The organism is Niastella sp. (assembly GCF_045805085.1).
Taxonomy (GTDB): Bacteria; Bacteroidota; Bacteroidia; order Chitinophagales; family Chitinophagaceae; genus Niastella.
The window spans coordinates 1-43,848 of record NZ_JBJMLX010000521.1 but is presented as its reverse complement, the minus strand read 5'-3'; the positions used below and the strand labels follow the sequence as shown (position 1 = coordinate 43,848).

At 45.2% G+C, this 43,848-nt stretch carries 34 protein-coding genes and 2 tRNA genes; 22 read left to right on the top strand and 14 right to left on the bottom strand.

Annotated elements, in window-relative coordinates:
- Positions 1 to 158: 158 nt before the first annotated feature.
- Both ACJ751_RS27260 and dnaB read right to left on the bottom strand, forming a co-directional pair.
- Positions 159 to 395: a hypothetical protein gene (locus ACJ751_RS27260; protein ID WP_407748700.1), complete on the bottom strand. Its 237-nt coding sequence runs from the start codon at positions 393 to 395 to the stop codon at positions 159 to 161.
- Between the two features lie 109 nt (positions 396 to 504).
- The gene (gene dnaB / locus ACJ751_RS27255) at positions 505 to 2,094 is read right to left on the bottom strand and encodes a replicative DNA helicase (protein ID WP_407748699.1); all 1,590 of its coding nucleotides are present in this window, start codon (positions 2,092 to 2,094) and stop codon (positions 505 to 507) included.
- A gap of 722 nt (positions 2,095 to 2,816) precedes the next feature.
- On the opposite strand from dnaB, the gene ACJ751_RS27250 reads away from it, so the two are divergent.
- The 3 genes from ACJ751_RS27250 to ACJ751_RS27240 all read left to right on the top strand — a co-directional run bounded on the left by ACJ751_RS27250 (position 2,817) and on the right by ACJ751_RS27240 (position 6,388).
- Complete coding sequence (locus tag ACJ751_RS27250) at positions 2,817 to 3,065, top strand: hypothetical protein (RefSeq protein WP_407748698.1); 249 nt, start codon at positions 2,817 to 2,819, stop codon at positions 3,063 to 3,065.
- A 562-nt stretch (positions 3,066 to 3,627) separates the two neighbouring features.
- Positions 3,628 to 6,060: a phenylalanine--tRNA ligase subunit beta gene (pheT, locus tag ACJ751_RS27245; RefSeq protein ID WP_407748697.1), complete on the top strand. Its 2,433-nt coding sequence runs from the start codon at positions 3,628 to 3,630 to the stop codon at positions 6,058 to 6,060.
- Between the two features lie 40 nt (positions 6,061 to 6,100).
- Positions 6,101 to 6,388, top strand: a complete 288-nt coding sequence (locus ACJ751_RS27240; protein ID WP_407748696.1) for a hypothetical protein — start codon at positions 6,101 to 6,103, stop codon at positions 6,386 to 6,388.
- A gap of 6 nt (positions 6,389 to 6,394) precedes the next feature.
- On the opposite strand, the gene ACJ751_RS27235 is transcribed toward ACJ751_RS27240, so the two are convergent.
- Positions 6,395 to 6,649 (bottom strand): hypothetical protein, encoded by a 255-nt coding sequence (locus tag ACJ751_RS27235; protein ID WP_407748695.1) that lies wholly within the window; start codon positions 6,647 to 6,649, stop codon positions 6,395 to 6,397.
- A 142-nt stretch (positions 6,650 to 6,791) separates the two neighbouring features.
- On the opposite strand from ACJ751_RS27235, the gene ACJ751_RS27230 reads away from it, so the two are divergent.
- The 6 genes from ACJ751_RS27230 to ACJ751_RS27205 all read left to right on the top strand — a co-directional run bounded on the left by ACJ751_RS27230 (position 6,792) and on the right by ACJ751_RS27205 (position 12,590).
- A complete protein-coding gene (locus ACJ751_RS27230; protein ID WP_407748694.1) occupies positions 6,792 to 7,082 on the top strand; it encodes a cell division protein ZapA in 291 nt (96 codons plus the stop codon).
- Between the two features lie 286 nt (positions 7,083 to 7,368).
- Positions 7,369 to 8,937 carry a ribonuclease Y gene (rny, locus tag ACJ751_RS27225; RefSeq protein ID WP_407748693.1) on the top strand — a complete coding sequence of 523 codons (1,569 nt, stop codon included), beginning with the start codon at positions 7,369 to 7,371 and terminating at the stop codon, positions 8,935 to 8,937.
- A 90-nt stretch (positions 8,938 to 9,027) separates the two neighbouring features.
- Positions 9,028 to 9,399, top strand: coding sequence for a 50S ribosomal protein L19 (gene rplS / locus ACJ751_RS27220; protein ID WP_407748692.1), 372 nt, complete (start codon positions 9,028 to 9,030; stop codon positions 9,397 to 9,399).
- A gap of 203 nt (positions 9,400 to 9,602) precedes the next feature.
- The gene (locus ACJ751_RS27215; RefSeq protein WP_407748691.1) at positions 9,603 to 9,842 is read left to right on the top strand and encodes a twin-arginine translocase TatA/TatE family subunit; all 240 of its coding nucleotides are present in this window, start codon (positions 9,603 to 9,605) and stop codon (positions 9,840 to 9,842) included.
- A 59-nt stretch (positions 9,843 to 9,901) separates the two neighbouring features.
- The gene (gatA, locus tag ACJ751_RS27210; protein WP_407748690.1) at positions 9,902 to 11,347 is read left to right on the top strand and encodes an Asp-tRNA(Asn)/Glu-tRNA(Gln) amidotransferase subunit GatA; all 1,446 of its coding nucleotides are present in this window, start codon (positions 9,902 to 9,904) and stop codon (positions 11,345 to 11,347) included.
- Between the two features lie 151 nt (positions 11,348 to 11,498).
- Positions 11,499 to 12,590 carry a lytic transglycosylase domain-containing protein gene (locus ACJ751_RS27205; RefSeq protein ID WP_407748689.1) on the top strand — a complete coding sequence of 364 codons (1,092 nt, stop codon included), beginning with the start codon at positions 11,499 to 11,501 and terminating at the stop codon, positions 12,588 to 12,590.
- Between the two features lie 121 nt (positions 12,591 to 12,711).
- Here the strand turns inward: ACJ751_RS27205 and ACJ751_RS27200 are convergent, their stop codons facing one another.
- From ACJ751_RS27200 to ACJ751_RS27185, 4 genes are all read right to left on the bottom strand, one after another.
- Positions 12,712 to 13,944, bottom strand: a complete 1,233-nt coding sequence (locus ACJ751_RS27200; RefSeq protein ID WP_407748688.1) for an anthranilate synthase component I family protein — start codon at positions 13,942 to 13,944, stop codon at positions 12,712 to 12,714.
- A 92-nt stretch (positions 13,945 to 14,036) separates the two neighbouring features.
- Positions 14,037 to 14,510 (bottom strand): hypothetical protein, encoded by a 474-nt coding sequence (locus tag ACJ751_RS27195; protein WP_407748687.1) that lies wholly within the window; start codon positions 14,508 to 14,510, stop codon positions 14,037 to 14,039.
- Positions 14,511 to 14,604: 94 nt separating this feature from the next.
- Positions 14,605 to 15,870 (bottom strand): adenylosuccinate synthase, encoded by a 1,266-nt coding sequence (locus tag ACJ751_RS27190; RefSeq protein ID WP_407748686.1) that lies wholly within the window; start codon positions 15,868 to 15,870, stop codon positions 14,605 to 14,607.
- Between the two features lie 156 nt (positions 15,871 to 16,026).
- Positions 16,027 to 18,255, bottom strand: coding sequence for a RelA/SpoT family protein (locus ACJ751_RS27185; protein ID WP_407748685.1), 2,229 nt, complete (start codon positions 18,253 to 18,255; stop codon positions 16,027 to 16,029).
- Positions 18,256 to 18,417: 162 nt separating this feature from the next.
- On the opposite strand from ACJ751_RS27185, the gene ACJ751_RS27180 reads away from it, so the two are divergent.
- The 3 genes from ACJ751_RS27180 (at position 18,418) to tig (ending at position 20,920) form a co-directional block, all read left to right on the top strand.
- Positions 18,418 to 18,499 (top strand) — tRNA-Leu (locus ACJ751_RS27180).
- Between the two features lie 143 nt (positions 18,500 to 18,642).
- Positions 18,643 to 19,464, top strand: coding sequence for a universal stress protein (locus tag ACJ751_RS27175; protein WP_407748684.1), 822 nt, complete (start codon positions 18,643 to 18,645; stop codon positions 19,462 to 19,464).
- Positions 19,465 to 19,540: 76 nt separating this feature from the next.
- Positions 19,541 to 20,920 carry a trigger factor gene (gene tig, locus ACJ751_RS27170; RefSeq protein ID WP_407748683.1) on the top strand — a complete coding sequence of 460 codons (1,380 nt, stop codon included), beginning with the start codon at positions 19,541 to 19,543 and terminating at the stop codon, positions 20,918 to 20,920.
- A gap of 174 nt (positions 20,921 to 21,094) precedes the next feature.
- Here tig and ACJ751_RS27165 read toward each other — a convergent pair whose 3' ends face one another.
- The gene (locus tag ACJ751_RS27165; RefSeq protein WP_407748682.1) at positions 21,095 to 21,400 is read right to left on the bottom strand and encodes an ArsR/SmtB family transcription factor; all 306 of its coding nucleotides are present in this window, start codon (positions 21,398 to 21,400) and stop codon (positions 21,095 to 21,097) included.
- A gap of 259 nt (positions 21,401 to 21,659) precedes the next feature.
- Here ACJ751_RS27165 and ACJ751_RS27160 point away from each other — a divergent pair, with 259 nt between their 5' ends.
- From ACJ751_RS27160 to ACJ751_RS27140, 5 genes are all read left to right on the top strand, one after another.
- A complete protein-coding gene (locus tag ACJ751_RS27160; protein ID WP_407748681.1) occupies positions 21,660 to 26,972 on the top strand; it encodes a S8 family serine peptidase in 5,313 nt (1,770 codons plus the stop codon).
- A 177-nt stretch (positions 26,973 to 27,149) separates the two neighbouring features.
- Positions 27,150 to 28,058 carry a DMT family transporter gene (locus ACJ751_RS27155; protein WP_407748680.1) on the top strand — a complete coding sequence of 303 codons (909 nt, stop codon included), beginning with the start codon at positions 27,150 to 27,152 and terminating at the stop codon, positions 28,056 to 28,058.
- 128 nt (positions 28,059 to 28,186) lie between these two features.
- Entirely contained in the window at positions 28,187 to 30,688 is a 2,502-nt protein-coding gene (locus ACJ751_RS27150; protein ID WP_407748679.1) for a TonB-dependent siderophore receptor, read from the top strand.
- Positions 30,689 to 30,990: 302 nt separating this feature from the next.
- Positions 30,991 to 32,142: a PepSY-associated TM helix domain-containing protein gene (locus tag ACJ751_RS27145; protein WP_407748678.1), complete on the top strand. Its 1,152-nt coding sequence runs from the start codon at positions 30,991 to 30,993 to the stop codon at positions 32,140 to 32,142.
- Positions 32,143 to 32,212: 70 nt separating this feature from the next.
- Complete coding sequence (locus ACJ751_RS27140; protein ID WP_407748677.1) at positions 32,213 to 32,731, top strand: hypothetical protein; 519 nt, start codon at positions 32,213 to 32,215, stop codon at positions 32,729 to 32,731.
- Here ACJ751_RS27140 and ACJ751_RS27135 read toward each other — a convergent pair.
- The 3 genes from ACJ751_RS27135 to ACJ751_RS27125 all read right to left on the bottom strand — a co-directional run bounded on the left by ACJ751_RS27135 (position 32,712) and on the right by ACJ751_RS27125 (position 35,005).
- Positions 32,712 to 33,803, bottom strand: a complete 1,092-nt coding sequence (locus ACJ751_RS27135) for a fatty acid desaturase family protein (RefSeq protein ID WP_407748676.1) — start codon at positions 33,801 to 33,803, stop codon at positions 32,712 to 32,714. The two genes, ACJ751_RS27140 and ACJ751_RS27135, sit on opposite strands and share 20 nt — an antisense overlap.
- Positions 33,804 to 34,108: 305 nt before the next feature.
- A tRNA-Ser gene (locus ACJ751_RS27130) sits at positions 34,109 to 34,195 on the bottom strand.
- A 36-nt stretch (positions 34,196 to 34,231) separates the two neighbouring features.
- Entirely contained in the window at positions 34,232 to 35,005 is a 774-nt protein-coding gene (locus ACJ751_RS27125) for a TatD family hydrolase (RefSeq protein WP_407748675.1), read from the bottom strand.
- An 85-nt stretch (positions 35,006 to 35,090) separates the two neighbouring features.
- Between ACJ751_RS27125 and ACJ751_RS27120 the strand changes: the two genes are divergently transcribed.
- Entirely contained in the window at positions 35,091 to 35,969 is an 879-nt protein-coding gene (locus tag ACJ751_RS27120) for a hypothetical protein (RefSeq protein WP_407748674.1), read from the top strand.
- Positions 35,970 to 36,109: 140 nt separating this feature from the next.
- Here the strand turns inward: ACJ751_RS27120 and ACJ751_RS27115 are convergent, their stop codons facing one another.
- Both ACJ751_RS27115 and ACJ751_RS27110 read right to left on the bottom strand, forming a co-directional pair.
- Positions 36,110 to 36,751 (bottom strand): polysaccharide deacetylase family protein, encoded by a 642-nt coding sequence (locus tag ACJ751_RS27115; RefSeq protein WP_407748673.1) that lies wholly within the window; start codon positions 36,749 to 36,751, stop codon positions 36,110 to 36,112.
- Positions 36,752 to 36,786: 35 nt separating this feature from the next.
- Positions 36,787 to 37,722, bottom strand: a complete 936-nt coding sequence (locus ACJ751_RS27110) for an ARPP-1 family domain-containing protein (RefSeq protein WP_407748672.1) — start codon at positions 37,720 to 37,722, stop codon at positions 36,787 to 36,789.
- A gap of 259 nt (positions 37,723 to 37,981) precedes the next feature.
- Here ACJ751_RS27110 and gltX point away from each other — a divergent pair, with 259 nt between their 5' ends.
- Positions 37,982 to 39,520 (top strand): glutamate--tRNA ligase, encoded by a 1,539-nt coding sequence (gltX, locus tag ACJ751_RS27105; protein WP_407748671.1) that lies wholly within the window; start codon positions 37,982 to 37,984, stop codon positions 39,518 to 39,520.
- A 52-nt stretch (positions 39,521 to 39,572) separates the two neighbouring features.
- Here the strand turns inward: gltX and ACJ751_RS27100 are convergent, their stop codons facing one another.
- Entirely contained in the window at positions 39,573 to 39,992 is a 420-nt protein-coding gene (locus ACJ751_RS27100) for a cobalamin B12-binding domain-containing protein (RefSeq protein WP_407748670.1), read from the bottom strand.
- 139 nt (positions 39,993 to 40,131) lie between these two features.
- Between ACJ751_RS27100 and ACJ751_RS27095 the strand changes: the two genes are divergently transcribed.
- The 3 genes from ACJ751_RS27095 (at position 40,132) to fumC (ending at position 43,572) form a co-directional block, all read left to right on the top strand.
- On the top strand, positions 40,132 to 40,908 hold the full coding sequence (locus tag ACJ751_RS27095) for an enoyl-CoA hydratase/isomerase family protein (RefSeq protein WP_407748669.1): 777 nt from the start codon (positions 40,132 to 40,134) through the stop codon (positions 40,906 to 40,908).
- 122 nt (positions 40,909 to 41,030) lie between these two features.
- Entirely contained in the window at positions 41,031 to 42,044 is a 1,014-nt protein-coding gene (locus ACJ751_RS27090) for a LacI family DNA-binding transcriptional regulator (RefSeq protein WP_407748668.1), read from the top strand.
- Positions 42,045 to 42,174: 130 nt separating this feature from the next.
- Positions 42,175 to 43,572, top strand: coding sequence for a class II fumarate hydratase (gene fumC, locus ACJ751_RS27085; protein ID WP_407748667.1), 1,398 nt, complete (start codon positions 42,175 to 42,177; stop codon positions 43,570 to 43,572).
- Positions 43,573 to 43,848 lie beyond the last annotated feature (276 nt).

Genomic DNA, 43,848 nt, shown 5'->3' with positions numbered 1-43,848 from the left:
TATCCGGAATATAAAAAAACGGCAGGTTCATTATCGGTTCTTTGGTGCAAAGTAATGCATATTATGTACCACGCTACATCTTAAAATTTTTTGTTGGGTCTTCGTATATGCCTCAAAGATATCTTCGTCGGCCTCCCCGCTGATCTCCAGTTTGTAGGTCATTTCTTTTTCCTGATTCTGTCCTTTACCTCCTCCCAGGTGTACGTTCCCCCTTCCCCTTTTATATATTTTTCCCTTCTTTCTTCAAGTATCTGCAATTGCTCATCTGATAATTCATATGTCACACCTTGCTCCTTTCTTGAAGAAATAATAGTATACACTGCCTGTAAAAAAGCCTCATCATCAATTTCTTCAATGGCTTTGTACAGGTGCTTTTTTATTTCTGCTACAGACATATTCAATGACTTTACTCAAATTTAATCATTCTCCCGAAATCAGCCTCTAAACAAAAAGCCTTCCAGAAGGAAGGCTTTACATCTCGAATATCGAATGTTCAATATTGTATTAGAACGGAGCATCATCGTCTTCACCGTAAGGCATATCGTTCATTTTGCTTCCGGCCTGTATGTACAGTTTGGCGCCATCATCGCCACCACCGGCTGCACCACTACCACCGCCATCAGGCACTGGCTTCCAGCTGCCGCCGCCCATGCCTAAACCACTAAAGTCATCGCCTTCAAACTCCACAAACTTCTGAATATGCAGTTGCGCTCTCAGCTTAATCGTTTCCAGCGAACCGTTACGGTGCTTGGCTATCCGCACGTGGGTTTCCCCTTTATTGCTTTCTCCCATTTCATTGGAAGTAATATCGTAGTATTCGGGACGGTAAATGAACATTACCATGTCGGCATCCTGCTCAATGGCGCCCGATTCACGAAGGTCACTCAACTGCGGCATCTTGTTACCATCTTTACGGGTTTCAACCGCACGGCTTAACTGCGACAGGGCAATAATGGGAACATGTAATTCCTTCGCCAGCATTTTTAAGTTACGTGAAATGGTACTGATCTCCTGCTCACGGTTGGTGTTCTTACCGTTACCGGCGCCGCTCATCAGCTGTAAGTAGTCGATGATGATAAGGCCGATGTTGTGTTTGGTCTTTAAGCGGCGGCATTTCGCACGCAACTCAAATACGTTCAGGGCAGCTGTATCATCGATAAAGATGGGCGCCTGCGCCAGTTTTTGAATACCCTTGGCGTACAGCTGCTTCATTTCATAATCTTCCATCTTACCGCGCGAGATCTTTTCGAGCCACACTTCACTTTCGGCGCTCAGGATACGGGTAACCAGCTGCGCCGAGCTCATTTCAAGACTGAAGAACACGATCGGGGTTGGACGGGTACTACTCAATGCGGCATTACGGGCCAGGTTAAGGGCGAATGCCGTTTTACCCACGGCAGGACGGGCAGCCAGGATAATCAGATCCGAACCCTGCCATCCATAGGTCACTTTATCCAGTGAAGGGAAACCACTTGGCACCCCGGTAATATCTTCGGTTTTGTGACGCATGTCTTCAATCCGTTGTACGGTTTGCACCAGTATGGTATCGATGCTGTCGTAGTTCTTCTTCATGTGGCTGTTGGTGATCTCGAACAGCTTTGCCTCGGCGTCATCGAGCAGGTCGAATACATCGGCGCTGTCTTCATACGCGTCACCAATAATTTCACCACTGATGCGGATCAGCTCACGTTGAATGAATTTCTGTAAAATGATCTTTGAGTGCGCCTCTATATTGGCAGAAGAAACAACTGAATTCGTTAAACGGGTTACGTAATAGGGGCCGCCTACCATCTCCAACTCTTCTTTGCTGCGCAGTTCTTCCACCACCGTTAAAATATCTATCGGCTGGCTTTTTTGCTGCAGGCTTTGCATAGCCTTGTAAATCCGCTGATGCGCATCTACATAAAAACACTCGGGTTTCAAAATTTCCACGGCTACGTCAAAAGCGTTCTTTTCGAGCATGATGGCGCCAAGCACAGCTTCCTCCAGGTCTTTTGCCTGGGGGGGAACTTTGCCATACACCATGGTACTCAGATCAATAGAGCTGCGGCGGCGCTGTTTTCGGTCTTTGTTGTTAAGGTTCGTTAAATCCATCGGTAACGGTCTACAAAAATTTAACCATTGGTTTGAAAAAAATTACAAACAGGATTTCTCAAGGTGCTGAAGTGAGTCTTGGTGCGTGATACCACTTCTCATTATTACTGCCAGCCAATGACGCTCTGGGTTAGTGTTGATGGATAAGGTTTGTTATGCGAATATTACTGCATTGTTAACGCAATGTTACCCCACAAGGTCAGGACGGCGAATATATACCCCTCTCATACCCGGAAAAAAGAATTGCTGTTCTATATTTAATAACAACAATCCACAGGTGAACCCACAAAAATAGGGCACTTATCCACAGTATCAAGGATATATATACACAATTTACAAAAGTTTGCCACCTTTGTTCAAACGATATTCACACACCCTGTGCGTAAGAATTATAGCCTGAATATTTGGTGGTAAGAACGGGTAAGTAAGATGCAGGCGGGATGGGATTTTCCGCAATATTTCTGGTGAAAACGCTTATCCATACAGGGTTTTCATGATTGCCGATAGCTGGAAACGCCTATTTGCAGCTGTTTCAGCCATCAATCAACCCCTCAAAGGGCCACCCGTCCACTTTCCAGCAATTTTTTGAACCAATGGCATAGAATTGGCGTATATATACGACAAGGAATAGAATTCGGGTAACGTCAAATAAAAAGATGTGATTCAAATTTTAAATTTACCCGGAGAACCGTAAATTAGATTCTTTAATTTCAACACCGACCATGCGCGTATACCAGTTGCGGCATTATGAAGTAATGATGCCTGAAGAGAATAGCAAAGAAGCACAGCACCTGCTGTACTATGAACGGCTATGTTATGACCTGCTCACAGCCCATGCTATTAGCTTTTCAAACGCTGTGGAGGTAATGAAGCTGCAAAATGGCCGTATTGAACAACGCCCAGGTCGCATTCATCGCATTTTAAGCGCCGCCGAAATTCCCCCGTTCTGTTTTATTGTTTGTAAGAATTAAGCTCGCTTTTACTACAATTTACATGTCTGCTTTTCCATTGGCCCTTTTCCGGGTCCTGACTTCCTGAGTTCACTGCTTACTTACTATTTCTCACTGTTTTTTATTTCTACACTCTGATTTTCAATCAATTGGTTGGAATCTGGCAACTAATATCCTGGTCTTAACCACCTTCATGAAACCTCTCATCCCAGGGTCATCTTAAGGTCATCTTAAGGTCATCCTAAGGTTATCCTAGGGTTATCCTAGGGTTTAAACCCTGGGATGAACCTAGGATAACCTTAAGAATAGCTTAGAATGACCTAAAGACGAAAGGTTGCAGAGAGGTGCCAAAAATCGGCAACGGCGACACGCGGGCGGCGAGCAACGCGCCCGGAGTTTTCGAACTAAAGAACTCATGAATTTAATAACTAATGAACCTGGAACCCGAAACCCTGAACGTTAACTATAAACTGAGACCAGGTAAATTGCAAATGGCAACCGGTAACCGGCAAACCTGTAACATGTAACCTGCAACCTGTATCTTTGCTGCCATCGTTGAACAATTAAAATCATAGACTGATTCATGACTATTTCCTATAACTGGTTGCACGATTATTTACCAGTAACCATTGATCCCGAGCGGCTTAGTAAATTATTGACCTCTGTAGGACTGGAAGTAGAGAGCCTGGAACGGTATGAAAGCCTGAAAGGTGGGTTACAGGGACTGGTGATCGGTGAAGTGCTGGCCACCGAAAAACATCCCAATGCCGATAAATTAACAGTTACCAAAGTAAATATAGGATCGGGCGATCCCCTGCAGATTGTTTGCGGCGCTCCCAATGTGGCAACCGGTCAAAAAGTAGTGGTGGCAACCGTGGGTACAACCATCTACCCAAAAAAAGGCGATCCCCTGACAATGAAAATTGCCAAGATCCGCGGGGTGGAAAGCTATGGAATGATCTGTGCCGAAGATGAAATTGGATTGAGCGAGGACCATGCCGGTATTATGGTTTTACCAGCTGACGTAAAAGTGGGTATCCCCGCCGCTGATTACTTCAAGATCTATACAGATTGGATCTATGAAATTGGCCTTACCCCCAATCGCATGGATGCCATGAGCCACCGGGGTGTTGCCCGTGATGTGTGCGCTTATTTAAGTTATCACGATAATAAAGATCTGAAAGTAAAAGCACTGGCCACTGACAATTTCAAGGTGGAAAATACGTCCCTCCCCATTGCAGTGACCATTGAAAACACCAGGGGCTGCAAGCGTTACAGCGGTGTAAGCATTTCCGGTGTTACGGTAAAAGAAAGTCCGCAGTGGTTGCAGGATAAACTGCGCGCCATTGGTCAGCGGCCTATCAATAATATAGTAGACATCACCAATTTTGTGCTGCACGAAACCGGTCAGCCCCTGCACGCGTTTGATGCCGATAAGATCACCGGCAAAAAAGTGCTGGTAAAGAACCTGGCCGAAGGATCACCCTTTGTTACCCTCGATGAAAAGGAAAGAAAGCTCAGCGCCGAAGACCTCATGATCTGCAATGGCAACAGTGAAGGCATGTGTATAGCCGGCGTGTTCGGCGGCGCACAGAGCGGTGTAACCGCTTCTACCAAAAATATATTTTTAGAAAGCGCCTGGTTCAACCCGGTTGACATTCGTAAAACATCTTTCCGCCATGGCCTGCGTACCGATGCAGCAACCCGGTTCGAAAAGAATGTTGACATCAGCAATACCGTAAACGTATTGAAGCGCGCTGCCCTGCTAATAAAAGAACTGGGCGGTGGTGAAATTGCTTCAGACATTATAGATGTATATCCCAACCCCGTACAGCAACCGCAGGTTCAACTGAAATATTCTTTCCTGCGCAAGCTAAGCGGCAAAAGCTATCCTGCAGATGCCGTTAAAAAGATCCTGGTAAGCCTGGGTTTTGATATTGTAAAAGACAGTGCAGAGGATGTAGTGGCAGCAGCGCCCCTCAGCAAACCCGATATTCACCTGCCGGCCGATATTGTGGAAGAGATCATGCGTATCGATGGCCTCGATAATGTGGAGATCCCAAAAGCCATTACCATTTCTCCTTCGGTTGAACCCAATCGCAGCAAACATATTTATCGCGAAAAAACCTCCGACTACCTGGTTGGTTTGGGCTTTAATGAAATATTCACCAACTCCATTACCAATGCGGCTTACTTTGATGAAACAGAACTGAGCACCGCGGTAAAATTGTTGAACAACCTGAGCGCCGATCATAACATTATGCGCCCCTCCATGCTGCAAACCGGACTGGAAGCAATTGCGCATAACCTGAACCGAAAAAACAATGATCTTCGCTTCTTTGAATTCGGTAAAACCTACAGCACACAAGGCCCCGGCAAGTATAGCGAACGTGAACATGTATGTTTATACATCACCGGCCAGGTACAGGATGATGCCTGGAAGGGTAAAGGAACAGCCTCAGATATCTTTTATTTAAAAGGCGTTGTGGCTCGAATATTGCAATTGACTGGGATCTCTAAAGCAACCTTTGCCCCCGTACCTGCTGAAAACAACCTGGCAAACACCCAGCAGGTGACCATAAATAAAGATGTTATTGCAACACTTGGCCAGGTTACAGCCCAGGAATTAAAGCGGTTCGATATTAAGCAACCGGTGTTCTATGCCGACCTGGATTTCGAACTGATGTTGAAGTATATTTCCGCCAACTCTATAAAAGCAAAAGAATTACCACGCCAGCTGCCCGTGCGCCGCGACCTGGCAATGGTAGTGCCCAAATCCCTTCCCTTTGCAGACGTTGAAAACACTGTAAAAAAGGTGAAACTCGACAAATTACAGTCGATACAACTGTTCGATATTTTTGAAAGTGAAAAACTCGGGGCCGATAAAAAATCCCTTGCAGTAAGCTTTACTTTCCTCGATGAGGAAAAAACCCCCACCGATAAAGATATTGACGGTATGATGAATAAAATTATGAATGCCCTGGAAACGAACCTGCAGGCAGAGATCAGAAAATGATCGGGACCTGCGAAGTTATAACCAGGCAAAAATTTGTTCAATGGAGGGATTACAGGAACAACTGAAACGGATCACTGATAAATTGCAGCAGGTGGTACATAGTTATCAACTGCTGCAAAAAGAACATGATCAATTGAGCAGAGAGGTGGTTACGTTGCGCGATAAAGAAAAAGCCCGGTTAATACGTATTGACGAACTGGAAATGAAAATGACGGCACTACAAACCGTTACCGGTCAGTTGAATGACGGCGAGAAGAAAGAGGTAGAAAAAAGGATCAACCGCTACATCCGGGAAATTGACCGGTGTATTGCATTACTAAGCGAGTAAGCGCGTTCAAATCCGTTTTACCAGTCGCATTTTCATTTCATCATCCCCCTGGGAAAGCTCAAGGGTATAAACGCCATACGGCAGATCGTTCAACCCTTTCCAGGTAACTGTTTTATCGCCTTGAGGTATGTTGGTTTCGAGACGGCTACATTCGTAACCACGTTCATCGCGTAATATGGCTTTAAGGCTGGATTGTATAGGTGCCATCAACTCCAGCGTAAGCGCGTCGATGAAGGTGTTCGACCTGATTTTAGCGAACATGTTAATCGGTTGGTTTTGGTGAGAAATCATAGAATACGAAAATTTGCATTAAACCATCCAAAACGATCCAATTGTAGCCCGAGGTAGTCCTGTGAATTGTGTGTGGATAAATGTAAAACAAGCTTTTCAAAATTGCAAGCTCATGGAAGAATTAATTCCCATAAATGTTTTAATCGGCGATCGTACTTACCGCATTAAGATTGAACCTAACGATGAAGAAGTGGTTCGCAAAACCCTTAAGCTCATCAACGATAAAATTATTGAGTTCAAAACCAATTTTGCCGGCAAGGATATGCAGGACTACGTTGCCATGGTAGTGTTATGGTACGCGACCCAGCAAAAAGCCGGCGATAGCCAGCCATTGGTTGATAATCAGACAGCCGAGCAACTTGGTGCTATTGAGAAGCTGCTGGATAGAATGTTGGCTGATTGATAAGTTCGTAAGTGTTTGTAAGTTATTGATTTAAAGGACCTAATAACTTAATAACCTATTAACCGCAACTCAAAATCCCCAAACTCCCACTCAATAACCCAATAACCATTATTCGTACATCAAACACAATTCAAATAACCCCCATTTACAAATAACTGACTTCAAAATGCTTGCAGCGCCGCTGCCTCTTTTTTTGTATTTTCGCACATTCACGTCTCACTATGGTATACTTGCCAAATGTAGAGAGGGAGAGATAATGCCGAATTCTTTAAACATGTAAAACACAATGGATCAAGGTATGTTAACCACTATAATAGTAGGTATTTTGGCACTGGGCGCAGGAATTGGCCTGGGGAAAGCCCTTTTTGCCAAAAACACCAGACTAAAAATCGAAGAGGCCGAAAGTCAGGCCCGCAAAATTGTTGCCGACGCACAAACGAATGCAGAAACCATTAAACAACAAAAACAGCTCGAAGCCAAGGAGAAATTCCTGGCACTGCGGAGCGAATACGATAAAGAAGTAACAGAGCGCAACCGCAAACTGGGAGAAAGTGAGAACCGGGCCCGTCAGAAAGAACAGGGCATCAATGCAAAAAACGACCAGCTCGATAAACAGATCAAGGAAAACGAAGCAATAAAAGAAAACCTGAACCGCCAGATAGAAGTAGTAAGCCTGAAGCGTACCGAGCTGGAAAAACACCAGGAAGAACACATTCGCCGCCTTGAAAAGATTGCCGGTTTAACGGCAGAAGAAGCTAAGAAACAATTAGTTGAGAGTTTAAAACAGGAAGCCCACACCCAGGCCCTGGCCCTGCAGCAAGAAATTGTTGACGATGCCCGTCAAAAGGCCAACAAAGAAGCCCGCAAGATCATCATTCAAACCATTCAGCGTACCGCCGCTGAGCAGGCTATCGAAAACTCCATCACGGTATTCAACCTCGAAAGCGATGAAATAAAAGGCCAGATCATTGGTCGCGAAGGCCGTAACATCAGGGCTATTGAAGCCGCTACCGGTGTTGACCTGATCGTTGACGATACGCCGGAAGCCATCATCCTTTCTTCCTTCGATCCCCTACGCCGCGAAATCGCCCGCCTGAGCTTGCAAAGACTGGTAGCCGACGGTCGCATTCACCCGGCCCGCATTGAGGAAGTGGTGGAAAAAACCCGCCGCCAGATTGAGGAGCAGGTGATTGAAATTGGCGAACGTACGGTAATTGAATTAGGTATCCACGGTTTACATAAAGAGCTGGTTCGTATCGTAGGTAAAATGCGTTTCCGTTCTTCATACGGTCAAAACCTGTTGATGCACAGCCGCGAAGTAGCCAACCTGTGTGGTATTATGGCTGCTGAACTTGGTTTGAACCCTAAACTGGCCAAACGCGCCGGTCTGTTACACGATATTGGTAAAGTGCCCGATGAGGAGTCTGAACTGAGCCATGCCCTGCTGGGAGCCAAATTGGCCGAAAAATATGGTGAGAACCCGGCCGTGGTGAATGCCATCGGCGCCCACCACGATGAAATGGAAATGCAATATGTGATCTCCCCTATTGTACAGGCCTGTGATGCCATCAGCGGCGCCCGCCCTGGTGCACGCAGAGAGATCATGCAGCAATACCTGCAACGTATCAAAGACCTGGAAAATCTGGCACTGAGCTACCAGGGGGTTGAAAAGGCCTACGCTATTCAGGCCGGTCGCGAATTACGGGTAATTGTAGAAGCAGAGAAAGTGACCGATAACGATTCAGACAAACTGAGTTTCGACATCGCCCAGAAGATCCAGACCGAAATGACCTTTCCGGGACAGATTAAAGTTACCGTGATCAGGGAGAAAAGAGCCGTAAACGTAGCCAAGTAAGAAATATTCCAGGAAAATCGGGGGTTTTAGGAAATTAAAAATGATAAATTCGATTTTTTAATTACCTTTGCCTCCCCAAATTTTAACGTCATGAATGCAGCAGTTCAATTTGTACATGAGCAGTTGACAGGTAAAAAAGAGTTCCCGAAGTTTAAAGCGGGTGACAATATAACTGTGAACTATAAAATTATCGAAGGTGGTAAAGAGCGTATCCAGAGCTTTCGTGGCGATGTTATCAAACGCCAGGGACAAGGTGGTACTGCTACATTTACTGTACGTAAAATCTCCGATAGTATAGGTGTTGAAAGAACATTCCCTATTTTTTCACCCAATATTGATTCTATTGAGTTGAATAAAACAGGTCGTGTTCGCCGTGCTAAGCTTTTCTATCTGCGCGAACGCAGTGGTAAGAGCGCTCGTATTAAAGAGAAACGCATGAACACAGCTGTAGTGGCTAAATAACCACTTGTACATAAAATAGTTAAAAGCGTTCTCCCGGTTCAGCTGGGAGAACGCTTTTTCTTTTTATTAATAGCTATCATACTTTGTTAACCGGTAGCAAAAAGGTGGTTTTCCCCTTAGTATCATGTAATTTGCACGACTTTTATGCGTTTTACTTTCCAAAAGGGCGTAATTTTGTTTCCTAACTAATTAAAAAGTTTATCATGTTACTGAGTAATGTAAACCTGTTGTTCATCTCAATGCCTGGTGGTAGCGAGTGGTTGTTGATTGTACTGGCAGTGTTGGTGCTGTTTGGTGGACGTAAAATTCCTGAGTTCATGCGCGGTATTGGCCGTGGTATCCGGGAGTTTAACGATGCTAAGAACAATGTGAAGAAAGAAATTGAAGACGGCATTAACGAGAAGGACACAAAACAAGCCTCCTCTACAACTTCAGCTCACTAGTCCAGACTCACATAATTTATTCTGTAACCGATTTGTTTTATCGAACCCGGTAACAACCTTTGTTTAAGTATCACTCAATAACGCAATATCACCAGGACCTGCTTTCTGGCACGGCAACGTGTGTAGAGGCGGTTCAACACTACCTGCAGCAAATTGAAGCCCGCAGGCACCTGAATGCGTATGTGTATATTTATGCAGAGGAAGCACTGAAACGGGCGGCTGAACTGGATGCCAGCCGCAAAGCCGGTAAGCCCACAGGTAAATTACACGGTGTGGTAATAGCACTGAAAGATGTAATTGCCTATAAAGATCACCCGCTTACCGCCGCGTCAAAGATCCTTGAAGGGTTCAAGCCCGTTTTTAATGCCACTGCTGTTGAAAGATTACTGGCCGAAGAAGCCATTATAATAGGGTCCACCAACTGCGATGAGTTTGCCATGGGTTCAACCAATGAAAACTCATCGTACGGTAAGGTGCTCAACGCCCTGGACGAAACCAGGGTGCCCGGTGGTTCTTCAGGCGGTTCTGCCGTAGCTGTTCAGGCCAGCCAGTGTATGGTAAGCCTGGGAAGCGATACTGGTGGCTCCGTTCGCCAACCAGCAGATTTCTGTGGCGTGGTAGGACTTAAACCTACCTACGGCCGCATTTCCCGTCACGGGCTTATAGCCTACGCCTCTTCTTTCGATCAGATAGGCATTTTCGCCAACAATGTTCCGGATGTAGCACAAGTGCTGGAAGTAATTGCAGGCCCCGATGATTTCGATAGCACGGGCGCGCAGCAACCGGTGGATGCGTACAGCGATCTTACCCCCTTGCCTTCCAAACCGCTCAGGATCGCTTATTTCAAGGAAGCTCTGGAAAGCCCGGCCCTTGATAAAGAGATCCGTGATTCCATTCTGGAGTTCACTAAAAAGCTGCAGGCCGACGGCCATACCGTAGAGCCTGTTGACTTCGAATACCTCGATTTCATTGTTCCCGCCTATTATATTTTAACCACTGCGGAAGCCTCCTCCAACCTCTCCAGGTACGATGGAGTGAAGTATGGACACCGCAATGTTGAAAAAAATATCTCTTTAACAGAATTTTATTGTGCCACCCGGTCAGAAGGTTTTGGCTGGGAGGTAAAACGACGTATCATGCTGGGAACCTTCGTGTTAAGCGCGGGTTATTACGATGCGTATTTTACGAAAGCACAGCAGGTACGCAAACTGTTGGTTAAAAAGATCAACCTGATCTTCAGCCGGTTCGATGCGATCCTTCTGCCTACCGCCCCGTCTACCGCCTTTACCATTGGCGAAAAGACGGAAGACCCCATTTCCATGTACCTGGCTGACATTTTTACAGTATTTTCGAACCTCACCGGTATTCCCACCATCTCTATCCCGCTCTTTTGGCACAGTAATGGCATGCCTTATGGGTTGCAGATTATGACGAACCAATTTTCCGAGTTATATTTGCTCCAGCTATCCCAACAGTGGATGCAACAGTTCAGACATGCCGGCTAAATGAAAAGCCTAAACCCCTTCGACCCCCGGCGCTAAATCTGTTCTGTTACTCCAAAGAATCCTAAGAAAACTCTCATCCGTTCATCCTGTGTAGAACATATCTCAATCCATACCGCCGGGTCGATCATTTTTTAGTTTTTAACTAACGAAAATGAAACGAAAACTTTTTATTTCGGGTTGTTTAGGCCTGGGATGGTTGTGCATGGCATACAGTAATGATAACGGGATAGCAATTACACCTTTTAATGGTAATGAAAAGCTGAACAAAGTTGTGCTTTCGCAACAGTTCGAATTCCCCGGAAAAATTGCCAATGACTCTACTGATCCCAAGGAAGATGAGTTAACGCACGCTTTCGAGCTGGGTTACAATTCCGCCAATGGCATTCGTTTAAACCCCCGCGCTATTCAATTTGTGCAGGATTACATGGAAAAAAATGGCGATGACCTTCGTAAAATGAAGAGTTGGGCCAAACCTTATTTTAATGTGATAGATGGCATATTGCAGAAATATGGCCTTCCTTCAGAATTAAAATACCTCTGTGTAATTGAATCAGAATTAAAGTCAACCGCCACCTCCTGGGCAGGCGCTGTGGGCCCCTGGCAGCTAATGCCTGAAACCGCACGCTTACTGGGCCTGAAGGTTGGCCGTGGTATTGACGAGCGTAAAAGCTATACTAAAAGCACGCATGCGGCCGCTTTATACCTGCGCGACCTATACAGAGAATTTGGCGACTGGTTACTGGTTATTGCCGCTTACAACGGCGGACCGGCCAACGTATACGCGGCTATTAAAAAGAGCCAGGGCAGCCGTAATTTCTGGAAACTGCAATACTATTTACCGGCCGAAACCCGGATGCACGTAAAGAAATTCATTGGCACCCATTATATATTTGAAGGCCAGGGCAGCGTAACCACGCTTACCAAAGCAGAAGTTACCGAACAAATAGGGGTTACCGCAACGCACCTGCTCAGCCGCAAACTTTCCACCAGCGAGCTGTCAAATGCCAAAAGCATGGAGGTGTCTGGTAAATACTACTCCCCCGCCATTTTAAAGAATATTATGATGGACCAGAGCGACTTTAACCGGTACAACCCCGATTTTGACGTCATTATGGGCAGCAATGACAATGCCTATGAGCTGAAATTGCCAGCCGATAAAATGGACCTGTTCATCGCTAATAAATATATTATTCTGAATGAGAGTGTGCAGATGATGTTGAGCGGAGCTACAGTAGGTAAATAACTTTTTCAGGGTGGGCCACCCTCCAAGGGTGACTCACCCTCTGGTAACTTTATAGAAAGCCATCCAACCGGGTGGCTTTTTCTTTAAGGTGAGCCATCCGCCAGCTGGCGGATGACCCACCTTAAGAGCCTAACACTTTCTTTATAGCAGCCGCCTTTAATAAACATTCTTCATATTCTTTTTCAGGATCGCTGTAAAAGGTAATGGCAGAACCTGCCTGAAAGGAAAGATATTTATCAGCCGCATTATACATAATACTCCTGATGACCACATTGAAATCAAAATCACCTTCGGGGGTAATATATCCTACGGCGCCGGAGAAGATGCCGCGCCGGATTTGTTCGTATTGCTCAATCAGTTCCATTACCCGCTTTTTAGGCGCGCCCGTCATGGAACCCATGGGGAAGGTAGCCTTTATCGCATCTATAAAATGAATGTCGCTACGCAACAGTCCGCTAACGGTAGAGATCATTTGATGTACCTGTGGGAAACTGTAGATGCCAAACAACTCATCCACCTGCACGGTGGCTTCCTCACAGATCTTCGACAGATCGTTACGCACCAGGTCAACGATCATCACATTCTCTGAACGGTCTTTGGGGCTGTTGTACAACTGTTCTTTATTTCTTACATCATCACCCGCATCGTTGAGGTTGCGTTTTGACGTGCCTTTTATGGGTTGGGAATAAATGCGATCCCCTTCTTTTTTCAGGTAACGTTCGGGGCTGGCGCATAATAAATATTGCTGCCCGGTTTTATAATACGCCGCAAAGGGATTGGGCGAGGTATTGCTCAGGGAATTATATACCTGCAACGGATCGATGGTCACTTTTTCGGCAAAAAACTCCTGGCAGAAATTGATCTCATAACAATCGCCCCGCAGAATATGCTGCTGCAATTGCTGAATAGTGGTAATGTAATCCGCTTTGGATATACGGCTATTGATGGGCGTGGCAAGCGGCTGAGCGGGTTCACGGGCTGGCTCAACCGCACATATTTCATGAAAAACAGTTTCGTGCCGGTTGCCAAACGTGCCTATCAGCAATTCACGTTCGCTTAATTGCAGTATTACTTCAGGAATAAAAAAACACAGGTCGGGGAAACCGATGTGGTCGGCATTGTTACTCGCCAGGCCTTCCGTTTCATTTTTCAGGTCATAACTAAAATGACCAAACAACCAGTCCCCGTGTTGTTCATACAATTGCTTCAATTGTTCAAATGCAGTACCAGCCGCGGTTGCAAGGGTTTGTACCGCCCCTGCCGCAGCCATACATTCAAAACTATGATGCGGTAAATGGTAATGCTGGTTGTCGAGAAAACAAGAAATGTTGAACTGGTTAACCCAGCTCAACATTTGTAATTTGGTTCGCTGAAAATCAGCGACGGGAAATGATATAAATTGTCTGCGCACTGTAGAAACAGGGTGAGCAGTAAAAGAAGTAACCACTAAAAGTCCTCCTCGTCGTCGTCGAAGCCGCGGTCGTTGAAGAGGTCAAGATCTTTGAACTCGTCATCAACGCCCAGGTCATCGTCGTCACCCCCTTTGCCTTTTTTACCTGCGCTGCTGCCGCCGCTTCCAGTGCCACTGCTGGCTTTCTTTCCTTTTGATTTGGGTAAATCAAATTCTTCGAAGTCGGGATCCCAGTCTTCGTCTTCTTCGGGTTTGTCCCAATCATCCACTTCCTCATCAAGATCCACATCATCGTCCTCTTCGTCACCCTCTTCATCAGATTTCTTAGAAGAAGCTTTACCGCCTTTCTTAGCGGCCTTCGGCGTGTCTAACTCTTCATCTTCCAAGTCTTCATCATCCTCATCTTCTTCTTTCTTAGGTTTTGATGAGGCTTTTTTCGGAGTTTCTTTAGAAGACTTTGGTGCAGAGTCTCCGCCGGTCTTTTTTTCCTTGTCAGATTTTGCTGCCATTGTCTGGTAAGATTGTGGTGTAAAATTTCAGCGAATTTTTTAATTCGCCAATTTTTTTAGAATATTTTTTGTCTCAAAAAATCCGAAGTGAAAACTACTGAATTTCTATCAATTGTTCACGTCCCGGACCATTGGAAATATAATTAATATTCACCCCTAAATATGAATTAATAAATGATACATATTCTTTCATGGTGCCTGGCAGTTCACCTGACGTTCTAAATTTGTCAGTTGCTGTCTTCCAGCCCTTAAAGCTTTTCAGTTCAGGGGTAATTGATACGCGTGTCATTTGGAAAGGGATCTCCTTAGAACTCTTACCATTAACCATGTAAGAGGTACATACTTTTAACTCATCAAAAGCATCCAGCACGTCTGCTTTTGTCATAACCAGTTTTGTTACCCCGTTTATCATGCAGGCAAAATTCAGTGCTACCAGGTCAATCCAGCCACAACGTCTGGGGCGACCCGTAGTTGCGCCAAATTCGTTACCAATACGGCGCAGTTCTTCTCCGGTTTCATCATGCAATTCGGTTGGGAAAGGCCCGCTGCCCACGCGTGTACAATAAGCTTTCGTTACGCCTATTACATCCTTTATTTTTTGGGGCGCTACACCTAAACCGGTACATACGCCGGCTGAAATAGTGTTTGATGAAGTTACAAAAGGAAATGTTCCAAAATCAACATCGAGCATACTTCCTTGTGCACCTTCGGCTAAAACTTTTTTGCCCTGGCTGATCTTCTCATTGATGAAGTATTCGCCATTAACGATCTTGAATTCTTTCATAAATTCAAGCGCTTCGAAGAACTCCTCTTCCCAGGCCGTAATATCCTCATGGAAATTGAGGCTGTCGAGCATCTTCTGGTGCTTCAGGCGAAGACGAATATATTGAGTGGTGAAACTTTTATCTAACAGATCGCCTACGCGCAAACCGTTACGTCCGGTTTTGTCCATGTAAGCAGGTCCGATCCCTTTCAGGGTAGAACCGATCTTATCATTTCCTTTTGATAATTCAGACGCTTTATCCAATGCACGGTGCGTTGGCAATATCAAATGCGTTCTTTCTGAAATAAATAAATTTTTCCGGTAGTCAATGCCAAACGCTTTCACAGTTTCGCACTCCCTTTTTAAAGTAACCGGGTCTAATACAACCCCGTTACCAATCAGGTTAACTGTATTCTCATGAAAAATACCGGAAGGAATTTGATGGAGAACAACTTTTTTTTCGTTTACATATAACGTATGGCCTGCATTGGGACCTCCCTGAAAGCGGGCAATAACATCATAATTGGGCGCAAAATAGTCCACGATCTTGCCTTTGCCTTCATCGCCCCATTGAAGACCTAATAAAACATCAACCATTATTAAATATTTGAATAATTTGTAGCAAACGGGGGCAAAAATAGGTTAAAACACCAAGACATTTTGAGTTTTCGCGATTTTGAGATTTTTTAAAAATTAATGGTTCCGGGATTGAAAAATCACAAAATCTCTACATCTTCCAATCAGATATGTCTTTTATTGTTGTTCCGTATCGTATCTGTCAACTGTTTCAATACCAGGCAGTTTCTTCAGGCTGTTTACCAAATCATCCAGTTCTTCTTTATCATGCACATACACCCTGATATTCCCGTGGAACAAACCTTCCCGGGCCTCAATGGTCATGGCGTTGATATTGATCTTCATTTCGCCCGAAATCAGATTGGTGATCTTATGAATGACACCCACATCATCCAGCCCTACTATCTTTAAACCCGTAAGGAATGAGATCTCTTTATTTTTAGCCCATTTTGTTTTTACAACCCGGTGCCCGTAATTGGCCAGCAAACGGGCCGCATTGGGGCAATTGGTGCGGTGTATGGTTAACCCCTTGCCGGTACTCACAAATCCAAACACATCATCTCCGGGGATAGGTTTACAACAATTAGCCAGGGTATACATGATCTTGTCGCTGCTTTCGCCAAAGATGATGAGCTCAGCATCTTTTTTGGGCATCGTATGTATAGGATCGGGCTTTATTTCGGGCCGAATAGGTTTAGGCGGTTCCAGTTTATCGCCCAGCACATGAAATTCGCTAAGCTCCTTCAGGTCAATGGATTTTACAGAGATCTGGTAATACAGATCGAGCGGTGAAGGCAACTTGTAAAAAGAAGCCAGTACATCTACATTATGCTGATTGAAGGCTGCGCCCATATTCTCCAGCTTGCGCTGCAATACATACTTGCCTTCATCGGCCACCTTTCTTTTTTCATCTTTTAACGCGTCTTTGATCTTGCTCTTCGCCTTGGCGGTAACCACAATACCCAGCCAGTCTTCGTTAGGCTTTTGTTTGCTGGAGGTAATGATCTCCACCTGGTCGCCACTGCGCAGCTTATGGCTGAGCGGCACCAGCTTATGGTTTATTTTGGCGCCAATACATTGCGAGCCTACCGCGCTGTGGATGGCAAAGGCAAAGTCAAGGGCCGTACTATCAACCGGTAGCATTTTTACATCGCCCTTGGGCGTGTAAACATATATTTCCTCAGCCAGGAAGCTGGTCTTGAAGTCGTGCAGAAAATCGATGGAATCGCTGTCCTGATTATTGAGCACTTCGCGTATTTGCTGGAACCACTTATCGAAGCGGCTTTCATCAGCCGTACCTTCCTTATACTTCCAGTGGGCGGCCAACCCTTTCTCGGCAATCTCATTCATCCGCCGGGTACGCACCTGGATCTCCACCCATTTCCCCTGCGGCCCCATCACCGTAGTATGCAGGGCTTCGTACCCGTTCGATTTGGGATTGCTGAGCCAGTCGCGCAAGCGTTCGGGGCTGGGCGTGTATTCGTCGGTAATTACAGAATATATTTTCCAGCAGCCTTCTTTTTCCTGTTCCAGGGCAATATCCAAAATAACCCGGATGGCAAACAGGTCGTACACTTCCTCAAAAGCCACTCCTTTCTTTTTCATCTTGTTCCAGATGGAGTGAATGCTTTTGGGCCGGCCGTATATTTCAAACTGATAGCCGGTTTTATCTAGTTTTTCCTTGATTGGCTTTATGAACTCATTAATATAGCGCGAACGTTCCCGTTTGGTTTCGGCCAGTTTACGGGCTATTTCTTTATAGGCTTCCGGTTCCAGGTATTTCATCGCCAGGTCTTCCAGCTCTGTCTTAATATTATACAAACCCATGCGGTGCGAAAGCGGCGCATATACATACACTGTTTCGGAAGCTATCTTTAACTGCTTTTCCCGCTTCATACTGTCGAGCGTACGCATGTTGTGCAGCCGGTCGGCCAGTTTAATAAGAATAACGCGGGGATCATCAGTAAGCGTAAGTAAGATCTTTTTGAAATTCTCCGCCTGCGCCGAGGCATTGACGTCAATAATATTAGAGATCTTCGTCAATCCATCAACGATACGGGCTATTTCGGTGCCGAATTCCCGTTCAATATCTTCCAGGGTAACATCGGTATCTTCAACGGTATCGTGTAAAAGCGAACAAATAGTAGAACGTACACCCAGGCCAATCTCCTCAATGCCTATGCGGGCAACGGCCAGCGGGTGAAGAATATAGGGTTCACCGCTCTTTCGACGCATGGTTTTATGCGCTTCAGCGGCCATTTCGAATGCGCGGCGCAGTAATTCTTTATCACCCGGTTTTAATTTGGGTTTCAAAACGCGTAACAGGGCCCGGTATTCACGGAGTATTAGCTTTTTTTCCTGCTCTTCATTCAAATTATATTTCGGTATCACGGCAACAGAATCCATAGTTAACGAATTTACGTAAAAATGCCCTATGTTTGCAACCCCAAAACAGTTCGGGGGTTTTAAGTTCTAAGTTTTAAGTTATTGTCCTCAACTCCTGATTTCCGACTATTTCAGGCAGGGTCAAACTTAAAACTTTAAACATCGAACTTATTACTAAAAAAAGCGCATGTGGTGAAATTGGTAGACACGTCAGACTTAGGATCTGATGCCGCGAGGTATGGGGGTTCGAGTCCCTCCATGCGCACCGCCCTTAAAGTGGGTCATCTGTAAAGGTGGCCCTTTTTTATTCCCCATTTTCTTCATAATTAACATCATTTACCTCCCTGATGTTTATTAGTTATTACATATCCAAACTTGTTAACTTTATAGGGCCATAATCATTTAGTTATGAATACCATCCTTTTGGCGGTAGATTTTTCACCCGCATCCCGCAATGCAGCTGTTTTTGCTGCCGAACTGGCCAAATTATTACATACCAGATTACTCCTTTTCCATGCCTATATGCTCCCCACGCCTATTAGCGAGGTGCCATATGCCATGGTTACGGTTGATACCCTGCAAAAAGAAAACGAGGACCAAATAAAAAAGGAGGCAGACTGGATACATGACAATTACGGACTGGAGGTAGAATGGCTGGTACGCATCGGCATTGCCTCCGACGAAATAAAAGCCCTCACCAAAGAAAAAGAGTTTGGCCTTATTATAATGGGGATGAAGGGCGCCGGTGGACTTGATAAGATCATTGGCAGCACCACTACCAACGTTTCCCGAAAAGTAAAAACACCCGTATTGGTGGTACCGCACAATGCCAGCTATACCCCGATAAAACATATTACATATGCCAGCGATTTTACCTACAAAACCAGCATCCACCTGTTTAATCCGCTGTTAGAGCTGGCCCGCGCCTTTGGGGCCAAAACACATATTTTATTTATTCGACAAAATCATGGCGGCAATGCCGAGCACGAGCGAGCCGGCAAAAAAAGCACCGAAATTATTTTTGAGGGATATGACCATGAATACGTGACCCTTGAAGAACCAGCTGTTAATCAGGCAATTAGTAAATATTTACAACAATATTCCAGCGAATTGCTGGTGATGGTAGCCCATAAACATACCTTCCTGGAAAGGGTTTTTTCGAAAAATCATACCACCGCAATGGCCTACGAAACCCATGTTCCCCTGCTAATTTTGCAGGATAAAGGTTAACTGGCAATATACATCCCTATTCGTTTTGACCGATTTCATCGTTTGCCTTACCTTTGCAACCCAATTTAAAAAACGTATGGCAACAGTTACCAGAGAGAATATCGGACTGCTGAATGATAAAATTACCATTAAAGTAGCCGGTGCAGATTATCTGCCTTCATTTGAAAAAGCACTTAAAAACTATAGTAAACAAGCCAATATACCAGGTTTCCGCAAAGGCATGGTACCTACTGGCATGATTAAAAAAATGCATGGCCAGTCAGTATTTGCTGATGAGGTTATCAGAACTGTTGAGAAAGAACTCGGCAACTACATGCAAAACGAGAAGCTGGAGATCTTCGCCCAGCCTTTACCGCTTGCTACAGAGGAAGCGCCGAAATTAGACATGAATAACCCCACCGAGTATGTGTTTGATTTTGAAGTAGGGTTAAAACCTGCATTCCAGTTAGCTGACCTGTCTAAAGAAAAAATGACCCGTAACAAAGTAACGGTAACCGAAGACATGATCAATGAAGAGGTGAACCGCTTACAGGTGCGTCATGGTAAACTGGTTGACCGCGATGCAGTTTCTGAAGACGAAAACGTACTGAATGTAACCTTCACCGAAACCGATGCTAACGGTAATGTTATTGAAGGTGGTGTTGTTAAAGACAATTCTTTCCTGGTAAAATACTTTGCTGAGCCTGTACGCAGCACCCTTACCGGTAAGAAAAAAGACGATGTGTTCAACATTCAGTTAAATAAAGCCTTCGACGAAAAAGAAAGAGAATGGGTACTGAGCGACCTCGGCCTCGACAAACACGACGAAGCAGCTGCTGCTAAATTCTTCAACGTAACCATCACCAAAGTTGGCCTGGTTGAAAAAGCAGCATTGAATGAAGAAACTTTCAAAGCTGTTTATCCCAAAAAAGAGATCAAAACTGAAGCAGAATTCCGCAATGAAATAAAAGAGGAAATTCAAGGCTACTGGGATAAACAAACGAAAAATCATTTACAGCACGAGATCTACCACGTGCTGCTAGACCATACCAAGATCGAGTTCCCCGAATCGTTCCTGAAACGCTGGATGCAAACCGGTGGCGAACAACCCAAAACACAGGAAGAAGTAGAACACGAATTCCCTACGTTTGTTAATCAGCTTAAATGGACGTTGATCACCGATCAACTGGTGCAGGAAAACAACATCGAGGTTAAGAACGAAGACATCGAAGCTTTTGCCAAACAACAGTTATTCGGTTACATGGGTATGGGCATGCAGGATGAAGAGCAACCCTGGATCGCAGAATACATCACCCGCATGATGAAAGACCGTAAGTTTGTTGAAGATGCTTACCATCGTATTCAAACTGAAAAGGTGTTTGACCTGATTGAAACAAAAGTAAACGCTACTGAAAAGCCCGTAACGGCAGAAGAGTTTTCTAAAGAAGCGGAAAAACATCAGCATCATCATCACTAGTAGATTACAATCTCTGTAAAATATAAAAGCCCTGACAGTACTGTTGGGGCTTTTTGTTTATTCAGAACCAGGCAAAGGGCAAAAGGCAGAGGGCAAAGGGCCTCGACGCGGCAATCTGTCGTGAAACAGTCAACTGGTTAACTCGTCAACTGGTTAACTGGTCAACTGAAGAAATCACTCCCCTTCCAAAAAACTCCCCAACGCATCCAGCTTCTCATTCCAGAACCGGTGATACTGCGTTACCCACTCCGCTACCTCTTTCAACCGGTTAAAATCAACCGCACAAAAGCGTTCCCGTCCCTGTTGTTTAATCACAACCAGGCCACACTCCGTCAATATTTTTATGTGTTTTGAAATAGCGGGTCTGCTTATTTCAAAGTTCTCAGCCACCCCGTTTAAGGTAAGGGTTTTATTGGCCAGCAGGCCAATGATCTCCCGCCGGGTGGGGTCGGCAATAGCCTGAAAAACATCACGACGCATATAATTGGTTTATGTAACTACCTGGTTGCAAAATTATGTGTAACTAACCGGTTAACAAGCAAACCAGGTACGGGGAATTATATATCGCAACCGGCGGAAATCTTTAGCGGAGAATCAAACATAACAATTTGATTAAAAGAACTTTATATAAATACCGATCCAATAATAAACACTTGATATTTCCGTTTATAATAGCTATCTTTTTGAGCCTGTTAATCCAATACGCTGAGAACCACTATCCTATTTAAATACCCTTTGAATGAAATACCCTTTACTCGCAGCTTTTTCGCTGTTCGTATCCCTGAAGATTTCGGCCCAGGAGATCATGCGACCTGTTCACTTAAAAAGCGGTACCCTCACCAGGAGCAAAAATCTTCGCAACGATGTACACCTTACCGATTCCCTGAGCAAACATCACTTCAGGAACAGGTACTATGCGCTGATCCAGTTTAATAAACTACCCACTGCAGAAGAAAGGAAGAACCTGGCACAGGAAGGCGTTTTATTATACGATTACATTCCCGATAATACTTATTTAGCGGAAATAACCGACCGGTTGGCACCTGGCCAGCTTAAAAAGAATACCATCGCCAGTGTTTTCACCCTGGAAGCAAGAACCAAAATTGCCCCGGCCCTGCAAAAGCAATTGGGTGAATCCATGCATGACCCTGATAAACTGATAGCAGTAAGCTTTTACGGAAACATCGATAAAGCCACCGTCATGGCTGAGTTAACACAGGCCGGCGCCCGGATCAGAGAAACCAAAATACAGCCCGCCCATGTTGTTTTTATAGATGCAACGGCCGATGTAGTTCAAAAAATAGCCTCCCTTCCCTTTGTGGCTTATATCAGCAGCCAGCAAATGAAACCCGTAAGCCTCAATTACAAAAACCGAACGGCTTCGGGTCTTGATATCTTAGCCAATGCAACAGGCCGCAACCTGCAGGGGACTGGTGTAACGCTTGGGATCGGCGATGAAGGCGATGCCAGCACCCACATTGATAATTCAGTGCATTTGATAAACAGGAACCAGAATGCCGCCACTTCGCATGGTACCCATACCGTAGGCACCATGGCTGGCGCAGGTATTGTGAACCCAAGATATAAAGGCATGGCCCCTAAAGCAACGGTTATTGGCCAATACTTCAGCGACATTCTGGTAAACTCACCTTACTATATAGCCGATTACGATATGGTAATCACCAACAACTCCTATTATTCCTCCGCCAGCGGTTGTCCCGGCGAAGGTGAGTATGATGTGATGAGTAGTTATGTTGATAACCTGATGAATACCAACCGTACCGTTTTGCACGTGTTTGCATCTGGTAACGATGGCGCCCTAGCCTGTTCGCCCTATCCTATAAACTACGCTACAGTAAAATCAGGTTTTCAAACCGGTAAGAACGTAATGACGGTAGGCGCTATTGACAACACCAACGCCGCCAACACTTTCATCAGGGCAAACTTTTCGAGTAGTGGCCCCGTTGATGATGGCCGGTTAAAACCGGAAATAGTTGCAGGGGGATATGGTATCGGTTCAACCGTACTGAACAATACATACGGCATAGACTACGGCACCAGTATGGCTTCCCCCACTGTGGCCGGCGCTATGGGTTTGTTATACGAACGTTACCGCCAGCTTCACAGCGGCGCCAACCCTACCGCTGCCTTGATAAAAGCAGTAACCTGTAATGGCGCTGACGATCTAGGTAACCCCGGACCCGACTTCATCTATGGCTTTGGCCACCTGAATGCAGTTAACGCGGTAGAAGCGCTTGAAAACAATACTTACTTCACCGGTGTAACAAACAATGGTGGTTCGCAAACCTTTACTATAACCGGTGTACCAACCGGTACGGCACAGTTAAAAGTGTTATTACACTGGAACGATCCCGCAGCGGCTCCTTATGCAGCCATTGCCCTGGTAAATAACCTTGACCTTGCGGTTATCGCACCCGATGCTACCATTCACCACCCGCTGATATTAGACCCTTCATCAGCCAATGTGGCCAATATAGCTGTAGAAGGCATAGATAATCTGAATAATATTGAACAGGTTGTTATCAATAACCCACCGGCAGGCGATTTTACGGTTACTGTTAATGGTACCAATGTTCCACAGGGGCCGCAGGATTTTGTAGTAGCCTACCAGGTTATCGCTCCTGAAGTAAAACTTATGTCTCCTTCTACTTCAGACAGCTGGCTCACCGCCGGTGCTGAGTTCATTCGCTGGAGCGCCAGTGACCCCAATACCAACAACTTTACCCTTGAAATTTCTTATGATAATGGAAGTAGCTGGTCAACCATCAGCAACACTATTCCTGCAACAGACCGGTCCTTTTATTTTAGCGTTCCCAACGTAGGTACAGATATGGCTTTAGTTCGGGTAAGCCGTAACGGAACTTCTTATTCTGCTGTAAGCGGAGTATTTACCATATTATCACAGCCTGCCTTAACGCTTGCCAACGCCTGTACAGGCTATGTTGACATGAGCTGGCCAGCAGCGGCTTTTGCTACCAGTTATGATATTATGCAATTAAAAGGCAGTGATATGGTTGTGGTAGCCAATACTACAGCTACTAATTATACATTGGGTGGGTTGAACAAAGACAGTACTTACTGGCTGTCGGTACGTGCAGTACTGAATTCATCACCCGGCCGGCGTGCCCTTGCCAAAAGTATAATTCCTGCCGGCGGCGCCTGCGCCTCCCCTACTTTTGACAATGACCTTACGCCTGATCTACTGGTAGCACCGGTTACCGGCCGCAAGTTCACCAGCTCACAATTAGGCATCAGCGCTCCGCAGGTTCGAATTAAAAACGTAGGTTCAGCCTCCTCATCAGGAACGTTCAACATTACTTACCAGGTAAACGGCGGAACACCTGTAACTGAAGCCACCACACAAACTATGGCCGCCAACGCTACTTATACCTATACATTTGCTTCCACCTATGATTTCTCAGCAGAAGGAACCTATACCATAAAGGCCTGGGTTGATTTCAGCAGTGATCCTTCGCACCTGAACGATACCCTGGTAACAGTAGTAAAGAATTTGAGAAATGATCCCATCTTATTAAGTCCTTCTTATACTGAGGGATTTGAAACTTCCGCTCCGCAAAGCTATACCACCGGTACACTGGGCTTTGCCGGGCTTGACCGTTGCGACTTCTTTGCAGGAACCAGTAATGGCCGGGCCCGCCCCTTTGTAAACACCGGTATGGCAAGAACCGGGAACCGCGCCATAACACTCGATCAAATAGCTTATACCGGCATTATCCAGGGCGATAGTCTCATCACTACCTTTAACCTGAGCAACTACACCGCCGGCCAGCAGTTATGGCTCTCTTTCTTTGTGCAAAACCAGGGCATCGATTTCTCGGCCCCTAATAACAAAGTATGGATCCGTGGCAGCGAGAACGATGCCTGGATACCATTGTATACCCTTCCCATCAACAATACGGATTTCGGCATCTATCGTGCTGCTACACCGGTTAATATAACCGAAACGCTGGCTAATGCTACACCAACTCAGTCGGTAAGCAGCAGCTTCCAGATCAAGTTTGGCGAACAGGGTTACCGCTCAACCAACTCGGTTATTATTGATGGCAACCTCGATGATGGCTATACTTTTGACGATGTTACCATTACCATGACTACAGATGATGTAACCATAAAGCAACTGGTTAATCCATCAACAGGCAATGCATGCGCCCTTACTACTACAGAACCTATAATAGTGCAGGTTAAAAATTACAGCACCGGTACACTTACCAATGTGCCCGTTTCGTACCAGGTTGATAATGGTCCCGTAATCACGGAAACCATTCCATCCTTAGCAGCAGGCCAGGTGTTGAATTATACGTTTTCACAAACCGCCAACCTGGGAACCTATAAGTCATACACGTTAAAAACGTATGTTGCCTATCCTACTGACAGCTACCGGGCGAACGATACAGCATCCTCCACCTTTATAACCAAGCCCCTTATCACCAGCTTTCCTTACCTCGAAGGTTTTGAAAGCAATAATGGCAACTGGTATACCGGTGGCATTAACAGCAGCTGGCAATGGGGCACACCCGCCGCTTCTGTCATTAACAAGGCAGCCAACGGTACAAAAGCCTGGGTTACCAACTTAACCGGAAACTATAACAACTATGAATTATCGTACCTGTACTCCCCTTGCTTTGATCTGAGTGGATTGACCCAACCAGTACTTTCTTTCAGTCACATCTTCCAAACAGAAGACAATTGTACTTGTGATTTCCATTGGGTTGAATACAGTACCGACGGACAAAACTGGGTCAAGCTGGGCAATACCAGCAGCGGTACCAACTGGTACGAAAATGTAACCTACCAGGCCTGGAAAATTTCCAACCCTGTGTGGCATGTATCGAGCTTCAATATACCTTCGAATAGCCCCACCGTTCGTTTCAGGATCCTTATGTATGCTGATCCGGGTGTTACTTACGAAGGCATAGGCATCGATGATGTGCATGTATTTGATAAAGCTGCCATTTACAGCGGCCCCGATATCACCAGCGGCTTAACACAAACAGTGAGCGGCACCGGCTGGACCCACTTTAATGCGGGCGGTAACCGGGTAGTATCTATTAATCCGAACGGACAAAACCTGGGCAGTACAGATGTGCGGGTATACATCAACACCGGCGGGGTGCGCAACAACGGAAAACAATATTATCTAGATAGAAATATTGTGGTGCAACCTGCCAATGCACCAACAGCCCCTGTAAGTGTACGTTATTATTTCCTTGATACAGAAGCGCGCAACCTTATAAAGGCTACCGGTTGCGGCGCCTGCGCCACTATCCAAGATGCTTATGCAGCAGGCGTTACCCAATACAGCAATGCACCGCTGGAAGAAAATGGCACCCTGGCTGATAATGTAAGTGGCACCTATGCATTCATCTCTCCATCGAACGTAGACATAATACCCTACGACAATGGTTATTATGCCGAATACCAGGTAAGTCACTTCTCCGAATTCTGGATCAACAGCGGCGGTCCTGCACAAAACCAGGCATTGCCAATGGAACTGGGTATGTTCACCGTTACAAAAAATAACGCTGCCGCTTTATTACAATGGACAACATTACAGGAAACCAATACCAGTGAATTTGTTATTGAAAGAAGTACCGATGGCAGCCATTATGAGGTAATTGGCGCTGTACCTGCAAACGGCACCACCACTACCGTAACCAAATACCAGTTTACTGATAAACAAATGGCAACGGGTATAAATTACTATCGCATTAAAACGGTAGATAATGATGCGAAAAATATTTATTCACCTGTACGTACCCTCAGTTACGCCAACAATGATTTCACCATCAGCCTGCTTCCCAACCCGGCAACAAAAGGCACGGTATACGTTAACACCTCGGTGAACTGTAACCGTATAGAAGTGCGTGATGCTATAGGCCGTCTTATTAAAACAGTGAATGTAACAGGCACCTATAATCCCGTAGATGTTCATCAGTTAAACAAAGGCATGTACTTTATTACCGTAGTAACAGATAACGGTTCCAAAATAGAGAAGCTGTTTGTTGAGTAAACCAAAGTAGGAAGTATGAAACAGGAAGTACGATGAACCCGATTTTCGTACTTCCTGTTTTTTTTCCTATAGCTACCAATTACGTCTTACCTCTTTCTTCTTACCTCCTGCTTCACCCGCCTTCCTTTTCACCGATTCCCAAACTAGAACTACCTTTGCCATTCAAAAAATGAAGCATTGAAGCAGAAAGGGGATCCCGTAAACAACAGGAAATCGGCAGGCTGGTTATGGTTTTTAACAGGAATAGGGTTTTCGATTCTATGGCCTTCTGCTGCGGTAGCTACGAAATATGGTTTGCAGGTTGCACAACCTTTTGTGCTTTGTATTACCCGCTTTTTTATTGCCGGTTTGTTAATGCTGTTTATTGCACATGGCATTTTACGCAAACGTCTTCCGCAAAAACACGAATGGAAACAATTAGCCATTTATGGTTTACTGAATATTTCGCTGTACCTCGGCATATATGTCCTGGCCATGCAACATATATCTGCCGGTTTAGGCTCACTGGCCATAGCCACCAACCCGGTGCTCATCAGTCTTATGGCTACTGTTATATTTGGTCATCGCTTACGGCTGGTTACCATCACCAGCCTTATTCTGTGTATGTGCGGAGTATTACTGGCAGCCTGGCCTTTGTTCAAACACAGCTTTGCCACACCTGGTGGCATTAGTCTGTTAATGCTTAGCATGATCATTTATTCAGCCGGTGTTATTTACTTTTCCAAACAAAACTGGGGAAACCTGCACATCCTCACCATCAATGGCTGGCAAACCCTGTTGGGCGGATTGTTTTTATTACCATTCGCTATTGCCACATATGACAAAACAAAAAATGTCTGGGGATCTAACCTGCTGTGGCCTGTGCTTTGGCTGGCCATTCCGGTATCCATCATTGGGGTTCAACTTTGGTTGTACCTGTTGAGGGACAATGCCGTAAAAGCTTCTTTCTGGTTATTTCTTTGCCCGGTGTTCGGATTCATTATTGCCAGTGTTATGATGCAGGAACCCATTGGTGTTTTTACTGTTGCCGGTATGCTAATGACTTTAGCCGGTTTGTACCTTGTTCAGAAGTATAAATCCGAATAACAATGGCTGTTTTTCCCAATGTCTTCTGCAGAAATTCTTTCCTTATTGCGTAAACGGTGTTTCCTATTTCGTAAGGCGTGAACACCTTTTTCGGGAGAAATTTGCGCAAATTTATTTGCGCAAAAATCATGAAAGGAATTAAATCTGAGATGAAAGGAATTTACACTGTAGCACTGTTATTATTTGCAACACTACATGGAATAGCTCAGCAAGCCACGGTAAAAGGCATTGTGAAAAACGAAAAAGGCGACACCCTTACTTCCGCATCTGTTTTTATCAAAGGAAAAAAAATAGGCACCGTTACTACTTCAACCGGTCAATACGAATTAATAAATCTGAATCCCGGTTCATACACTGTACAGGTTTCTTTAATTGGGTATGAACCTGCCACCCAAAAGATCAGTATGGCAGCAGGTGAAACGCAAACCATCGACTTTATTCTGAAAGAAACGAAATACGAGCTGCAACAGGTAGAGATCACCGGTCGCCGCGAAACTGGCTATAAGAACACTACTTCCTTCATTGGGTCAAAAACCGCTACGCCGTTGAAAGACCTGCCTCAATCGGTAAGTTATGTTACCAAGGAAGTAATGCAGGACCAGGCCGCCGCCCGCGTGGGTGATGTGGTAAAAAACTTTAGCGGCGTTAACCAGTTTACCGCCAATAACGACATTGCCATCAGAGGTTTCAGGATATATGCCGGTAACGGCACTATGTTAGTGAACGGTTTAAGAGCAAACGCTTCTTTTTGGAAGCAACCACCGGCGAATTACCTGGAAAGAGTGGAAGTGATCAAAGGTCCCGTTTCTGCCTTGTTCGGAAATGCCTCACCGGGCGGCACCATTAACCGGGTTACCAAAAAACCACTCGATCAACCGAGAAAATCCATCTCCTTTATCACCGGCAGTTACAATACATTCAGAGCGCTGACCGATTTTACCGGCCCCCTGAATGAAAGCAAAACGCTGTTGTACCGAATGAACATTGCTTATGAAAATTCGCTGTCATTCCGTGACCTGCAGTTTGAAAAGAATATTGTTGTAGCGCCCTCTCTCAGCTTCTTACCAAATGATAAAACCAGGCTGAACTTTGACCTGGTGTATAACAAATCAAATAGCCGGGTCGACCGGGGTCAATCAGCCTTTGCAAACGATCTGTATTCAACCCCAATATCGCTTTCGCTGAATGCAGTGAATGATCGCCTGAATGAAGAACAGTATAATATCACTACTTCCTTAACACACCATTTCACCAGCAATACCTCTTTCAATATTGCTTACATCCGTACCAGTTATACCGAAGACCTGTTTGAACACAGAAGCAACAACACCTACCTGAAAGATGCACTGGGCAGAGAGGTGACCTTCCTGGTAGAACGCCAGGTATTCGACAGAAAATCAAGAGAGTTCAACGATAATATCTCTGCTTATTTTACCCATAATCTGTATACGGGTTCGCTGGAACATAAGATAGTAGTAGGCTACGATTATGCACAGGACAAACTGCCCGTTGGCGCCGCCCAGCAAACGGCTTCCGGCTATCTGAAAAAAGATGGTACAACAGGCAGCTACAAAGCAGCTGATTCAGCAAAGTTTGTAATGCAGAAATACACTGCCAAATACAATGGTGTTGACACTACAATATATGGCCCCAGGCCCAACGTATCAACCTACGACCTTACCCTGAATCAGCATAACATGGAAGATGTTTCGAAATATGTGTATGCGCCCGCCTACAATGATGCAACCATACCGAAATTAAACTATCTGAATGGTGCCTATATACAGGACCAGATCACCTTGGGTAAATTACAGGCATTATTGGGTTTACGCTTTGAATGGTTTACCGACAGGACTAATTATACCACAGCCAAAGAAAAGAAAGTTACCCAAACCGCTGTCCTGCCCCGCCTTGGCCTGGTGTATGCCATCAACCAAAACATAAACGCTTATGCTTTGTATACGCAAGGATACAATCCTCAGGCAGCCGCCTCACAATCACCCACTGCCGGCGGACCATTTGACCCGGTAGAAAGTAAAATGGTTGAAGCTGGTTTTAAATCAGAATGGTTCAACAAACGTTTATCCATAACTACTTCTGTATACCAGATAAGCCAGGTAAACGCCTTGTATCCCGCTCCTGCTCCGGCTCCTGCTGATAGCATGGTTCAGGTAGGCAATGAAGTATCGAAAGGGTTCGAATTCGAAGTGGTAGGGCAGCTTGCCGACAACTGGAATGTGGTGTTGAATTATGCTTATAATGATGCCAAACTAAAAGAAGCCGGCGGCCCTGATAAAGATTTCATAGGCCAGCAAAAGCCCAATGCCCCCAGGCACATGGGTAACTTCTGGACAAAATATTCTTTCAAAGGCCGTGCTTTAAAAGGAGTAGGTATTGGTATGGGCGGAAATTTCGTAACAAGACGTAATCTGTCGCTGAACCAGGCCCAATCAATTCCCGGCTACGAATTATTGAATGCAGCCGTGTATTATAAAATTGATAAATTCCAGATCCAGTTCAATATGAACAACATACTTGATAAAACCTATTGGGTGGGCGGCTACGATTATTTACGATTGTTCCCTGGCTCTCCCCGCAACTGGCTGGCAACCGTAGCCTATACGTTTTAAGACTTAATTGTCGTTAAGGCAGGGGTTTAACATATATTAAAGACCTTTATTCTATAGACCGCCAAGTTCTTTGTATCAGTGTACACAGTTAGTTCTAACTAAGGGTTTTATTTATCCCGGGCAAACAGTACTCAAATTTTTTTGCTGTTTACCAATTTTAATGGAACTTCTGTGTAAGTAAATAATAAGCCTTTGTCTGGTTGTATATTTAGCAACATCAAATACAACCAGATTAAGGCTCTGATTAGTGGAAGTCTCGTCACAACGGGACTTCTTTTTTTATTTATATATAATAGCAAGCAATGACGTTGAAACAGATTATCGGCAAACTGCATTTATGGTTGGGACTGGCATCAGGGCTGGTGGTATTGATCGTTGCCGGCACAGGCACGCTGCTGGTGTTTGAAGATGAGCTGGACGAATGGGCCAACAAAGACTTCTTCGTTGTTGCCGTACCGCAACATGCGCAACGGGTATCGGTTGATAGCATGTACCATGCTGCCAAAGCATATGACACCTCCATCAGGATCACCCGGATCTACCTGGAAAGCAAAGCGCCTGAAAGAACGGTAATCTTCTATGCCAAAAAGAAAAAGGCAAATACCTGGCACATAGCCGTTAATCCGTACACCGGTAAAGTGATAAGGGCAAGGAACCTGGACAAACGTTTTTTTGGGGTAGTATTGAACCTGCATCGCCATTTGTGTATGAACGAAGTGGGAAAAACCATTACACACGCCTCCTGCCTCATCTTTGTACTCATGGTCATTACCGGTTTGGTATTGTGGTGGCCAAAGCGCTGGCATATACTAAAACAACGCACTCGTATTGCCTGGTCTTCCAAATGGAAACGGTTGAACTGGGACCTGCATGCAGTAGGTGGTTTTTATGTACACATCGTATTATTGGCAATAGGCTTAACGGGTCTTGTTTTTGCCTATCCCTGGTTTAGTAACCTCGTTTACCAGTTGGCCGATGGCAAACCTGCACCCAAAAAAGAAGTGCCGGCTAACACCGTTAAAGAACCTATTAAAGCCGGCTTTTATGAATCGTTATATGATCAGGCGAATGCACGACTGCCTTACAAAGGACGTGTTACCATTCTCTTCCCTGAAAAAGACAGCCTGGCTATTACGGTTAACAAAGTGAATCGCGAAGCAGCTGTAGATAACATTGTCGATGTGCTTTATTTTGAAAAAGGCACAGGTCGCTTGTTGAAAGAAAGCCTGTTCAAAAACTCATCAACCGGCAGTAAGATCCGCCGCATGAACTTACCCATTCATACCGGTAAACTGTTTGGCTGGCCAACGCAAATATTAGCGCTGATGGCCGCCTTAGTGGCGTTCTCGCTACCGATAACAGGTTTTTTAATTTGGGTGGGAAGAAAAAAGAGAATGGCAAAAAGGGTTAATCCTGTACATATTACCTCGAAGCAGGAAAGCGCCGCAGTATAACAGAGAAACATTCTGCAAGCCACCCGCCGAAATAATTGTACATTCACCGTTTGCACCTTTAATACCACACATGAAGGAAAACGATTCCTCTGAAATGGCTTTATTTGAACAATGTGTTGATTTTTTAAATAACATCGTTGGAATTGAAACTTCATTCAGAAAAATCGGCAATAAGAGTTTCTTACCAGGTCTTTTGATCAGTAAAGGAACGATCATCATTGACAAAGAGGCATTGGAGCATCCGGGTGATATTTTACACGAAGCCGGCCATATTGCCATTGTACCAGCTTTTGAGCGGCTTGGTTTATCAGAAAAAGAGATCATTAAAAGAAAGAATCGGGAAGGTGAGGAGATCATGGCCATAGCCTGGTCCTATGCTGCCTGCATCTATTTATCAATCGATCCGTTTTTTGTTTTTCATGAAGAGGGATATCGCGGAGGCCGTGATTTTATAACAGACAGCTGCCGCGATAAAAATTATATTGGTCTTGCTATGCTGGAAAATATAGGAATGACTGTCAATGAGAAAAAAGCCAAACGTTCAAATCTACTCACTTACCCGCACATGATTAAATGGCTGCGTGCATAACCGGTTTCTTTCCCAATGATTTAATAAACCGGAAATGAGATTGTATGGCCCCATTGAACGAGGGGATACAATTGTACGGAACATTGAATTCTTCACACTTTCCTTTTACGATCTTACTCAGTGCAGGATAATGTATATGACTGATACGGGGGAACAGGTGATGTTCTACCTGGTAATTCAGCCCACCGGCAAACCAGGTGATCAATTTACTATTGGGCGAAAAGTTGGAAGTGGTCTTTAACTGGTGTATGGCCCATTCATTTTCGATAAGCGTCGTTTCGTTTACAGGCGCAAAAGTGAATTCAGTTTCTTCTACTACATGGGCTAATTGAAACACAATAGCTAGTGTAAAACCCTGGCCAATATGCAGGCTGATAAAAAACACCAGCCATTGTTCCCAGCCGGTAAGGTATATCGGCAATGCAATGTAAAAGAACAGATATAAAATTTTACTGATCCAGAAAACAACATGGTCCGATGTTTTCATTTTCTGCAATTCAGTGTTGTGGACCTTTCTTTTGAAATATTTTTCAAAGTCCTGGAACAGGATCCAGATCATTGAACTGATGGCGTACAACAGCGGAGTGTAGATATGCTGAACCCTGTGCATGGGAACCCATTGTTGTGAGCTGCACATTCTGATAAAAGGCGTTTTGGCAATATCATCATCAACACCGTCTACATTCGGGTAAGTATGGTGAATGATATTATGTTTATGCCGCCAGATAAAACTATTACCACCTAATGCATTCAAGGTTAGACCCAGCGTGTTATTCACCCAGTTTTTAGAAGAATAGCTGCCATGGTTGGCATCGTGCATCACATTAAAACCTATACAGGCGCATAAAAACCCTAAAACGCATCCAATTAAAATGGTAGTTAGAACCGGCAGGGAAAAGCAAATGGCTGTAAGATATAAAGCTGTTGAAACTACAATCAGGATGATTGTTTTGGAATACAATGCCCAGTTACCTGTTTTTTTTAAATCACTTTCTTTAAAATATCCATCTACGGCCATTTTCAATGACTGAAAAAAAACTGCATTCTTATTATTGAAGACGACCTTTGACATATACCGGTTTTTTATGGGATAACAAGGGTTAAAAGTACCTTTTATTTCTGGCACTAATGCGTCCTGGTATTTTTATTTAACATTAGTAATAGTTTTCCCTGAGAGGTGTGATCTACGTAGGTGCTTCCCTGTGAAGCTGATGGGATTGCCTCCGCTCCGGCGATCCCCTGGCGGGGTGATGCTAAAAGCAAAAAACGTCCGGCACTTCGTGCCTTGCTTTTTTATTTCTGCGCATTCGCCCGAGCAAGCTCGGCGAACGCTCCGAAATAAAAAATCCCGCCGTTGGCGGGACGTTTTTGCTTTTGCGGAGACTGAGGGATTCGAACCCTCGATACGGTTTCCCGTATACACACTTTCCAGGCGTGCTCCTTCAACCACTCGGACAAGTCTCCGTTTTTAAAAGGGCAGCAAAAATACATTTTCAATCATTAGGCCCCGAATATTTTTTTTGCATTTTCTGTAGTAAGCCTCGCTGCTTCTTCTACAGGTATTTCTTTTACCTCCGCAATCTTCTCTACCACATATTTCAGGTAACTGCTTTCGTTCCTTTTTCCCCTGAAAGGCACCGGCGTCAGGTACGGCGAATCAGTTTCCAGCACGATATTGTCCATAGAAACCGCTTTTACCACTTCACGTAAGTGGGTATTTTTGTAAGTCACCACCCCGCCAATTCCCAGGTAAAAACCCAGGTCAATGATCTGTTGGGCCTCTTCCAGGGTGCCGGTAAAGCAGTGGAAAATGCCCCGCAGACTACCTTTTTGGTGCTCCCGAACTATGCGAATACTATCGGCCATCGAATCCCGGGAATGGATCACGATCGGCACCTGGTAGTGTAAAGCCCATTCAATTTGCTGGTGAAAGGCCTCCTGCTGGGCGTCTACAAAAGTTTTATCCCAGTAATAATCCAGTCCAATTTCACCAACCGCTTTAAAAGCCCGTTTGCCCAGCCAATCCGCTACCAGCGCCAGTTCCTGCTTGTAATCATCTTTTACCGAACAGGGATGCAACCCCATCATGGCAAAACATTTACCCGGAAAATCAGCCTCCAGCTGTATCATGGCATCGTGGGTCTCGCTGTCAATAGCCGGCAGGTAAAACCGCTGAACACCCTCGTTTTCAGCCCGCTCAATAACCGCCTTAATATCCTTTGTAAACTCATTCCCGTATAAATGGGTGTGAGTATCAATTAATTGAAGATTCATATCGGCCGCAAAATTCCTAAAAATATTTATGATTCTCTTAAACTATTTACACCCACCTTCGTCATACACCGCAATGGTTCATTGTATGAAAACTATACTAACTACTGTTTTGGTTACCGGGCTTTTTTTGTCGGCTTGTAAAAAACAGGATGACGAATCCGGCGCTAAAGGGAAAGAAGAATTTGCAATGGCTGCTTCCGAATCCGATGCCGCCGCCGAAGGTGTATTTGATGATGTATTCAATAATGTTATGGGCGTAAGCCCTGAAGTGGGTATTGGCGGAACCGGTGTTTTTGGCCGCATGGATGTGAGCGGTGCAAGAATTGATGGAGTTGATTCTACCCCTTGTTATACAGTGGCAATCAAACAATTAAACAATACTACCCGCTTCCCTTTACAAATAACCATCGACTTTGGCACCGGCTGTACCGCCAGGGATGGCAGAACCCGCAAAGGCAAGATCACGGTTGTTTATACCGGCAGCCTGGTTATTTCAGGTAATTCGGCCACTACAATTTTCGATAATTATTATCTCGACAATATTAAAGTAGAAGGTACACATAAGCTTACCAATACGGGCACGCTTGATAAAAAGAGCTATACTACGCAGGTTATCAACGCTAAACTGAGCCAATCGAATGGCGATTACATTCAATGGAATAGCCAAAAAACGGTAACCCAGGTAGAAGGCGGATCAACTCCCCTCATTGGTCTTGATGATGCATACAATGTAACCGGCAATGCCGGTGGATCGGTTCAACTGAACGGAAAGTATTTTCAATGGTCAACCGCCATTACAGCTCCGCTCCTGAAAAGATTTTCCTGCCCGTGGATCGCGAAAGGAACCATCAGTTTGAGCAAAGGAAGTGACGCAGTGGCAGTGCTCGACTACGGTTCCGGGACCTGCGATAATAAGGTTGTTTTCACGGTAAATGGCTCGATTCACGAAATAACTTTGCATTAATCAAAAAAGTTTATACCTTTAAATCAGTTTTCATAGGGTACGGATTAAAAACGGGCCAGGGTGTCTACCCAGGCCCAACTTTTTTTAAGGACATACTGACGCAAAGTCCTGCTTTTCCCACCAGGAATTACCTGATATTTTTACAGACCTATAGCTTCAAAACGATATCCCTTTTCACTAAAATATTGCAGCGTTTTTGGTAGTGCTTCTTTTAACCGGGGGAAGGCTTTCTCACTGTCGTGAAATACGATTACTGAACCGGGTTGTGCCTGCTTAATTACGTTTATAGAACAGGTTTGCCCAGATAAGGCAACATCAAAGTCACCACTGAGAACATCCCACATAATTATACTGAAGTTATTATTCACCGGGGAGTTACGGATACCCGTTAATAGTTTTACCTGAAAGCGGGTGATCCTTCCGTATGGAGGTCGAAACAGATGGGAGTCGATATATTTTCCTGCAGCCAGAATATTTTGGAGATACAATTCATCAGTAACCTTCCATCCATTCAAATGATTATTGGTATGGTTACCCGTGCGATGCCCTTCATCCAACACCCGACGATAAATTTCTGGATGTGCGGCAACGTTCTTTCCAATGCAAAAAAACGTAGCCTTTGCATTGTATTGCTTTAACTGGTCAAGCACAAACGGCGTTACTTCCGGGTGCGGACCATCGTCAAAGGTGAGATACAAAATTTTTTCCTTGACGGGTATGTCCCAAACACAACCCGGATAAAGCTTTTTCAGCCACCAGGGAGTTTTTACAAAATACAACATGGTAGTCCTTTCATCTGCAACAAAAATAATAGAAATTACTGTGCGTAACCGGTAATGTGTACCACTTTCTCCTTGTACTTATACACCTTGCCGTTTTTTTTAAGATATGCCTCCTGCGAACTTTCACTGGTAAGAATGGGATCCAGATATTCTTTTATTTTTTCATTACTGATAGTGGGCGCATTTCCAAACGAGATCGCTTCTTCAATATAACCATGTAACAGGGGCAGCAGCTCGCCATAAAATAAATTATTACCGGCGTATATATCACAACCTATTACCTTATCGCCGCTCATACACACAAAACCGGTTATGGAACTATCGCTTCTGCTAAATTTTTCCCGGAAGTAACGTAGATAGGCACTTTGTTCGGGCGTATATTTTTTATCGTTACGCCTGGCCAGGTAAGCGAGTGAAGGCGCTTTGGTGTTGCTGCGTTCCATCTGCGAAAACACTTCCTTCCACACCAGCACCTGGTTATTCGTTTGTCCAAGCACTTTTCGCAAGGCAGGATCGGCATAGTTGTTATACGCAAACTTTTTTTCTTTTTCGCTCCACCGGCCTTCTTCCACACACATTACCTGGATGTATTGATCTTTGGGCGAAGGCAGCAGCACGGTGTCCTTGGCTACTATCCTGTCCTGCCGGCCGCCAAGAATAATTTCCCCTGAACTTATGTAAATAGGTTTGGGGCCATTATTATTAATGCGTAACCAATGCACATTTTCCGTGGCAGCGGTACCGCGTTCGGTCACTACGGCCGTTCCATTGGCAATGGCCTGGCTGAGAGAAACCACATCGGGGGCCATCATGCCCAGCCCGCCAAAACCCTTCGGCCTGATGGGGATGATCTTTAAGTTTTTGTACGTCACGGCGCTATCATAATCCACATACAGATTTTGATAGGTTAACTGAGCCGGTACTATTTTATATATGAACAAAAAGCCAAGGAAGATCAACTTTTTTAGCATTTGATAAAGATACAAGGTACTGATGCAAGTAGCAAGGGCGGCAATCGTGAATCGGCAATGGGTTCGCGAAATTCGAGCCTCACTCAATCGTGAAACGTCAAACGTGAAACCGCGACGCGGCATCTTTGCCCTCTGCCCTTTGCCTTTATCAACTCTATTAACCCTATCAACGCTATCAACTTTCTCCTTATTCATCCAAACCTTCTTCTACCTGGTCAACTCGTTAACTGGTCAACTTTTCAACTTATATTTGCCCCCTATGGCAAAAAAAGTAAGGGTACGATTCGCGCCCAGTCCAACAGGCGGCCTTCATTTAGGCGGGGTAAGAACGGTTCTATACAATTATCTGTTTGCCCGCCAGCATGGGGGCGATTTTGTGCTGCGTATTGAAGATACCGACCAAAGCCGCTATGTGCCGGGCGCCGAAGAATATATTTATGAGTGTTTAAAATGGTGCGGACTAAACCCTGATGAAAGTCCGCTGGCAGGCGGTCCCTTTGCGCCTTATCGCCAAAGCGAGCGCAAAAGCCTGTACAGACAATATGCTGAATTTTTAGTGCAGGAAGGAAAAGCCTATTACGCATTCGACCGGCCCGAAGAACTGGAGTCGATGCGCGAACGGTTTAAAACAGCCGAAAATCCTTCTCCCCAATACGATCACAAAGTACGGCAGGACATGCGCAATTCCTGTTCTCTTACTTTCGAAGAAACCGAGCGCCTGCTGGCAGATGGCGTTCCACACGTGATCCGCATTCGCATGCCGGAAAATGAAACAGTGTCCTTTACCGATATGATCCGGGGCGAAGTGAGTTTTCATACCGATCTGGTGGATGATAAAGTATTATTAAAAGCCGATGGTATGCCTACCTATCACCTGGCGGTGGTGGTAGATGATTACCTCATGAAAATAACCCACGCTTTCAGAGGGGAAGAATGGTTACCCAGCGCGCCCGTTCATATTTTATTATGGAAGTACCTGGGCTGGGAAGCAGAGATGCCCCAATGGGCGCACCTGCCATTGATCTTAAAACCCGATGGCAATGGTAAACTGAGCAAACGTGATGGTGACAGGCTGGGCTTCCCCGTATTTGCCATGAACTGGGCCACCAAAAAAGAAGACGGCACTACGGAGCTAACAAAAGGCTTTCGTGAAATGGGCTTTTTACCCGAAGCTTTTATCAATATGCTGGCCATGCTGGGCTGGAACGATGGTACCGATCAGGAGCTTTTCACGCTTGATGAACTGATTCAAAAGTTCTCCATCGATCGCGTGCATAAAGGCGGCGCCAGGTTCGATTTTGAAAAAGCGAAATGGTTCAACCATGAATGGATCAAGAAGGCGGATGCCGGCAGTCTGAAAGCAGATGTAAGACGGGTACTTGGCGAGAAAGGCCTTTTCATCATTGACGACGCCCAACTGGAGAAAGTGATTACCCTGGTAAAAGAGCGTTGCACTTTACTTGCTGATTTTGCTGAGCAGGCAGGTTTCTTTTTCCAAACACCGCAGCAGTGGGATGTTGATGCCATAAAACCCAAGTGGAATGAAGCCAAGCAAACCTTTTTTGGTGATGTTATTACTTATCTGCAACAACAAACCAACTGGAATGCCGCTGACCTGGAACACGGATTTAAAGAACTGGCCGCTGCCAAACAAATAAAAGCCGGTGAAGTATTGTTGCCTTTGCGTATAATGCTGGTAGGTGGTAAGTTTGGCCCGGGGGTTTTTGATATAGCCACAATTATTGGGAAGGAAGAAACAGTGAAAAGGATCAATAATGTATTGGCGCTATTAAAATAGCTGTAACATATTAGGAAAAGAGGGTCCCAAATGGCGACCCTCTTTTTTATTGTTAGAAGTTTCTGTGCGTAGAAACCCAATTGGCAATATAACCAGCTATCTCCATCGTCGGCGTCCCGGGTGCAAATAACTTGCCAACGCCCATGGCATTTAACTCCTGCATATCTTCTTCAGGAATAATTCCCCCGCCCGTAAGCAGTACATCATCCATTCCTTTTTCTTTCATCAATGCCACTACTTTGGGAAAAACGGTCATGTGTGCGCCAGACAGTATACTAATACCAATGGCATCCACGTCTTCCTGTAACGCGGCATTCACTACCATCTCAGGCGTTTGCCGAAGGCCGGTATAAATCACCTCCATCCCGGCATCGCGCAAGGCCGTGGCAATCACCTTGGCGCCCCGGTCGTGCCCATCCAGTCCAACTTTTGCAACCAGCACCCGTAACGGGCGATTAACTTTTTGAGTCATGCAAGCAACATTTAAGTGTTCAAAAATACGGTTTTTCCAAAGGCTGCATTTTTCTTTGCCCGCCGAAGCTTTAGCGAAGGCGGGTAATTCCCTTTTTATTTAGATTTACAACACTATTGTATACATTAAAACCTGTAACATGTATTCTGCCATAACTACATCGATTGAAAATGCGCTCCTGCTCATTACCATTAACCGGCCCGATAAACTGAATGCACTGAATAAAACCGTGCTTGACGAATTAAATTCAGCCGTTGATGAAATTTATAACAACCCATCTATAAAGTCTGCCATCATCATTGGGGCCGGGGCCAAAGCGTTTGTGGCCGGCGCCGATATCAGCGAATTCCAGGGATTGAAACATAGCGAAGGAATGGCCCTCGCACAAAAAGGCCAGGATATTTTCAAAAAAATTGAAGACTCACCCAAACCCATTATAGCAGCCGTAAATGGCTTTGCCCTTGGCGGTGGTTGCGAACTGGCCATGGCCTGTCATTTCAGAATAGCGGCCGACAATGCGAAATTCGGCCAGCCCGAAGTAAACCTGGGTTTAATACCCGGTTATGGCGGCACCCAACGATTAACACAATTGATCGGCAAAGGAAGAGCCATTGAATTTATGATTACCGGTAATATGCTCGATGCGGCTACTGCCCTTCAATACGGACTGGTAAATTATGTTGTGCCGCAGGAAGAACTGCTGAATAAAGCCAAATCTATTTTAGAAGGGGTGAACACCAAAGCGCCACTGGCCGTTGGCCGTTGTATAAAAGCGGCCAATGCGGTTTTCGATCATACAAAAGATGGCTATGCGGAAGAAGTAAAACTCTTTGGCGAATGCTTTGCCACAGAGGATATGATTGAGGGAACCAATGCATTTTTGGAGAAAAGAAAACCTAATTTCTCAGGGAAGTAATCCCGTTGCAGGTTACAGGGAATACAAACCCCTGAAACCTGAAACCTGGGACCTGGAACCTGCATTTCCCGCAATCGTTTGCTCCACTTATCTTCCATCTACATTCTTTATCTTTCAGCAGCATGGAAAAGAAACTCCCCACTATAAAAGAGATTGCCCGCCGGCTGAATATATCCGCCTCTACTGTTTCCCGTGCCTTGCACGATCATCCCAGTATTGGCCTGCGTACTAAAATGGCGGTGAAGAAACTGGCTGCTGAATTGAACTATGAGCCCAATCAAACCGCTATCTTCTTCAAACAGCGGAAAACATTCACTATCGGCCTGGTACTGCCCAATCTGCGGGAAGAATTTTTTTCTGCCGCCATCAATGGCATCGATGATGTAGCGCTCGATCATAATTATATTGTGTTGATCGGCCAAAGCCACGACGACCTGGCCCGCGAACAAAAACTGGTGGAAACCATGAAGAACCACCGGGTGGATGGCATCCTGGCTTCTATTTCAAGCAGCACCACGCACATTGAGCATTTTGAGCAAATGAAGAACTATGACATTCCCGTGGTGTTCTTCGACCGGGTGCCCGATGCCAAAGACATTCATTCGGTGAGATGCAACCTGTACGACAGTTCGGTGGAAGCGGTGGAATGGCTTATTAAGAATGGGCATAAACGCATTGGGTATCTGCAGGGCCCGCCTACCCTGAATATGAAGAACGAACGGCTAGATGGCTATGTAGAAGCGCATAAAAAGCACAAATTGCCTGTCGACGAATCGTTGATCGTAAGCACCGATCTGTCAGTTGAAGGCACCAGGAATGCCGTAGACGCGTTATTACAGCTTAAGAAACGACCCACTGCCATTCTTTCCTTCAACGACTATGTTACCCTCGACGCCATCCAATACGCCCGGCAGAAAAAACTGGCCATCAATAAAGACATCTGTTTTGTAAGCTATGCCAATGTGCCGGTGACCCAGTATGTGGAATATCCCCCGCTGGCCTCGGTGGAGCAGTTCCCCTACGACCAGGGCGTGAGCGCCACCGAGCTGTTATTCCGCCTTATTGACAAAAAAGTAGCCGGACAGGAATCGCCATATGAGAATATTGTATTAAGAAGTGAATTGATAATCCGGTAAAGCAAGGGGTGGGTCGCTCTTTCCGGAGCGGCTCACCCTGCATAATTAAAAGGTATTAAAAGGTGAGCCTCCCTTGAGAGGGAGACCCACCTTTAGCAGAAACCGTGTATTTTTGCGCAAATTTTACAATATGGAATTCCGGATAGAAAAAGATACCATGGGAGAAGTGCAGGTTCCTGCCGATGCCCTGTATGGCGCCCAAACACAGCGCAGTATTGACAACTTCAAAATTGCACAGGATATCAATAGAATGCCCAAAGAGATCATCAAGGCATTTGCATACCTGAAAAAAGCGGCCGCTATCACCAATTTCGAAGCAGGTGTTCTGCCCAAGGATAAATGCGATGTTATTGGCCAGGCCTGTGATGAAATTCTGGAAGGAAAACTGGATGCTTATTTCCCCCTGGTAGTTTGGCAAACCGGTTCCGGCACCCAAAGCAACATGAACGTAAATGAGGTGGTTGCTTACCGCGGACATATTATTAAAGGCGGCAAACTGACCGATAAAGAAAAATTCCTCCACCCCAACGACGATGTAAACAAATCGCAGTCTTCGAACGACACCTTCCCCACCGCCATGCACATTGCGGCGTACAAAATACTGGTAGAAGTTACCATTCCGGGTATTGAGAAATTACGCAATACCCTGGCTGAAAAAAGCATACAGTTCATGCACGTGGTAAAGATCGGCCGTACGCACTTTATGGACGCTACGCCGCTTACCGTTGGCCAGGAGTTCAGTGGTTATGTATCACAACTCGATCATGGCTTACGCGCCATTAAAAACACCCTGGCGCACCTGAGCGAGCTGGCATTGGGTGGAACCGCCGTTGGTACCGGCATTAACACGCCGCCCAATTATTCTGAAAATGTTGCCAAACATATTGCTGCCTTAACCGGGCTGCCATTTGTTACGGCTGAAAATAAATTCGAGGCCCTGGCTGCTCACGATGCTATCGTAGAAGCCCATGGCGCCTTAAAAACTGTTGCCGTTAGCCTTATGAAAATAGCCAACGATATCCGGATGCTGTCTTCAGGGCCCCGCAGCGGTATTGGCGAACTGTTCATCCCCGATAACGAACCCGGTTCTTCCATTATGCCTGGTAAAGTAAACCCCACCCAGTGCGAAGCATTGACCATGATCGCTGCACAGGTAATGGGTAACGATGTGGCTATTAGCATCGGCGGCGCCAATGGACATTTTGAACTGAACGTGTTCAAACCGGTAATGATCTACAACTTCCTGCACAGCGCCCGCCTTATTGGTGATGGTTGTGTAAGCTTTAATGATAAATGTGCCGTTGGGGTTGAACCTATCGAGGCCAACATTAAAAAACACGTAGACAACTCCCTGATGCTGGTAACTTCTTTGAATACAAAGATCGGTTATTACAAAGCTGCAGAGATTGCTCAAAAGGCCCACAAAGAAGGTACTACCTTAAAAGAAATGGCCGTGAAGCTGGGTTATGTTACCCCCGAGCAATTCGACGAATGGGTTGTTCCGAAAGATATGGTGGGAAAGATTTAAATTATTGAGAGGGTGGGTCGCTCTTCCAGAGCGGCTCACCCTTTTAAGGTGAGCGATCCGCCGGCTGGCGGATGACCCACCTTAAAAAAACAAAATGTCGAAGTGAAACCACTTCGACATTTTTATTTGTAATGCTTTATATTAAGTTCCTACTGCCCGGTATACACTTTCACAGTATCTTTTAACTGGTCATCATTTTGAATGGTAACCGGTGCATCTTCTAACGGACTCTTTTTGAAAAATCTTTTCTGGAAGATCAGGATGGCAATAACGCCC

Bases quoted from the DNA above. Each gene is read 5' to 3' on its own strand.
- ACJ751_RS27135 (WP_407748676.1), bottom strand. From the start codon at position 33,803: ATGTCAAAGGTCGTCTTCAATAATAAGAATGCAGTTTTTTTTCAGTCA.
- dnaB (WP_407748699.1), bottom strand. From the start codon at position 2,094: ATGGATTTAACGAACCTTAACAACAAAGACCGAAAACAGCGCCGCCGC.
- ACJ751_RS27140 (WP_407748677.1), top strand. From the start codon at position 32,213: ATGAAGGAAAACGATTCCTCTGAAATGGCTTTATTTGAACAATGTGTT.
- ACJ751_RS27185 (WP_407748685.1), bottom strand. From the start codon at position 18,255: ATGGATTCTGTTGCCGTGATACCGAAATATAATTTGAATGAAGAGCAG.
- ACJ751_RS27200 (WP_407748688.1), bottom strand. From the start codon at position 13,944: ATGTTGAGCTGGGTTAACCAGTTCAACATTTCTTGTTTTCTCGACAAC.
- ACJ751_RS27100 (WP_407748670.1), bottom strand. From the start codon at position 39,992: ATGACTCAAAAAGTTAATCGCCCGTTACGGGTGCTGGTTGCAAAAGTT.
- ACJ751_RS27095 (WP_407748669.1), top strand. From the start codon at position 40,132: ATGTATTCTGCCATAACTACATCGATTGAAAATGCGCTCCTGCTCATT.
- ACJ751_RS27145 (WP_407748678.1), top strand. From the start codon at position 30,991: ATGACGTTGAAACAGATTATCGGCAAACTGCATTTATGGTTGGGACTG.
- ACJ751_RS27125 (WP_407748675.1), bottom strand. From the start codon at position 35,005: ATGAATCTTCAATTAATTGATACTCACACCCATTTATACGGGAATGAG.
- ACJ751_RS27215 (WP_407748691.1), top strand. From the start codon at position 9,603: ATGTTACTGAGTAATGTAAACCTGTTGTTCATCTCAATGCCTGGTGGT.
- tig (WP_407748683.1), top strand. From the start codon at position 19,541: ATGGCAACAGTTACCAGAGAGAATATCGGACTGCTGAATGATAAAATT.
- ACJ751_RS27230 (WP_407748694.1), top strand. From the start codon at position 6,792: ATGGAAGAATTAATTCCCATAAATGTTTTAATCGGCGATCGTACTTAC.
- ACJ751_RS27250 (WP_407748698.1), top strand. From the start codon at position 2,817: ATGCGCGTATACCAGTTGCGGCATTATGAAGTAATGATGCCTGAAGAG.
- ACJ751_RS27260 (WP_407748700.1), bottom strand. From the start codon at position 395: ATGTCTGTAGCAGAAATAAAAAAGCACCTGTACAAAGCCATTGAAGAA.
- ACJ751_RS27160 (WP_407748681.1), top strand. From the start codon at position 21,660: ATGAAATACCCTTTACTCGCAGCTTTTTCGCTGTTCGTATCCCTGAAG.
- ACJ751_RS27195 (WP_407748687.1), bottom strand. From the start codon at position 14,510: ATGGCAGCAAAATCTGACAAGGAAAAAAAGACCGGCGGAGACTCTGCA.
- rplS (WP_407748692.1), top strand. From the start codon at position 9,028: ATGAATGCAGCAGTTCAATTTGTACATGAGCAGTTGACAGGTAAAAAA.
- ACJ751_RS27090 (WP_407748668.1), top strand. From the start codon at position 41,031: ATGGAAAAGAAACTCCCCACTATAAAAGAGATTGCCCGCCGGCTGAAT.
- pheT (WP_407748697.1), top strand. From the start codon at position 3,628: ATGACTATTTCCTATAACTGGTTGCACGATTATTTACCAGTAACCATT.
- gltX (WP_407748671.1), top strand. From the start codon at position 37,982: ATGGCAAAAAAAGTAAGGGTACGATTCGCGCCCAGTCCAACAGGCGGC.
- ACJ751_RS27240 (WP_407748696.1), top strand. From the start codon at position 6,101: ATGGAGGGATTACAGGAACAACTGAAACGGATCACTGATAAATTGCAG.
- ACJ751_RS27190 (WP_407748686.1), bottom strand. From the start codon at position 15,870: ATGGTTGATGTTTTATTAGGTCTTCAATGGGGCGATGAAGGCAAAGGC.
- fumC (WP_407748667.1), top strand. From the start codon at position 42,175: ATGGAATTCCGGATAGAAAAAGATACCATGGGAGAAGTGCAGGTTCCT.
- ACJ751_RS27235 (WP_407748695.1), bottom strand. From the start codon at position 6,649: ATGTTCGCTAAAATCAGGTCGAACACCTTCATCGACGCGCTTACGCTG.
- ACJ751_RS27175 (WP_407748684.1), top strand. From the start codon at position 18,643: ATGAATACCATCCTTTTGGCGGTAGATTTTTCACCCGCATCCCGCAAT.
- ACJ751_RS27115 (WP_407748673.1), bottom strand. From the start codon at position 36,751: ATGTTGTATTTTGTAAAAACTCCCTGGTGGCTGAAAAAGCTTTATCCG.
- ACJ751_RS27150 (WP_407748679.1), top strand. From the start codon at position 28,187: ATGAAAGGAATTAAATCTGAGATGAAAGGAATTTACACTGTAGCACTG.
- ACJ751_RS27165 (WP_407748682.1), bottom strand. From the start codon at position 21,400: ATGCGTCGTGATGTTTTTCAGGCTATTGCCGACCCCACCCGGCGGGAG.
- rny (WP_407748693.1), top strand. From the start codon at position 7,369: ATGGATCAAGGTATGTTAACCACTATAATAGTAGGTATTTTGGCACTG.
- ACJ751_RS27120 (WP_407748674.1), top strand. From the start codon at position 35,091: ATGAAAACTATACTAACTACTGTTTTGGTTACCGGGCTTTTTTTGTCG.
- ACJ751_RS27110 (WP_407748672.1), bottom strand. From the start codon at position 37,722: ATGCTAAAAAAGTTGATCTTCCTTGGCTTTTTGTTCATATATAAAATA.
- ACJ751_RS27205 (WP_407748689.1), top strand. From the start codon at position 11,499: ATGAAACGAAAACTTTTTATTTCGGGTTGTTTAGGCCTGGGATGGTTG.